The organism is Caulobacter endophyticus, from assembly GCF_003116815.1.
Taxonomy (GTDB): Bacteria; Pseudomonadota; Alphaproteobacteria; order Caulobacterales; family Caulobacteraceae; genus Caulobacter; species Caulobacter endophyticus.
In genome coordinates, this window is the sequence record NZ_QDKQ01000069.1 from 111952 (window position 1) to 162083 (window position 50132).

Here is a 50132-nt window from a genome sequence, read left to right on the forward strand (position 1 = left end):
GCCGAGGACTGGGCCGGCTCTGGTCCGCTGCTGTCGATGACGGGCGTCGAGCCGCCGACGGGCGAGGCTCTGCTGGCCGCGTGGAACAATGCGGCCACGACGCTCGCCAGCAGCGCCGCCGACGCGCGCGCCGCCAGCGCCGTCTGGGGCTATCGCGACTTCGGCCGGGCCGGCAAGGTCGTGGAGCGCAAGACGATCGACGATCCCGGCTTCGTCCGACTGCGCTTCGCCAACGGCCTGATCCTGAACTTCAAGCAGACCAAAGCTCAGCCCAACAAGGTGGAGGCTCGGGTCAACTTCGGGGCCGGACGCCGCGAGATCGCCGACCAGGACCATGCGATCGCCCAGTTCGCCGCGCCCATGCTGGTCACAGGCGGCCTTCGCAAGAACAGCTTCGAGGAGATCCAGGCGCTGTTCCCGGTCAGCGGCCTCTGGAACTTCCAGTTCGATTTCGGGGCGCAGAGCTTCTTCATGCGCAGTTCGGTGTTCAGCGACGATCTGACCACGCACCTGCAGATCCTGACGGCCTATGTCAGCGATCCGGGTTTCCGCGGCACGCTCGACGCCCGCATGCCGACCGCCGTCGACATGGTCTATCGCACCCTGCTCAGCCAGCCGCCCTCGGCCCTGTCCCAGGCCATGAGCCTGCGCCTGGACCCCACCGGCGCCAACAGCATGCCGCCGCAGGCGACTATGGCGGCTTACAGGGCCGCGGATTTCGACCGCGTCCTGCGGCCGGCGCTGACGACGGCGCCGCTGGAGGTGACTATCGCCGGCGATATCGACGAGGCCCAGGCCATGCAGGCCGTGGCCTCGACCTTCGGCGCGCTGCCGCCGCGAGCAGCCACGCCGCGCGGTCGACCGGACGTTCACTTCGTCCGCTATCCCGCGGAGGCGATCGAGCCCGTCCGGGTCGAGCACCAGGGACCGGCCGACAAGGCCGCCGCCACCCTGATCTGGCCGCTGTATGTGGCCACGCCGGAACGGCGCAGCGAGGAATACGCGATCAAGCTCCTGGCCGCGGCGTTCGACACCGCTCTTCGCCGCCGGATCCGCGAGGAGCTGGGCAAGACCTATGCGCCGGTCGTATCCAGCTTCACGCCCGACCACGGCGACCAGGGCTCCCTGTTGGTCAGCATCGAGGCCGAGCCGCGCGACATCGCCCTGCTCGCCGAGGAGGCCGAACGCCTGGCGGCCCGCTTCCGGAACGGCGAGATCACCGAGCAGATGCTCGACGACGCCCGCCAGCCCGTGCTGGCGTCGGCCCAGGCGCGCCGCGAGACCGCCGGCTGGTGGGCCGAGGCGATGGCCGGCTCGGCGCGCGATCCCGCCATTCTGGCCGAGGCCCTGCAGTTCGAGCCCCTGGTCAACGCCGTGACGGTGGACGACCTCAAGGCCGCCGCCAGGACCTGGCTGGCCCGTCCGCCCATCAAGGGCTTCGCCTATCCCGCGGCCAAGACCGCCCAGGCCTCTACCGGAGCCGCCCGATGATCCGCGTCCTTCCCCCGGCGCTGGTGCTGGCCCTCTTCGCCTCGGGCGGGGCGCTGGCGGCCGATCCGCAGCAGGCCTGCCTGTCCTCGGACTCCTCGCAGCGCCTGTCCGACAGGAAGCAGATCATCGCCGACTGCACGGCCGCGATAGAGGCGAGCGGCGTCGAGCCGGCGGTCGCCGCGCGTCTGCTGACGACCCGCAGCCAGGCCAACTGGCGCTTGAACAATCGTCCCGAGGCGCTGGCCGACGCCGAGCAGGCGTTGAAGCTTGCGCCGGGCGACCTCGAGGCGCGGCTGGCCCGCGGGGCGGCGCTGTATGACCTGCGCAAGGTCGATGAAGCCCTGGCCGAGTACGATGCGGTGCTGAAGCAGCGTCCCGCCGATCCGGTCGCGCTGCTCTACCGCGGGCGGCTGCGGCAGTGGAGCAAGAACGATGCGGCCGGCGCGCGCGCCGACTACGACGCCGCCATCGCGGCCGATCCCCGCTTCGTGCGCGCCTATGTCCAGCGGGCGCGATTGCTCGAAAGCAGCGATCCCGCCGCCGCCGAGCGCGACCTGCTGACCGCTATGGGCCTTGGCCAGGACACCTACGCCGCCCGACTGAGTCTCGGGGCGATCTATGAGGGGCAGGGGCGCAAGGCCGAGGCCAAGGCGCTGTACGAAGCACTGACCCGGGAGAACCCGACGGACGCCTATCCGCTGAGCTTCAGTTCGATCCTGCTGGCCGGGGAGGGCGATACGGCCGGCGCCCTGCGCGACGCCCGCCAGGCTGTCCGCGTGGATCCCAAGGAGACGCGGGGCTACTACGCGCTGGGCGTGGCGCTCGACCAGGCGGGTCAGGTCGACCAGGCCCTGGCGGCCTATCGCGAAGGCCTGGAAGTCGACCCGGAAGACAACATCATCCTGCTGGCGCTGGGCGCGCTGGCCCGTCGCGCAGAACGCTACGACGAGAGCCTTGCGGTGCTCGACAGGCTGGTGGCGCTCGAGCCGAAGGACAGCGAGGCGCACTTCCAGCGGGCCCTGGTGCTGGCGGCCAAGGAAGAGACGGTCAAGGCGATCGCCGAGTACGACGCCGTGCTCGCGCTGAAGCCGGATGTCGCCGCGGCCTTCTACAATCGAGGGCAGCTGCATGGCCAGCAGGGGCGCCACGAGGCGGCGGTCGCCGACTTTCGCAAGGCCGCTGAGCTGGACCCCAAGGATCCGGACGCCCTGAACGGCCTGGGCATCCAGCTGGGCGAACTGGGTCGCACCCAGGAGGAACTCAAGGCCTATGCCGACGCGCTGAAGATCGATCCGGCCAACGTGGCCGCCTACGTCAACACGGGCATCGTGCACGAGGCGGCCCAGGACTGGTCGGCGGCCCTAAGCGCCTATGAGGCGGCCGCGCGGCTGGCGCCCAAGCGCGCCGATCTGCAGGTGACGATCGGGCATGTCCTGTCGCGCCAGGGGGACCAGAAGGCGGCCGGCCGGGCCTACGACAGGGCGATCAAGCTTGATCCCAGGCGCGTCGCCAGCTGGAGCGCGAGGGCGGCCTATCTGACGGGCCTGGGCCAGGACCGCCAGGCTATCGCCGACTATGGACAGGCGCTGAAGCTGGCGCCCGAGGACGCGGATCTGCTGGTGGCGCGGGCGAACCTGTTGAGCCGGCACGGCAGGCTGGCGGCGGCGATGGCCGATCTGGACGCGGCCGTGGCCCTGGCGCCGAAATCGGCCTTCGTCCTCAACAACCGCGGCCTGCTGCACGCCCTCAACGACGACGCCGAGGCGGCCCTGGCCGACTACGACGCGGCGCAAGCCGCCGAGCCCGACTACGAGCCCACCTACTACAACCGTTCGGAGGTGTTCAGCGACCAGATGCGCTTCGACCGCGCCATCCGCGACCTCAACACTTCGCTGAAGCTGTCGCCGGGCGACGCGCTCAGCCTGGCCCGGAAGGGATCGGTCTACTGGCTGCTCTCGGACCACATGCGGGCGTTGGAGGAACTGAACGCGGCGATCGCCGCCAATCCGAACTATGGGGCCGCCTGGGAATGGCGGGCCAAGGCCAAGGCCAGCCTGGGCGACGAGGCCGGCGCCGCCGCCGATCGCAAGGAAGCCGCCCGCCTCGCCGGCGGCGGCTGACGCGACTTTCCATGGGGCCTGTCCGGGCGGCGTGATCCCAGCCGCCGGACGATCGGGGCCGGCGCTAGCGGGCGCCGGCGACCATCAGGATCTGGGCCATGTTCTGATCGATTTCAGAGGAACGCCAGGAACGGAACGCAGATCAGGCCCGCTCCGGCCAGCGCGGTCGCCGCCTTGGGCCGCCACGACAGCAGAAGCACCAGCAAAGGTGCGGCCACGCACATCTGTCCCACCCAGGCGGTGACGCCCAGCGCCGGTCCCAGCCGCAAGACGGCCACGGCGGCCGACAGCGCCAGAAGCGCCCAGCCCAGCACGCGCAGCACCCGCTGGGGCGGCAGGACCAGCGGCTCCAGTCCAGGGCGATGCTTCTTCATGGCCAGGGCCAGGCAGGCGAAGGCCGCGAAACTGATCAGGCCGCTCTCATAGGGCATCGGCGTTCTCCCTGGCCTTGGCCGGCTTCGAGACGGGCGCTGCCGGCTGACCCGCGTGCGCGGCTCGCCGCTCGGGGGGCTTGGGCTTGGCGGACGCCTTCAGCGCCGCGAGCCCGCACAGGGCGGCGATGGCCAGCATGGCCAGGTCAAAGGCCGCGAACAGACCGTCGCCGGCGCGCAGGCTGGCGATGAGGCCGCGATCGGTTGTCAGCGCGTTGACGGCCGGCAGGGCGGCGAAGGCGACGGCCGCCAGGCCCAGCGTCTCGATCCAGGCGCGGCGGGCGGGGCGCACCAGCGATACGACCGCCAGGCCGAACCACGTCCAGAACATCGCCTTGACCTCCAGCTCGGCGCGGCCGGGCAGGTCGGCCGGGATCAGGCGGTTGGCCAGCAGATAGGCGGCCATGCCGGTCGGCAGGCAGGCGATGACGCCGATGTTCAGCCGCTCGACGAGTCTGAGCCCGAAGAACGGCTTGGCGTTGGGCTTGCGGCGCTTGACCACCCAGAGAACGAGCCCGGTGCCGACCATGGCCGCGCCGGTCAGTCCCATGAAGAAATAGACCCAGCGCAGGGCCGGGCCGGCGAAATGCCCAAGGTGCAGGGCCAGCATCACACCGGCCGCCGCGATGGCCGGACCGGGGGAGGGCGATCGCGACAGCTGCTGCCCCGTCGCGCCGGAGAAGGTGATCGAGTCCGGTCGCGCGTTCAGCCGGCCGGCCGTGGCGCGCAGCAGGGTCACGGTGGCTGCGGCGTCGTTGGGGTTGCGGATGACGATCGTGCGGGGGCGGTCGCCGTTCCACTGGCGGGCGGCGGCCTCGATCATCGGCGTGACCGGCAGCAGCGGCGCCGGGCGTCCCGACGCCTTGGCTTCGGCCGGGGCGCCGTAGGCGGCGGTCGTGAAGGTGTCGGGCTTGTCGAAATTGGCCTTGATCGGCCAGGGCATATACATCGCCACCAGCGTGATCAGGCCGGTGTAGGTGATCATCGCGTGAAAGGGCAGGGCCAGCACCGCCGAGGCGTTGTGGGCGTCCAGCCAGCTGCGCTGGCCCTTGCTCCAGCGCAGGGTGAAGAAGTCCACGAAGATGCGCTTGTGGGTGATCACGCCCGAGACGATCGCCGCCAGCATGAACATCGCGCAGACCCCCGCCAGCCAGCGGCCCCACGGGTGTGGGATCTGGAGCTGGAAGTGGAAGCGGTAGAAGTGCTCGCCGCCGCGGGTGTCGCGAGCCTCCAGCGGCTGGCCGGTGGCGGGATCCAGCTTCAGTTCGGGGCGGCGGGCCGGCGGCTTTTCCGGATTGGGCTTGGCCCGCGCGAACACCCGCGTCACGCCGGTGCGGTCGTCGGGCAGGTAGATGAACCACTGCTGGTCGTCCGGCGTCGTCGCCTGCAGGTGGCCAATGGCGGCCTGCGCCGCCTGCTCGGCCGGGACCGCGGACGCGCGCAGCTCGGGCTGCATCCACTGGGTGATCTCGGGGCGGAAATAGCTGGCCGTGCCGGTCAGGAACATGGCGAACAGGATCCAGCCGGCCAGCAGGCCCAGCCATGCATGGATCCAAGCCATCGACTGGCGCAGCGCCCGCGCGGGCGGGGCAGGGGCAGGGGCAGAGGCAGGGAAGGTCGGGCGCACGTTCATGCTCGGGCTCCCATCAGCACCACCGCTGCGCCGGCGACCAGCGCCGAGCCCCAGATCGCGGCGGCCACGAGCGCCAGCCGCCGTTCATGGAACGCCCACAAGGCAAGGCCCGCGAACACCAGGAACGACAGGATCATGCCCCAGGCCGAGGCCTCGGCCGGGGCGATCGGCAGCAGGCGGGCCAGCAGCGAGGCCAGCGCCGCGGCGGCCGCATAGCCGCCGAACAGGGCGGTGACGGCGCGGGCGGTCATCCGCGCCACGCCGGGCCATGCGGCCGCCTGTTTCGCTGATCGATCGTTGTTCACTCACCCTCCGAAAGTTGGCTTGCGCCTAACAACTCGTTTCGATAGTTGCAACTCATTATCAATATTATCGACAATCTTGACGAGGGTCTTCATGGTCATCCGTTCCAAAACCGCGCGTGGCGCGAGCGCCAACGCCCGGGTCTTGCGAGGGCTGGCCGTGACCGTCGCCGCGGCGGCCGCGCTACAGGGGGTCGGGGCGACCACCGCCTGGGCCGAGGAGGCCGATAGCGATTCCAACACCGTCGAGCGGGTCGAGGTCACCGGCCTGAAGGCGCGCCGCGCCGCCGCCGGCACCAAGACCGAGACTGCCCTGATCGAGACGCCGCAGAGCATCACCGTCATCGACGGCGACGAGCTTTCGCGCCGCAATGTGCAGTCGATCAACCAGGCGCTGGGCTTCGTCGCGGGCGTCTCGCCCAACCAGCGCGGCGGCATGGTCACGCGCTACGACCAGCTGGTCGTGCGCGGCTTCGCGCCGGGCGTTTTCCTGGACGGCATGCGCCTGATCGCCGGCCCCTATTCGACGCCGCAGATCGACTTCAACCGCATCGACCACATCGACATTGTCAAGGGGCCCGCCTCGGTGCTGTACGGCAACTCCACGCCGGGCGGCCTCGTGAATCTTGCCAGCAAGCTGCCGGAGGAGGGGAGCTTCGGGCGCATCGAAGGCCAGCTGGGCAACTTCGACACCCGGCGCGCGGCGGTGGACGTCAACGCCCCGCTCGACAGCCAGGGCAAGTGGCTGGGCCGCGTCCTGGCCGGCTGGCAGAAGGGCGACGGCATGACCGACGGGACCTTCAGCGAGCGCTATCACATAAGCCCGATGGTGACCTTCGAGCCGACGGCCGACACCAGCCTGACCCTGGTGGGCGCCTACCAGCGCTCACCCAGCGGCGGCGGCTATTCGGGCGTGCCGGCCTATGGCTCGGTTCTGCCCAACCCGTTCGGCAAGCTGCCGCGCGAGATCAACACCGGCGATCCGGGCTATGAGCGCTACGACCACAAGGCAGGCTCCGTGGCGGCCTTCTTCCGCCACGACTTCAACGAGCACCTGACCTTCCGCTCGAACGCCCGCTTCCAGAACAACAAGCTATCCTACCGCCAGCTCTATGTGGGCGGCTTCGCCACGACGGGGGTGGGCGCGGCCCGCAACAGCGACTATTCGACGATCATTCGCGGCGGCGGCGGGGCCGACGAGGACTTCGACACACTAACCCTCGACAACCAGGTCAGCGCTCGCTTCGAGACCGGCGCGGTCAAGCACCAGGTCCTGGCCGGCTTCGACTACCAAAAGATCACCGGCGAGAATTTCCAGCAGTTCAACACCGGCCAGTCCAGCAATCCGCTGACCAGCATCCCGACCTGTCGCTGTTCGCGCCCACCTACGGCGGAACCCTGCCCAGCATGGATCTGACGGTGCTCTCGTCGGCCTATGTGAACACCTACAGCCGCCGTGTGCAGAAGGGCCTGTACGCCCAGGACCAGATGACGATCGGCCGGCTGCATCTGATCGCCAGCGGCCGCTACGACTGGTACGAGCAGGTCACCGACAACAAGAAGAACAACACCTCCAGCACGCTGGAGCAGAACGCCTTCACCATGCGGCTGGGCGGCCTCTACGAGCTGGGCGCGGGCCTGGCGCCCTATGTCAGCTATTCGGAGTCCTTCGAGCCCCAGGCCGGCACGACCTGGCAGGGCGAGGCCTTCGTGCCTGTCACCGGCCGCCAGCTCGAAGCCGGGCTGAAGTACCAGCCAAAGGGCACGTCTGCGCTGTTCACCCTGGCCGCCTACGAGCTGGAGCGCCGCAAGGCGCCGGTCGCCGATCCGCAGGGCGGCACGAACGGCATTCCGGCCAACTCGCAGATCCAGATCGGCGAGGTTCGCGTGCGTGGCGTCGAGCTTGAAGGGCGCGGCGAGGTCTCGCGCGGCCTGAACGTGGTCGCAGCGCTCAGCTACACCGACGCGATCGTCACCCAGGGCGCGCCGGCCATCGCGGCTACCGCCACCAACAGCGGCACGCCGACCACGACGGGCGCCCGCCAGCTGGGCGTGCCGGAATGGGGGGCCTCGACCTTCGTCTCCTACGACCTGGGCCGGGCCGGCCGGGCCACGGGAGCAGCGGCGGGCCTGCGCCTGGGCGGCGGCCTGCGCTATGTCGGCGGTTCGGACGGTACGACGACCTATGCTGTGATCAACAACGTCACCACCTTCCAGCGCTTCCACACCGACGGCTTCATCCTCGTCGACGCCCTGGTCGGCTATGACCTCGGCGCGGTCTCGGCCGATCTTAAGGGCTGGGACGCGGCGCTGAACGCGGCCAACCTGTTCGACAAGCGCCACATCTCGGCCTGTCCGTTCAACAACAGCTGCTACTTCGGCTCGGCGCGAACCGTCACGGCCACCCTGCGCTACAGCTGGTGACCGGGCTGGAGGGCCGGCGTGTGTCGGCCCTCCGTATCCGCCGGAAACGGCGATTCCTTCTATGCAGCCTCGGGGCGTTATGTCCCGCGAGGTGCGAGTAGGTTGTGCGCCCGCCACGCCTCGATCCCGGCGAGTCAAAAAATGGGCTGGCGCCGATGCAGGCGCGCCACGCTCCGCTCGAAGGGGCGTAGCCCTTACGGAAAGCGGCTTCCAGGCGACCGGGGCCATGGGTCGTCATCTTGCTGTCGCCTGGCGTGTTTCCCACTGACATCCAAATGTAGCGCCGGTGTCACGCGGCCGACCTAAGCGCCCCCTCGCGTTTCCAAGAGGGGTTCAGATGTCCAAGCCGTTCGCCGCCAGCCGCCTGCTCGCCGGCCTGCTCGCCACCAGCGCCCTGTCGGCGCCGCTGCTCGCCCACGCCGCCGAGGACGAGGCGCCCAGCGCCGTCGAGGAGGTGATCGTCACCGGCCAGCGCGAGGCCCAGCGCGCCGCCATCGCCGTCAAACGCGACGCCTTCGTGGTGTCCGACGTCGTCTCGGCCGACGACATCGGCAAGCTGCCCGACCACAACACCGCAGCCGCCCTTCGCCGCATTCCCGGCATCTCGGTGATGGAAGACCAGGGCGAGCCGCGGTTCCCGGTCATCCGCGGCCTGCGCTCGACCTACAACCGCACCACCATCGACGGCGCCCTGGTGGCCTCGGTCGACGAGAGCGGCCGCACCGTGCCGATGGACATCGTGCCCTCGGTGATGGCCGGCCGTCTGGAAGTCATCAAGACCGTGACGCCCGAGAACGACGGCAACGCCATCGGCGGGGTCATCAACGTCACCACCCGCAGCGCCTTCGACGCCGGCCGGCCGTTTTTCAACGGCATGGCCTCGTACGGCAGCTACGAGCGTCACGGCGACGTGCGCAACGACAAGCCCTCCTACCGCCTGGCTTTCGCCGCCGGCCGCACCTTCGGCGCCGAAGACCAGTGGGGCGTCGTGATCGGCGCCTCGCACGAGCAACTCGACTACGACATCCCTCAGGTCGAGGCCGCCGATCCCAGCGTGCGCGAATACACCGCCGCCGGCGTCCCGGTGCTGTCGGGCGCCGCGAACGGCAACGGCATCCAGGTGCCGACCCAGCTTCGCCTGTTCTGGTACAACAACACCAAGCAGCGCAGCGGCGTGAACGGCAAGGTCGAGTACCGGCCGACCGACGACTTCCGCTGGGAGGCCTCGGCCCTGTTCTCGCGCATGGAGGACGACGAGGAGCGCATCGAGTACCGCATCGAGCCGCTCGGCAACGTCGCGGGCCAGACCCAGACCAGCGGCAGCTTCGCCCGCGGCCGCGGCATCATCCAACTGAACCAGCCGATCACCAAGCGCGAGATCGGCATGGCCCGCACGGGCTTCGCCTGGTCCTTCGCCCCGCAGTGGAAGCTCGACGGCGATCTCGTCTACTCGCAGGCGGGCCTGGAGGTGCCCAACCATTCGGTGGAGTTCCGCACCGTCGACGCCCAGGGCGCCAACTACGGCTTCACCTACGATACCTCCAACCCGCTGTTCCCGATCTTCACCTCGACCAACGAGGCGGCGATGCGCAACCCGGCCAACTACGTGCTGCAGCAGCATCGCGACGCCCTGACCAAGACCGACGAGAAGACCAGCCAGGCCCGTTTCAACCTGGCCTTCGACGACGACGGCGCCTGGAAGGCCAAGGTCGGGGGCGTGCTGCGCTCGACCCAGCGCGACTTCACCAGCAGCCAGGTCAACTACCGCGCCGGCACGGGCTTCAGCTACACCCTGGCAGAGGTCGACGTAGCCGGCCCGGACCAGCTGATCGCCGGCCGCTACCGCCTGACCCCGCGCATCGGCGCGGCCGAGGCCATGGCCTTCTTCAAGGCCAACCGCGACCGCTTCACCACCACCGCTGCCGCGCCGACCGGCAATTACGGCGTCGACGAGGACATCTATGCCGGCTACGCCCAGGCCAGCTACCAGTTCGGCGACGTCATCCTGCTGGGCGGCCTGCGCTACGAGCACACAAAGGTGTCGTCCAGCGCCATCCGCAACACCGGCGGCGTTTTGACGCCCACCAGCAACGACGGCTCCTACGACAACTGGCTGCCCAGCGTTCACGTGCAGTGGAAGCCGGCCGACAGCTGGATCGTCCGCGCCGCCTGGACCAACACCATCGGCCGCCCCGACTACGGCTCGCTGGCCGCCACCGAGACCCTGAACTTCGACGGCAGCCAACCGACCCTGTCGCGCGGCAATCCCGGCCTGAAGGCCCGCGAGAGCAAGGGCCTGGACCTGTCGGTCGAGTTCTATCCGACCGACGGCATGGTCTCGCTGGCGGTGTTCAGCAAGGATATCAAGAACGAGATCTTCACGCTGAGCTTGACCGAGACGCTTGATGTCGGCCGCGGCTTGGAGACCGTGCTGGTCTCGACCCCGCGCAACGCCGAGACGGCCAAGATCAAAGGCGTCGAGTTCGCCGTGCAGCAGGCCTTCACCTTCCTGCCCGCGCCGTTCGACGGCTTTGGCTTCAATGGCAACGTCACCTGGCTGGACACCGAGTTCACCTTCCTGACCTCGGCCGGTCCGCGCGTCACGGGCCTGTTCCAGCAGCCCGAGATCACCACCAACGAGTCGATCTACTACCAGCGCGGCCCGTTCGAGGCCCGGGTGTCGCACAACTACATCGGCGGCCAGCTGGAGACGATCAACGACGCCAACCCCAATTCCGACCAGTACTGGAAGGGCCGTCATGTGTTCGACGCCAGCCTGTCCTGGCGCTTCGCCGACCACTACACCGTGTTCGTCGAGGGCCAGAACCTCTCCAACACCGGCCGCCAGGAAGTGACCGGCCCCGGTCGCGGCTACCTGCAGGAATGGGCCAACTACGGCCGCACCTACTGGGTCGGCGCGGCGGTCAGCTTCTAGGATAGGGGAAAGGGAGACCGATCATGATCCTTGAACTCATCGCGGCCCTGGCGCTGCAGGCCGAAGCGCCCGCGGCCTCCGCGGCGCCGGCTCGCAAGGCCGAGACCGTCCGCCGCTACGACGCCGGCGCCAGCCAGGGCGCCGCCGCCGGCCCCAATGACGTCTATTCGGTCAGCAACTGGCGCATCGTCCGCTTCGACAAGAAAACCGGCGAGAAGCGCGCCGAGTGGACGGGCGACAAGGCCCGCTTCCCGCACATCAACTCGTGCGCGGCGATCGCCAGTGAGCTGGTCTGCGCCAGCTCCAACTTCCCGGCCACGCCCCACGTCAGCACGGTCGAGATCTTCGACTCCATGACCCTGGCCCACAAGCGCAGCATCTCGCTGGGCCTGGGCACGGGCTCGGTCACCTGGGTCGACCGTCATGACGGCGCCTGGTGGGCGATGTTCGCCAACTACGACGCCAAGGGCGGCGAGCCCCCGCGCGACCACCGGCACACCACCCTGGTCAAGTTCGACGACCAATGGCGGCGCCTTGAGGCCTGGGCGCTGCCCGCCACCGTGCTGGAGCGGATCAAGCCGATGAGCATCTCCGGCGGCGGCTGGGGTCCAGACGGCAAGCTCTATCTGAGCGGCCACGACCTGCCCGAGCTCTACGTCATGCAACTGCCTATGGGCGGCGGCGTGCTCGACCACCTCGACACCATCGGCATGGAGGCGGAAGGCCAGGCGATCGATTGGGATGAAGGCGACAAGGGCATGCTCTACGGCATCACCCGCCGTTCGCGCGAGGTGCTTGCGATGCGGGTCCCGCTGGCGAAGTAGTTTCTGCGATCGGTTCGCATCTATGAACACCTAAGGAGCCCCGACGCCTTGCGAGTCGGGGCTCTGGCGTTTCATCATCGGCCGTTATCGCTTTTCAGCGCGGGGCCAAACCAGTGACCGAGTCGGATTCCAAGCAGCGTTCGGGCATCCAGTCGGTCGGCATCGGCCTGCGGGTGCTGGACGTCTTGGCCACGCTCGACGGTCCGGCCGCGCTGGGCGTGATCGCCCAGGCCTCCGACCTGTCGGCTTCGCAGGCCCACCGCTACCTGGCCAGCCTGGTCGCCTCGGGCATGGCCAGGCAGGATCCTGCCACCGGCCGTTACGACCTTGGTCCCGGCGCCCTTCGCCTGGGCCTGGGCGCCCTGGCGCGGGTCGACGCCTTCCGCGAGGCCGATGAGGCCATCACCGCCTTCTCGCGTGAGACCGGTCGCACGGTGCAGATCGCCGCCCTCGGTCCCAGCGGCCCGATCGTCGTGCGCTGGGCAATGGGCTCGCCGCCGGTCGCCACCTCGTTGATGGTCGGCTCGTCGCTGCCGTTGCTGCGTTCGGCCACGGGCCACGTGTTCCTGGCCTTCCGGCCCGACAGCCACACCCGCCACATGGTCGAGCGCGAGACCCAGGCCGAGCGCGGCCTCGCGCCCGTCGACGTCGAGGCCTTGCGTCAAAGGGTGCGGCAGACCGGCTATTCGGCCATCAGCGGTTCGCTGATCCCGGGCCTGCGGGCCACGGCCCTGCCGATCTTCGATCTGCAGGGCGAGGCGGTCGTCACCGCCACGGTGCTGGCCACCGACGCCTTCGTGCCCGACCGGGACGAGGAGGTCCGCCAGGCCCTGGCCGCCGTCTGCGACCAGGTGACCACCACCATCGGCGGCCGCCGGCCGGTGGTTTGAAAGCTTCCTCTTCAGTCGTCATCCCGGCCGCAGCGTAGCGGAGAGCCGGGACCCAGGAGGCTGGGCTCGACGCCTGCATTCGTCACCCGGCGCGGTGGATAGCGCTCTGCCCGCCGCCCCTGGGTCCCGGCTCTACGGTTCGCTGCGCGAACCTTCGGCCGGGATGACGGGCTAGAGCTGTCAGGCCGCCGCCTTGCGCAGGTCGGTCCCTGGATCCCCCGCCAAGTCAGCCTTCAGCACCTTGCCGATCAGCCGGCGGGCCGAGGCGAAGTCACGGGGCTGGTCGAGGCACGCGGCGCCCACCAGTACGCCGTCGCGCAGGTAGAGCCTCGTGGCTTCGCCGCGCGCCACCACCGTGTCGCCCGCGGCCGGGTCGCCGAGGATCTGCAGGTTGTGGCCGCATTGGGCGGTCCAGAACCATGGCGTGGGCTCCGCTTCCGCCGGCAGGCCCAGGATCGCCAGGGCCGCGGCGCGGGCCGAGCTCTGGGCGTGGGCCCAGGTCTCCATCCGCTGCGGGGCGGCGGCGTCGCCGAACCGGCGCAGGGCCAGATCGCCGATGGCGTAGACGTTGGCGTCGCCGATCGAGCGGTAGGTCTCGTCGACCAGCACCCCGGCGCCGACCGGCAGGCCGGCGGCCTCGGCCAGCCCCGCGCGCGGCACGATGCCGATGCCCACGACCACCAGGTCGGCCTCCAGAGTAGAGCCGTCGTCGAGCGTCAGGGTCAGGGTCTCGTCGCCGGCCCCGATGGCGGCGACCGAGCGGCCCAGGCGAATCTCCACCCCGACCCGGGCGTGGGCGGCGGCCAGCCAGCCTGCGGCGTCGCCCGGCACGTTGCGGCCCAGAAGGCGCTGGCCGGCCTCGATGACGATGGCGGTGAGGCCAAGCTCGTGCAGGGTCGAGGCCGTCTCCAGCCCGATCACGCCGCCGCCGATGACCACGGCGCGGCCGCCGGGCCTGGCCGCCGCCGCGATGGCCTTGGCGTCGCCCGTGGTACGCAGCGGGAAGATCCTCGGATGGGCCCGGAAGGGCAGCTCTCGGGGCGCGCCGCCGGTGGCCAGGATCAGCTGGTCATAGGGCAGGGCGGTCCCGTCGGAGAGCGTCACTGTGCGGCTCTCCCGTTCGATCGAGGCCGCCGCGACCCCTAGCCGCAGGTCGACGCCGAGCTCGCTCCAGCGGGATTCCTCGGCGAGGTAGACGGGGGCTGAGTCCTTGCCCGACAGGTACGCCTTGGACAGGCTTGGCCGCTCGTATGGATGCTCGGCCTCCTCGCCGACCAGCGTGAGCGATCCCGAGAAACCCAATTCTCTCAAGGTGATGGCGGCCGCGCCGCCGGCATGTCCGGCGCCGATTACGACGATGCGTTGTTCCATGGCGTGTGCTTCCTCTCGCGTTGCATAATATGCAATGGATTTGACATGGATCAAAACCCACGACAGGGTGAGGGTCAATGGCGACGTGAGATCGCCGCTTCGACCACCGTCTGGGAGCTGCCCATGACCATCCCCGTTCGTCCCCCGGAAGGCCGCCTGTGGCCCGCCGATGCGGACGCCGCCGTTCCGTACTGGGTCTATTCCGACCCCGAGATCTACGCCGAGGAGCTGCGCAGGATCTGGTACGGCCCGCACTGGCTGTACGTCGGCCTGGAGTGCGAAATCCCCAATGTCGGCGACTGGAAGACCGCCACCCTCGGCGAGCGTCCGGTCGTCATGGTGCGCAGCGCGCAGAACGAGATCTCGGTCGTCGAGAACCGCTGCGCCCACAAGGGCGTGAAGTTCTGCCAGGCGCGCTTTGGGCATTCCGAAGAGCTGATCTGCCCGTATCACCAGTGGTCGTACGCGCTGAACGGCGACCTGCAGGGCGTGCCGTTCCGTCGGGGCGTCAAGCGCCAGGGCGGCATGCCGGCCGACTTCGATCTTACGCAGAACGGCCTGACCAAGCTGCGCGTCGAGGAAGTCAACGGCGTCGTCTGGGCCACCTTCTCCGAAGAGACCCCGGCTTTCCGCGACTATCTCGGCGAGAAGTTCTGGAAGCACTACACACGTGTCTACGATGGCCGGAAGCTGGAAGTGCTGGGCTACAACCGCCAGCACATTCCGGCCAACTGGAAGCAGATGCAGGAGAACATCAAGGACCCGTACCACGCGGGCCTGCTGCACGTGTTCTTCGCCACCTTCGGCCTGTTCCGCGCCGACCAGAAGTCGGCCGTCGATATCGACGACGAAGGCCGCCACGGCATCCTGATCTCGCGCAAGGGCGAGCAGGAGAAGACCGAGGCCATGGCCGACATCCGCAACTTCCAGGGCGACCTGGTGCTTGAGGATCCGCGCGTCATGGACGTGGTGCAGGAATTCCCCGGCGAAGAGACCGTGGGGATGATCACCATCTTCCCCAGCGTGATCCTGCAGCAGCAGGTCAACTCGCTGACCACGCGCCAGATCGTGCCCAAGGGACCGGACGGCTTCGACTTCCACTGGACCCACTGGTGCTATGCCGACGACACGCCGGAGATGCGCCTGCGCCGCACGCGCCAGGCCAACCTCTTCGGTCCGGCCGGCTTCGTCTCGGCCGACGACGGCGAGGTGCTGGAGATGACCCAGCAGGGCGCCACCCCGTCTCCCGACGCGCACATGATCCTGCAGATGGGCGGGCGCACCATCGAGAGCACCGACCACCAGGTCACCGAAACGGCCGTGCGCGGCATGTACCGCTACTGGCGAAAGGTGATGGGCCTGTGAGCACGACCCTGACCGAACGTCCGGCCGCGATCACGCGCGATGCGATCCGCGACCTCTATGACGACTACTACGCAACCCTGGACGAGGTGCGCCTGCACGACTGGCCCGGGTTCTTCCCGCAGGACTGCCTCTATCGGGTGATCCCGCGCGAGAACTTCGAGGCCGGCTACACCCTCAGCACCATGCAGGCCGAAAGCCGCGGCATGTTGAAGGACCGGGTGACGGGCCTGACCCGCACCCAGATGTACGCGCCGCGCTACTACCGCCGCTTCCCGACCGCCCCGCGCATTGTCGGCGAAGAGAACGGCGGGGTGCGCACGCGCCACAACCTGCTGCTCGTCCAGACCCTGATCGACAAGCCTTCGGAGATCGTCCTTTCGGCGGTCTGCCATGACCTGATCGTGGCCGACGAAGGCCGCCTGCGCTTCGCCGAGCGCGTGGTGGTCTTCGACTCCGAAATGCTCCCCAACAGCTTGGTGTACCCCGTATGACCGACGTCATCGACAATGCGGCGCTGACCTGGACGCCCGCCGTTCCGCCTTCCGACCTCGAAGAGTTCGGCGTCGCCGCCGCCACGGTGGGCGGCCTGAAGGTGGCCCTCTACGCCGTCGACGGCGAGTATTTCGCCACCGCCGACCTCTGCACCCACGGCGCCGCCAGCCTCGCCGACGGCTTCCTGGACGGCGAGCTGATCGAGTGCCCGCTGCACCAGGGCACGTTCAACGTCAAAACCGGCGCCGCCGTCGGCGCGCCGTGCTCGGTGGCCGTGCGCACCTTCCCGGTAAAGCTGGAAGGCGGCCTGCTGCACGTCGGCCTGCCGGGAGGCGCCTGATGGAGACGGTGCTTCGCAACGACCAGCGCAGCCAGCTCGAGGCGCTGTACGAGCAGATGGAGCCCGAAGGCCTCTATCCGCTCTGGGAAAAACTGAGCGCCCTGGTGCTGCCCCAGCCGGATTCGCCGGCCAAGGTCCACAAGTGGTCCTATGACAGCGCCCGGGACTACCTGATGCGGGCCGGCGACCTGATCAGCGCCAAGCAGGCCGAAAGGCGTGTGCTGATCCTGGAAAACCCGGGGCTCGGCGGATTGTCGAGCATCACGCCGAGCCTCTACGCCGGCCTGCAACTGATCCTGCCGGGCGAGATCGCGCCCGCCCACCGCCACGCCCAGTGCGCGCTGCGCTTCGTGCTGGAGGGCGAGGAGGCCTACACCTCGGTGGACGGCGAGAAGGCCGTGATGCGGCCCTTCGACCTGGTGCTGACCCCGGGCGGCCAGTGGCACGACCACGGCAATCCCACGGCCAAGCCGATGATCTGGCTCGATGGCCTGGACATCCCCACCGTCCGCCACTTCGACGCCAGCTTCGCCGAGGGGTACAGCGAGGACCAGTTCCCCGAGCAGGCTCCGGCCGGCGACAGCCTCAACCGCTACGGCCGCAACATGCGTCCGCTGAAGGGGCATACGGCCGACCGTCGTCCGGCCCACCAGCCGCTGTTTCACTACCCTTACGCGGAGTGGCGCCCGGCGCTGGACGCCATGGCCAAGGGCGCGGAGATCGATCCGCACCTGGGCCACGCGCTGGAGTTTCTCAATCCCGTCAACGGCGGGCCGATCATGTCGACGATCTCGGCGCACGTGCGGCTGATGCCGGCGGGGTTCGAGACCCGCGACCGCCGCTCCACCGACGGCACGATCTTCGTGGTCGTGGAAGGGGAGGGGCAGGCGGTCGTCGAGGGCGAGACCATCGCCCTTGCCCCCCGCGAGATCCTCGTCGTCCCGTCGTGGAAGACGGTCCGCTTCAAGGCCCAAAGCCAGCTCGTCCTGTTCGGCTACTCCGACAAGGCCTGCCAGGAAAAGCTGAACCTCTACAAGGAAGAAAACCTGTGAGCCTGATCTTCGAACCCCAGGCGCCGGTCCTGGCCGCCACCTCCACCGGCGAGCAGTTCCCGGTTCGCCGCATCTTCTGCGTCGGCCGCAACTACGCCGCCCACGCCCGCGAGATGGGCCGCGATCCCGACCGCGAGCCGCCGTTCTTCTTCACCGCCTGGGCCGAGACGGTCGTGCCGGACGGCGCGACGATCGCCTATCCGCAGAAGACCGAGAACTTCCACTACGAGGCCGAACTGGTCGTCGCCGTCGGCAAGACCGGCCGCAACATCGCCGTGGAAGACGCGCTCGACCACGTCTGGGGCTACGCCGTCGGCCTCGACATGACCCGCCGCGACCTGCAGCTGGAGGCCCGCGCCCAGGGCCGTCCCTGGGACACCGGGAAGAACGTCGAGCAGTCCTCGCCGCTGGGCCTGATCCAGAAGGCCGGCGAAGGTTTTGATCCGACCAGGGGCGAGATCAAGCTCACCGTCAACGGCGAGACCAAGCAGCAGGCCGACCTGGCCGACCTGATCTGGCCGGTGGCCGATATCGTCGCCTACCTGTCGGGCCTCTACCGCATCGAGCCGGGCGACCTGATCTACACGGGCACCCCGGCCGGCGTCGGCGCCGTGGTCGAGGGAGACGCCATGGTCGTCACCATCGACGGCCTGGCCCCGCTGAACATCAAGGTCGGGCCGCCCGCGGCCTGACCTGCGACCACCAAGACTAGGGACGAGGGGAGCGGCCAACAGAGCCGCCCCCTCTTAGAGGAAACGACAATGGCTACTCTTGAAGCGACGGCGGGCAACGCCGTTGTCGACCGGGCGAGGTTCGGCTCGCTGCAGTTCGGCGTCACCGCGCTGTGCGCCATCATCGCCATGCTCGACGGGTTCGACACCCAGGCCATCGCCTACGTCGCCCCGCGCATCGCCGAGGACTGGGGGCTGACCCCGGCCGCCTTCGGCCCGATCTTCGCCGTGGGCCTGCTCGGCCTGACCGTCGGCGCCTTCCTGCTCAGCCCCGCCGCCGACAAGTTCGGCCGCAAGACCATCATCCTGATCTCGACCGTGATCTTCGGCCTGTTCGCCCTGCTGACGGCGACCGCCGGCACGATGAACGAACTGCTGATGTACCGCTTTCTGACCGGCATCGGCCTGGGCGCGGCCATGCCCAACATCATCGCCCTGACCAGCGAATATGCCCCCGAGCGCCTGCGCGCCACGCTGGTGACGGTGATGTTCTGCGGCTTCCCGCTGGGATCGACCCTGGGCGGGGTGCTATCGACCGGCCTGATCGACCAGTTCGGCTGGCATTCGGTGTTCGTGCTCGGCGGCGTGCTGCCGCTGCTGCTTGTGCCGGTGCTGATGGTCATGCTGCCGGAGTCGGTGCGCTTCCTGGTCGCCAAGGGCGCCCCCGAGAGCAAGATCGCCCCGATCGTCCGCCGCATCGATCCGCAGGCCTCGACCGCCGAGTTCGTGGCTCACCTGCGCAATGAGCAGGCTGAGGCCCCCAAGGGCTTCTCGGTCGCCCAGCTGTTCACCCAGGGCCGCGCGCCGGTCACGGGCCTGCTGTGGGTGGCGTTCTTCATGAACCTGCTCGTGATGTACTTCCTGGTGAACTGGCTGCCGACCCTGCTGAAGGGCGCGGGCCTGCCGCTGTCGATGGCCATCCTGTCGACCGCCACCCTGAACCTTGGCGGCGTCGTGGGGGCCATCGCCCTGGGCCGCCTGATCGACCGCTTCAGCCCCTACGCCGTGCTCGGCGCAGCCTATGCGGCCTCGGCCGCCTTCATCGCCGTCATCGCGCTTGGCGGCACGCACCTGACCACCTTGCTGGTGGGGGCTGCGCTGTCGGGCTTCGGCGTCGTCGGCGCCCAGATCGGCTGCAACGCCCTGGCGGCTTCCGTCTATCCCACCGCCATCCGCGCCACCGGCGTGGGCTGGGCGCTGGGCGTCGGCCGCGTCGGCGCCATCGTCGGCCCGCTCGTGGGCGGCGCGCTGCTCGCCAACAAGTGGGCGCCCGGTTCGATCATCCTGACGGCCGTGGTTCCCGCCCTCATCGCCTCGCTCGCCGTCTTCATTCTCGGCGGCGTGCGCAAGAAGTCCGGAGTCTGAGAACCACCATGATCCTGCACGGCTATTTTCGTTCGACCGCGTCGTGGCGCGTGCGGATCGCCCTCGCCCTCAAGGGGCTGCCCGCCGACCAGGTCTTCCATCACCTGCGCCGCGGCGAGCAGCGGGCGCCGGACTACCTGCTGGTCAATCCGCAAGGTCTGCTGCCCGCCCTGGCCCTCGACGACGGCAGGGTGCTGACCCAGTCCCTGGCCATCTGCGAGTACCTGGACGAGACCCATCCCGAGCCGCCGCTGCTGCCTTCGGATCCCGTCGCCCGCGCCCAGGTCCGCGCCGTCGCCCAGGCCATCGCCTGCGACATCCACCCGGTGCAGAACCTCAAGATCCTGGCCCGCCTGCGCGACCTGGGCCTTGAGGAGACCGCCGTCCAGGGCTGGGCCGCCGGCGTGATCGAGGAGGGCCTCGACGCGGTCGACACCCTGCTGGCCGACCACGCGGGCCGCTTCGCCTTCGGCGACGCGCCGGGCCTGGCCGACCTGGTGCTCGTGCCGCAGCTTGGCAACGCCCGCCGGTTCGGCGTCGAGTTGCGCTGGAACCGCCTGACCGACATCGAGGCCGCCTGCCTGGAACTGGAAGCCTTCAAGTCCGCCGTCCCGTCGGCCCAGCCCGACGCCGAATAAACCCGTCCCACAAATCCAAGAACCAAAGAGCGCGGAGCCAACCGCGCCCTCTGGAGGAAACCCATGCTGCTGACCACCGTGGCCGCGGCCGCCTTGCTTGCGCCCGTAGCCGACGCCCCGATCGCCACCCAGGCTCAGGATCGGGTCGTCCCGATCCCCGCCCAGAACGCCCCGTCGCCCGGCAATGTGCCGCCGCCGGCCGTCACCAAGGCGCCGGCCTTCAAGCTGATCAATCACGACGAGGACTGGAGCTACCTGGCCGACCCGGCCAGGCGCACCACGCCCTGGTCGAAGCTGAAATACATTCCCGTCGGCGAGACCAGCTATCTCAGTCTCGGCGGCGAGTTCCGACTGCGCCTCGAAGATCGCGGCAACGAGCGCTTCGGCCGTGGGCTGCAGGACGAGGACGGCAACGCCCAGACCCGCACGCGCCTGTGGGGCGATCTGCATCTCGGGTCCCGGTTGCGCGCCTTCGTCGACGTGCAGGACGCCCGCAGCATCGATCTCGACAGCGGCGAGCCGCCGATCGAGGTCAGTCGCTGGGACCTGCACCAGGCCTTCCTGGAAACCAACGCCGAGATCAGCGACGCCAAGGTCCGCCTGCGTGTCGGCCGCCAGGAGTTGGGCCTGGGCGCCTATCGCATCTTCGACATGCGCGAGGGCGCCAACAGCCGCACCTCGTTCGACATGGCCCGCGTGCTGGTCGACCGCAAAAGCGGCTGGAGCGGCGGCGCCTTCTATGGCTACGCCCTGCGCGAGGCCAAGACCTCGTGGGACGACGCCACCAACTTCGACTACCGCCTGGCCGGGGTCACCGCTTCGCGCACGCTGGGGCAGGGACCCACGGCGCCTAGGCTGGAGCTGCTCTACGTCAACAGCGACAAGCGCGGCGCGGTCTATGACAGCGTCACCGGCGGCCGCGATCGCCGCGGCTCCTATTCGGCGCGCCTGGCCGGCCGCTACGGCCAGTGGGACTACGACCTGGAAGGCGTCTACCAGGACGGCGCTTACCGCGACCTGGACGTTTCGGCCTGGTACGTCTCGGCCATGGGCGGCTACACCTTCAAGGCTCCCTGGTCGCCGCGCCTGGGCCTGCGCCTGGAAGCCGCGTCCGGCGACAAGGACCGCACCGACGGCAAGCTGAACTCCTACGCCCAGATGTTTCCGCAGCCGATCTCGTTGCGTACCGACTTCGGCATCACAAACCTGGTGGCGGTCCAGCCGCAGCTGACCTTCAAGCCCTCGCCCAAGCTGACCGCCGGCCTGCAGGTGGCGGGCCTGTGGCGCCAGAGCGACGAGGACGGCCTCTACGGCCTGGGCGGCCAGGTGCTTCGCGGCGGGCTGGAGGGCACGGCCCACTATGTCGGCTGGCGCCAGGCGGCCTTCGCCAGCTACGCCGTCTCGCCGTTCGTGACCGTCACCGGCATCCTCAACCACACCACCTCGGGCACGTTCCTCAAGCAGACCGGCATGGCCGACGACCAGACCTATGCGGGCCTGATCGTGGGCTTGAGGTTCTAAAGGCAACTCCTCCCCCGCTTCACGAGGGAGGAGCTAGCCACAAACAAAAAGGCCCCGGTTTCCCGGGGCCTTTTCATTTCCGAAGCCGGAGAAGCGCTTAGCCGCGCTTTTCGACGTCGATGTAGTCGCGCTGCGTCGAGCCCGTGTAGAGCTGACGCGGACGACCGATCTTGCGGGTCGGATCCTCGAACATTTCCTTCCACTGGCTGATCCAGCCGACGGTGCGGGCCAGGGCGAACAGCACGGTGAACATGTTGGTCGGGAAGCCCATCGCGCGCAGGGTGATGCCCGAGTAGAAGTCGATGTTCGGGTACAGCTTGCGCTCGATGAAGAACGGATCGCTCAGGGCGATCTTTTCCAGCTCCATGGCCACTTCGAGCAGCGGGTCGTTGATGCCCAGCTGGCCGAGGACCTCGTGGCAGGTCTTCTGCATGACCTTCGCGCGCGGGTCGAAGTTCTTGTACACGCGGTGACCGAAGCCCATCAGCTTGTGCTTGCGAGCCTTCACGCCCTCGATGAACTCGGGGATCTTGTCGACCGTGCCGATCTGCTCGAGCATCTCCAGGGCTTCCTGGTTGGCGCCGCCGTGCGACGGGCCCCACAGGCAGGCGATGCCGGCGGCGATGCAGGCGAACGGGTGAGCGCCCGACGAACCGGCCAGGCGGACGGTCGAGGTCGAGGCGTTCTGCTCGTGGTCGGCGTGCAGGATGAAGATGCGGTCCATGGCGCGGGTCAGGACCGGGTTCGGCTTCCAGTCCTCGGCCGGGACCGAGAAGCACATGCGCAGGAAGTTTTCCGAGTACGACAGGTCGTTGCGCGGCGACACGAACGGCTGGCCGATCGTGTACTTGTAGGCGCGGGCGGCGATCGTCGGCATCTTGGCGATCAGGCGATGGGCGCTGATCTCACGCTCGCGGGCGTCGTCGACGTTCATGCTGTCGGCGTAGAAGGCCGACAGGGCGCCCACGGCGCCGGTCATGACGGCCATCGGGTGGGCGTCGCGACGGAAGCCTTCGAAGAACCGGTCGAACTGCGCGTGCAGCATCGTGTGGTAGGTGATGTTGTTCTCGAACTTGGCCAGTTCGGCGGCCGTCGGCAGTTCGCCGTTCAGCAGCAGATGGCAGACTTCGAGGAACGACGACTTCTCGGCGAGCTGGTCGATCGGATAACCGCGGTGCAGCAAAACGCCGGCGTCGCCGTCGATATAGGTGATCTTGCTCTCGCACGAGGCGGTCGAGGTGAAGCCCGGGTCGAAGGTGAAATGGTCGCTTTCGCCGTAGACCTTTCGGATGTCCAGAACGTCCGGACCCGTGCTGCCCTTGAGGATCGGCAGGTCGTAGCTCTTGTCGCCGATCGTCAGCGTGGCTTTGTCGGTCATGCGAGAGACCCTTTCAATAGTGGTACGATCAGTCCAGTTTTGCATTTCGCGGGTGCGTTATAGCGCCTCATGCGCGCGACGCCAGCGCATCGTCAAGCCGGCCGAGAGACTCCTCCCGTCCCAGGGCCGCCATGATCTTGTTCAGGTCAGGCGCCTGGGCCCCGCCGGTGAGGATCCCACGCAGCGGCGGACCGAACTTTCCAAAGCCGACGGCCTCGGATTCAGCAAACGATTTCAACAGCGCCTCGAGTTCCGCGACGCCCCACACCGGGGCGGCCGCGAGATGTTCACGAAGTCGTGCGAGGCGCGCGACCGTTTCCTCGGAAAGCTGCTTGGCGGTTTTTTCCTCGAGCGTCAGCGGGCGCACCTTCAGCGCGAAGGCCACGTGCTCGCCCAACTCAAGGATGGTCTTGGCGCCTTCCTTGACCTGCGGGACGGTCGAAGCGATGCGCGCCTGCGCGTCGGCCGGCAGGTCGGCGCCGGCGGCGGTCAGGGCCTTCAGGGTCAGCGCGGTCAGGCGCGCGTCGTCGGCCTGGCGCAGGTGCTGGCTGTTGATGAAGTTCAGCTTGGCCCAGTCCAGGCGGGCAGGGGCCTTGACCACGTCCTTGACGTCGAACCACTCGATGGCCTGGGCGTCGTTGAACACCTCGTCGTCGCCATGGCCCCAGCCCAGGCGCGCCAGGTAGTTGCGCAGGCCCTCGGGGATGTAGCCCATGTCGGCGAACTCGCCGACGGCCTGGGCGCCGTGGCGCTTGCTGAGCTTGGCGCCGTCCGGGCCGTGAATCAGCGGGATGTGGGCGAAGGACGGCACGTCCCATTCCATCGCCTGGTAGATCAGGCTTTGGCGGGCGGCGTTGTTCAGGTGGTCGTCGCCGCGAATGACGTGGGTCACGCCCATGTCGTGGTCGTCGACCACCACGGCGAGGTTGTAGGTCGGCGCGCCGTCGTTGCGCAGCAGCACCAAGTCGTCCAGTTCGATGTTGCGGAAGGTGACCGGGCCCTTGACCATGTCGTCGACCAGGGTCTCGCCTTCGAGCGGCCCCTTGAAGCGGATGACGTGCGGGGCCGACGGATCGGTCGGCGGCGGGGCGTCGCGCCAGGGCGAGCGGATGGCGCGGCCTTCGGCGCGGGCCTTCTCGCGGGCGGCTTCCAGCTCTTCCACGGTCATCCAGCAGCGATAGGCGCGGCCCTTGGCCAGCAGCGCCTGCACCACTTCGCGGTGACGGTCGGCGCGGCTGTATTGGAAGATCGGCTCCTCGTCCGACTTCAGGCCCAGCCAGTCGAGGCCCTCGAAGATCGCGGCCACGGCCGCGTCGGTCGAGCGCTCGCGATCGGTGTCCTCGACGCGAATAAGGAACTTCCCTCCCGTATGGCGTGCATATAACCAGTTGAACAGCGCCGTACGGGCGCCGCCGATGTGCAGGAAGCCGGTCGGCGACGGGGCGAAGCGGGTGACGACGCCGCTGGGGGCGGGGGAGGAACTGGACATAGGCTTCGAAGCTGACGGTCTGGAGGCCGCGGGCGCGGCGGGAGGCTCGGCGGCTGCGCGCGACGCAGTCGCGGGCCGTTGGGCGGCGCGTCTTAGCACGGCCGTTCGAAGGTGTCCTAGTCCCGCGACCTTTGTCACACAACTGATCGACGAGGCGCGGCTCAACGCCGCCCGATGGATGCTGTGGAGCCCGGTGGCCTTCGCCCTGGGCGCTGCGGCCTATCTGGAGCTGAAGGTCGAACCCAACTGGTCGCTGCTGGCCCTCGTGGCCCTGGCGCTGGGCGTCCTGGCGTTATGGAGCCGGGGTTGGCGGCGCTGGAGCGGCCTGGCCGTGCCGCTGACGCTGGCGGCGTTCGCGGCGGCGGGCGCCCTGGCGGGCAAGGTCCGCTGCGATCGCGTCGCCGCGCCGGTGATGCCCGTCGAGCGCGGCGTTCGCGTGGTCGACGGATTCGTCGTCGACGTGGTCTCGCCGGGCGCGGCCGGTCCGCGCCTGCTGATCGCGCCGGTCTCCATCTCCCGCCTGCCGCCGGGCATCACGCCGACCCGCATCCGCGTCAGCCTGCCGGAGGGCGCGACCGCGCCGCCGCCAGGTTCGGCGCTGCGCCTGAAGGCCATGCTGTCGCCGCCGCCGCCGCCCGCCGCGCCTGGATCGCACGACTTCGCCCGCGACGCCTGGTTCAACGGCATAGGCGGCGTCGGCTTCACGGTCGGCGAGATCGAGGACGCCGCCCTCGATCCGCCGCCCTGGCGGCTGCGGTTGGCGATGGCTGTCAACGCCATGCGCTGGGACCTGGCCTCCCGCATCGTCGAGCGCCTGGGTCCCGACAGCGGCGGTATAGCCGCGGCCATGGTCACCGGCCACGAGGCCTGGATCACGCCTGAACAGACCGAGGCCATGCGCGCCTCGGGCCTGGCCCACATCCTCTCGATCTCCGGCCTGCACATGGCCATCGTCGGCGGCTTCGTGTTCGCGGCCGTGCGGTTGCTGGTCGCCGCCTGGCCGTGGGCCGCCCTGCGGTTTCCGGGCAAGAAGATCGCCGCCCTGGCCGGTCTCGCCGCCGTCGGGGCCTATCTGGTCGTCTCCGGCGCGCCGCCGCCGGCCCTGCGCGCGGCGATCACGGCGGGCGTGGCGTTCCTGGCCATCCTCGCCGACCGCCAAGCCGTCAGCCTGCACGGACTGGCGCTGGGGGCGCTGATCATCCTCCTGGCCCAGCCGGAGCAGGCGGGCGCGGCCGGCTTCCAGATGTCGTTCGCCGCCACCGCCGCCCTGGTGGCCCTCGCCGAGGCCTGGCCGCGTCAGCCGCGCGAGATCTCCGTGCCCTGGCCGATCCGCTTCGCGCAAGGCGCCATGGCGTGGCTGGCCATCAGCGTCGGCGCCAGCTTCGTGGCGGGCCTGGCCACCGGTCCCTTCGCCATGCAGCACTTCAACCGCGTGGCCGTCTGGGGCCTTCCGGCCAACCTGGTGGTCTCGCCGCTGTCGTCCTTCGTGATCATGCCGTTCCTGGCCGTGGGGGCTGCCCTTGAGCCGCTGGGCCTGGGCGGTCCGTTCCTGGCGATCGCCGGCTGGGGCATCGACGCCATGACCGCCGTCGCCCGCTGGTTCGCCAGCGCTCACGGCGCACAGCAGACGGTGGCCAGCGGCCCGGGCTTCACCCTCGTGTTGTCGTTCCTGGGGATCATGCTGCTGTGCCTGTGGAAGGGCCGCCTGCGCTGGCTGGGCGTCCCGCTGTTCCTGGCCGTGGCCCTGTGGCCGCGCCCGGCGCCGCCCGACCTGTGGGTCGCCGCCGATGGGACCACGGCCGTCGCCCGGCGAGGCGGGCAGGCGGTGCTGCTGCGTCCCGACGCACGCCGCTTCGGGGCCGAGCTCTGGGTCCGCCGTCGCGGTCTTGCGCCCGTCGACGGCAAGGACTTCGTCTGCGACCGCGCCTCCTGCCGTCCCGCAGCCTCCGCTCCCGTCGCCGTCAGCCTGTCCTGGACCCGCCGCGCGCCGCGCTTTGAAGCGCTGCAGGGCCTCTGCGCCGGGGCCGAGGTCGTGGTCCTGCGCGGCGCCAGGCCCGCCGTCCTGCCGCCCGCCTGCCGCGACGCCGTCGTGCTTGCGGGCGAGGATTTCGCCGCCGGCGGCGCGGCCGAGCTCTGGCGCCGGCGCGACGGCTGGTGGATCGTCTGGACCACGCCCGGCCGCGGAGTCCGCCCGTGGACGCAGGCTGCTGACACGAATGCGCAAGAACCGGGCGGATGATCGCGCTCCGCCGCTGCTAAGCCCGGCGACGATTCGTCTGGAGAGCCTATCGATGACCGACCGCACGCCCTTCGCCGCTCGCCGCGCCGCCTTCCAGGCCCTGCACCGGGACGGCTTCTTCGTGCTGCCCAACCCTTGGGACGCCGGCGGCGCGGTCCGCCTGCAGAAGCTCGGCTTCAAGGCCCTGGCCTCGACCAGCGCCGGCATGGCCTGGTCCTGGGGGCGGGCCGACGGCGAGGTGGCGATCGACGAGGTGCTGGACCACCTGCGCCTGCTGGTCGCCGCCACCGACCTGCCGGTCAACGCCGACTTCGAGGCCGGCTTCGCCAATGACGCCGAAGGCGTGGCCGCCAATGTCGCCCGCGCGGTCGAGACCGGCGTCGCGGGCCTTTCCATCGAGGACCGCGTCGGCAAGGACCTCTACGACCTCGACACCGCCGTCCAGCGCCTGGCCGCCGCCCGCGCGGCCATCGACGCCTCGGGCCAGGACGTCATGCTGGTCGGCCGCACGGAGGGCTTCCTGATCGGGCGCGACGACCTGGCGCCGACCATCGAGCGTCTCGTGGCCTATTCGGAAGCCGGCGCCGACTGCCTCTACGCGCCGGGCGTGACCCGGTACGACGACGTCGCCGCCATCGTCGCGGCCGTGGCGCCCAAGCCGGTCAACGTGCTGCTTTGGGGGCCGGACATGAAGATCGCCGACCTGCCGGGCCTGGGCGTGCGCCGCGCCAGCACCGGAGCGGCGCTGGCCGCGGCCGCCTGGGCAGGCTTCGAGGCGGCGGCCAGGGATCTGATCCTCTAGGGAACGGGCGGCCGCTCGATCGGCAGGATCGCGCCGTCCGGGCCATAGCTCAGCGGCGCCAGCGTGATCGAGCGGCGATGGTCGCCGCCGCCGGGCAACAGCTTGTCGTGGTAGAAGAACCACCAACGGCCGTCGCGTTCGATGATGGCCTGGTGGTTGGTCGAGATCGGCAGGTAGTCGAGGATCACGCCGCGATAGGCGTAGGGTCCCATCGGCGATTTGCCGGTGGCGTAGACGATCTGGCCCGGCCAGCCTGTCGAGAAGCTGAAATAGTAGAGCCCGCCGCGCTTATGCAGGAACGGCGCCTCGCCGTACTTCTTCTTCGGGTCATCCGCCGGATAGCCGGTGACCACGAGGTTCTCGATCGGCCCGGCCAGCGAGGCCATGTCGGCCCCCAGCCGCACGATCTTTGGAACCCGCGTGCCGAACAGCATGTAGGCTTGGCCGTCGTCGTCGATCAGCACCTGCGGGTCGATCGGCTCGTCGCCGGCGTTGGCGTCGCGGGCCTTGTCGACCAGTGGCGCGCCGATAGCGTCCCTGAACGGACCCTCGGGCCGGTCGGCCACGGCCACGCCGATCTTGTCGCCGCCGACCGGGGCGTAGAAATAGTACCTGCCGCCATGCTCGACCGCGCCCGGCGCCCAGGCCTTGGCGTCGGGTCTCGCCCATTTGAACACGGTCACGTCCAGGAACGCGCCGTCGTCGCTCCAGGTCTTCAGGTCCCTGGAGCTGTAGAGCCGCCAGGACGTCGAGTCCCAGTACTTGCCCGAGTTCGAGGCGTCGTCGGTGGCGTAGACATAGACCTTGTCGCCGAACACGTGCGGCGAGGGATCGGCGCTGAACCGCTGGGTGATCGGCTGGGCGGAGGCGCTCAGGCCGAGCGAGAGGCCGATCGCCAGGCCAAGGGCTGCGACGGTTGCGTGGGACATGCGAGCTCCTCCGACCGGCCGATGGCGCGGCGCGTCTTCCACGACGCGCCGCACGGCCTTGGGCCTGGAGTAGCAGCTTCGATTAACTCAGACAAATACGTGTTCAGGCCCTGTGCACCCCGTCAGGGTCCTTGAGGCCTGCCCTAGACACAAGAAGGGCGCGGGCGTCTTTCGACACCCACGCCCACTCATCCTGCCGGCCGGTCGGCCGCCGTCAGTGATAGCGACGGATCAGGCCCACCAGCTTGCCCTGCACCTCGACCTGGTCGGGACCGAAGATGCGGGTCTCGTACTTGGGGTTGGCGGCTTCCAGGGCGATCGAGCCGCCCTTCTTGCGCAGGCGCTTGAGCGTGGCTTCCTCGCCGACCAAAGCAACGACGATCTCGCCGCTGTTGGCCGTGTCGCCCTTGCGGATGATCACATAGTCGCCGTCGAGGATGCCGGCCTCGATCATCGAGTCGCCCTGCACCTCGAGAACATAGTGCTCGCCGCCGCCCAGCATGGTCTCGGGCACCGGCAGGCGGTCGCGCTCGTGCTGGATGGCGTCGATCGGCGTACCGGCGGCGATGCGACCCAGAATCGGCAGCTCGCGGCTGGTGTCGGGCATCGGCGGAAGCGGGGCAGGGGCCGACGGGGCGGGGCCGCCGCCTTCCAGCACCTGCGGGCGGAAGGCACCTCGGCCCTTGGGCGGAGCGGCCGTGGTCGCCTGCTGCGGCAGCTTCACCACCTCCAGCGCCCGGGCCCGATGGGCCAGACGGCGGATGAAGCCGCGCTCCTCCAGCGCCGTGATCAGCCGGTGGATGCCCGACTTCGACGCCAGGTCCAGGGCCTCCTTCATCTCGTCGAAGGAGGGGGAGACGCCGGTCTCCTTGATCCGTTCGTGGATGAACATCAGCAGCTCGTGCTGCTTGCGGGTGAGCATGACGGCCTCGCAAGTCGTCGCGGAACAAACCGCAAACCTTTCGAATGTTCTCTAGGTGTTCTTGGTTAAGGTCAAGTGAATTGCAGCGACCAGCGTTCTTTGAAATCTCGGCGGGACGTAATTTCAGGAACCAGCGCCTAAGTGGCTGATTTCACGTCGTTTGGCCGTGCTGTCCTGAAGCGCGCGCGAGCGACGAACGCGCCGGCGCGAGCGCGGATTTTCCGTGAACGGTGCGATCGGCCCTTGGCCTCCAGCGGCTGAAGTCCGCCCGGGAAAGCGCCGATTCCCGTGCGCAGGCGGCCGATTCTAGAGGCGCTGGAACGGCCGATTCCATCGCATGCCGGCGCCCGCCCTCCACGAGAACAGCACCAGTTCGGCGCGGCCGACCAGATTCTCGAACGATATGAAGCCCATGCCGTACTGGGCCGGCAGGTCGGCCTCCATGGCCGTGTTCCAGGCGCAGCGGGCAGGCCGGCCGGGTGCGGTTACCCGATCAGTTCGCGCGTCGCCGCCGTCACGTCGGCCTGGCGCATAAGGCTTTCGCCCACCAGCATCGCCTTGGCGCCGGTCGCCTCCATCCGCACCACGTCGGCGTGGGTGAAAAGGCCGCTTTCGGTGACCAGAAGCGAGCCCTCCGGCGCCAGCTTCGACAGGCGCTCGGTGACGGCGAGGTCGACGACGAAGCTCTTGAGGTCGCGGTTGTTGACCCCGAACAGCGTCGCGCCCAACTTGCCGGCGCGCTCGGTCTCGGCCTCGTCGTGCACCTCGACCAGGGCGTCCATGCCAAGGCGCTGCGCCTCGGCCATCAGCTCGGCGGCAAGCGTATCGTCGATCATCGCCAGGATCACCAGGATGGCGTCGGCGCCCAGGGCGCGGCTTTCGGCCACCTGCCAGGGATCGACCAGGAAATCCTTGCGGATGCAGGGCAGGGCGGTCGCCGCCCGGGCGGCCACGAGGTACTCGTCGGCGCCCTGGAAGCTCGGACCATCCGTCAGCACGGAAAGACAGGCCGCGCCGCCAGCCTCATAGGCTTTCGCGAGCGCCGGCGGATCGAAATCAGCGCGGATCAGGCCCTTCGAAGGCGAGGCCTTCTTGATCTCGGCGATCAGGGAGAGCTTGCCCGGCGCATGCCTGGCCTCAAGCGCGGCCTTGAAGCCGCGCGGGGCCGAAGCGGTCTTGGCGGCGGCCTCGACCTGGCCTTGCGAGCGCGCGGCCTTTCGGCCGGCGACGTCTTCGCGCTTGTAGTCGGCGATCTTGGCGAGAATGTCGGTCATGCGGGCAGGGCCTGGGCGTTGGTGGCGGCCACGAGGCCGGCGAGGGCGGCCTTGGCGCGGCCGTCGTCGAGCACGGCGCCGGCCAGTTCCACGCCTTCGCGCAGGGTCTCGACCTTGTCGGCCACCAGGAAGGCGGCGGCGGCGTTGAGCAGCACGATATCGCGATAGGGGCCGGTCTCGCCGTCGAGCAGACGGGTCAGGGCCGCGGCGTTGAAGGCGGGATCGCCGCCGGTGATCTCGGCCAGCGAGGCGCGCTGCAGGCCCACGGCTTCCGGCGTGATGGTGAAGAGGCGCATCGCCCCCTCGCGCCATTCGGCCACCTCGGTCTCGCCGGTGATGGTCAGCTCGTCCATGCCGCCGCCGTGCACCGACCAGGCGCGCTCGGCGCCCAGGGCTCCCAAGGCCCGGGCGATCGGCTCGACGAAGCGCGGAGCCGAGACGCCCACCACCTGGCGCCTGGCGCCGGCCGGATTGGTCAGCGGGCCCAGCAGGTTGAAGATGGTGCGAAAGCCCAGCTGCTGGCGGATCGGCGCCACGTGCTTCATCGCCCCGTGGTGCGACTGGGCGAACAGGAAGCAGATGCCGGCGCTGTCGAGCGCGGCGCGCTGCTGGGTCAGGCTGGCGTCGATGTTCACGCCCAGGGCCGCCAGCACGTCGGCGGTGCCAGACTTGGAGGTCACCGCGCGGTTGCCGTGCTTGGCCACCTTCAGCCCGCCGCCGGCGGCCACGAAGCCGACTGCGGTCGAGATGTTCAGGGTGTGGAGGCCGTCGCCGCCGGTGCCGCAGACGTCGACCACGTCGTACGGGTGCTCCAGGTGCACGGCGGCGCGGCGCATGGCGCGGGCGCAGGCGGCGATCTCGCCCACGGTCTCGCCGCGCAGGCGCATGGCGGTCACCGCTGCGGCCACCTGGGCCGGGGTCGGCTCGCCGCGCAGGCAGGCGCTGAAGAAGACCTCGGCGTCGTCTTCGGAAAGGGTCTGGCCGTCGGCCAGCTTGGCCAGCAGCGGCTTGAAAGCGTCGGACATGTCTTTGGTCTCGCCCTAGACCCAGATCTGGGCGTCGCGCTTGACGCCGGCCAGGTCGAGGAAGTTGGCCAGGAGCTGGTGGCCGCCCTCGGTGGCGATGGATTCGGGGTGGAACTGCACGCCGTGGACGGGCCGCGTCCTGTGCTGCACGCCCATGATCTCGCCGTCGGCGGTCCAGGCGGTGACTTCCAGTTCCTGCGGCAGGTTCTCGCGGCGCACCGCCAGGCTGTGATAGCGCGTGGCGGTGAACGGGTCGGGCAGGTCCTTGAAGATGCCGGTGTTGGCGTGGCGGATCGGGCTGGTCTTGCCGTGCATGACCTCCTTGGCCCGGATCACCTCGCCGCCGTAGGCCTGCCCGATGGCCTGGTGGCCCAGGCACACGCCCAGGATCGCCAGGTCGTCGGGGGCGCCGCGCAGCAGCGGCAGGCAGATGCCGGCCTGCTCGGGCGCCTTGGGGCCGGGCGACAGCAGAACCGCCTGCGGCTTCAGGCCGAGCGCCTCCTGCACCGTCAGATCGTCGTTGCGATGGACGACCGTCTCGGCCCCCAGCTCGTTCAGGTAATGAACGAGGTTGTAGGTGAAGCTGTCGTAGTTATCGATGACCAGGATCATGACGCCGCCTTTCGAGCCTCGCTTCTAGTCCGGTCGGGGGCGGCGCGTCATCCCTTTACGGAAAGAGTTTTTCTGGGAAAGCGCCCAGCGTCGAAGCGCCGCGCCGCCGATCCGTTGCCACCGTGGCGCGAAGAGGCGAAATTTCCCGCATGACCGTCGCTGATTCCGCCCTCGACACCGCCGCCATCGCCTATGCCCGGGCGCTGCTGCGCACGCCGCGTCGACGCCAGAAGATGCTGCCGGTGCTGCTGGCCGCCGCCTTCGCCGCCGTGGCCGCCGTCAGCTTCGCGACCGTCATGGTGCTGGCCCCGCCGCTGACCACCCAGCACCTGCCCAAGGACCGCTTGGGCGACTGAAGCTCAGGTCCGGCCGAAGGGCGCGCGGCGCGGCCTGAAATGAGTACCTAAAATTGTAGATTGCAATTGATCGACCGGGGCGAGGGCTGCACCTTGCGACGTCTTTTCGTCGCTTGGGGGCTTGCATGAAACTCGCATTATGGGGCGGCGCGATAGCCGTCCTGTCCATCGCGGCCGGAACGGCGTCTGCGCAGCAGGCCTCGTCTTCCGCTCCGCCCATCCTCACCACGGTCGCGCCCGGCGAGGTTAGTTCCGAGGCCCTGGTCACGCCGGTCGGCGTCCTGGAACCGCCGTCCAACGAGGACGAGGTCGAGGCCGATCTCGACGTCGTGTTGCTTAAGTCCAGGATCTGGAACCCCAACAGCGGCAAGGTGCTGGGCAAGGACCGCTACGAGGGTGATTTCGACGAGGTAGAGCTGAGGGCGTACCGCGACAGAAAGCATCCGGCCGCCCCGGAGCGTCCCTACGTGGCCCCGGTGCTGGTGTCGCGCCCCGGCCAGACCGTGCGCATCAAGATCCGCAACCTGCTGCCGCCCGATCCCGGCTGTCCGGGCCACCCGGCCGACATCAACAAGCCGCACTGCTACAACACCACGAACCTGCATTCGCACGGTCTGTGGATCAGCCCGGCGGGGATCAGCGACAACGTCCTGCGTCAGCTGCCGCCCAATCCCGACTTCACCTACGAGTACGAATACAACATCCCCGGCGATCATCCGGCGGGCACCTTCTGGTACCATCCGCACGTTCACGGCTCGACGGCGATCCAGGTGTCCAGCGGCCTGGCCGGGGCGCTGGTGATCAAGGGCGAGCGCCCGCCGGCCTGGGATGCGGCCGATGCGGCCACGCCCGCCGAGCAGCGAAAGATCAGATCCGGCGACGTCGACCTGCTGCTGAAGAGCGCGCCCGACTATGTCTTCGTGCTGCAGCAGATCCAGTACGCCTGTCGCGATCCTGCGAACTGGAACAAGCCGCGTGGCCGCGTTCCGGCCAAGACCGAGAACGACACGCCCCAGCAGTGGTACTGCAACACCGGCGAGAAGGGCGTGCTCGACGACTACGACCTGATCGGCGGTTCGCGCTGGGGCGCCTCGGGTCGCTTCACCACGGTCAACGGCGCATCGGTCAAGCTTCTGCAGCAGAAGGCCGTGACCGGCGTTCCCGAGCGCTGGCGGCTGATCCATGGCGGGGTGGCCGATACGGTCAAGGTCTCGATCCGCAAGCAGATCGGCAAGGCCTCGCTGACTGAACTGGCCAAGGTCGGGGCCGAGGGGCAGGACGCCCTGATCGACAAGCAGTGCGCGCCCAGCGCCCAGTCGGTGCCGCAGTTCGAGATCGCCGCCGACGGCCTGACGCGGGAGGCGATGCTCGAGCGCGCCACCACCATCATGCAGCCGGGCTATCGCAGCGACATCCTGGTCAGCTTCCCCGAGCCGGGGGCCTACTGCGTCATCGACGAGTCGATCAAGGTCGCCCAGGAAGGCGTCGAGGGCAGCGTCGCGCGCCGCCAGCTGCTGTTCGTCGTCGATGTCGCGCCCGGCAAGGTCGAGGCGCCGCGCCAGGCGGTCACCGAACTGCTGCTGAAGGGCGCGGCCGATCTGAAGCTCGACCCGGGTCTGGCCGAACGGATTTCCGGCCACCTGAAGTCGGGCCTGCTAACCGAGTTCAAGGCCCACGAGAGCCTGTTGTCGGCCAAGATCGACAACGAGCAGCCGCTGCTGTTCTCGCTTGGCGCCGGCCGCGATCGCCTGCCCGACGGCAAGCTTGGTCCCGAGGTCGGGGCCGGGATCGGCCGCACCCCCACCACCATCCGCCGCTTCAACGCCAACGACTTCGAGCGCACCCTGGTTCTGGGCGACACCGACCGCTGGATCCTCAAGGTCGACAGCGGCAAGGGCTTCCACACTGGCCACCCGTTCCACATCCACGTCAATCCGTTCGAGGTGGAGTCGGTGATCAAGAACGGCGTCGACCTGACCCGGGACCCGGCCTCGGAATATTACGGCCTCAAGGGCGTCTTCAAGGACACCCTGTTCGTCGAGGTCGACGCCGAGGTCATCGTGCGCAGCCACTACGCGCGCTACATCGGCGACTTCGTCCTGCACTGCCACATCCTCAACCACGAGGACGTCGGCATGATGGAGATGGTCCGCATCGCCGACCGCGGTCCCGACGGCAAGCCGATGGCTCTCGGCCATGGCCTGACCGACGTGGCCAGTCCGGAGGGCGCGGCCAGGCCCCACACCGGCCACTGAAACGCGGAAGGGGCGGCCGATGGGCCGCCCCTTCCTTCTTCGTCTTCGTGGTTCGTCGCCGGATCAGGCGAAGCGCCAGGCTTCCTCGGCGGCGCGCTTGAGGGCGCGGGACTTGTGCAGGGTCTCGTCGTACTCGGCGTCGGCGTCGCTGTCGGCCACCACGCCGCCCCCGGCCTGGACGTACATCATGCCGTCCTTGACCAGGGCCGTGCGCAGCACGATGCAGGTGTCCACCGAGCCGTCGGCGCCGATGTAACCCACCGCGCCTGCGTAGCCGATGCCGCGCTTTTCGACTTCCAGCTCGTCGATGATCTCCATCGCCCGCACCTTGGGCGCGCCCGACAGCGTGCCGGCGGGCAGGGCGGCCATCAGCACGTCGACCGGATCGACGTTGGTGGGCGCGTCGCCCTCGACGTTCGAGACGATGTGCATCACGTGGCTATAGCGCTCGATCGTGAAGCTGTCGGTGACGCGCACATTGGCGTGCTTGCCGGCCTTGGGCTTTTCGTTCGAACCGGCCTGGCCCAGCATGGCCACGCGGCCCACGTCGTTGCGGCCAAGATCCAGCAGCATCAGGTGCTCGGACCGTTCCTTGGGATCGGCCAGCAACTCCTTCTCCAGCGCCAGGTCCTCTTCCGGCGTCGCGCCGCGCGGGCGGGTGCCGGCGATCGGGCGGATGGTGATCTTGCCGTCGCGCAGGCGCACCAGGATCTCGGGGCTGGAGCCCACCAGGTTGAAGCCGTCCAGATCGAGGAAGAACAGGAACGGCGAGGGGTTGGTCCGGCGCAGCGAGCGGTAAAGCGCAAAGGCGTCCAGGCCGAAGGGCGCGCGGAAGCGGTGGCTGGGCACCACCTGGAAGATGTCGCCGGCCCGGATGTACTCCTTGGCCTTCTCGACCACGTCCCGGTAGTCCTCGCGGCTGACCGGGGTGGTGAACGCCATCGGCCCCTGGTCCTTGCGGGGGGCGTCGTGGGCCAGCGGACGGCGCAGGTCGGCCATCACCGTCTCGATGCGCTCGCGGGCCGCCGCATAGGCTTCCTTGGCCGACACGCCGGGCGCCGGGCGCGCCGTCGTCGTCAGGATGATCTCCTGGGCGATGGCGTCGAACACGGCCACGATCGACGGGCGGGTCATGATGCCGTCGGGCAGGCCAAGCGCGTCGGGATTGATGTCCGGCAGCTTTTCGACCAGGCGCACGGTGTCGTAGCCGAGCGCGCCGAAGATCCCCGCCGCCATCGGCGGCAGGCCGGCCGGCAGGTCCATCTTCGACTGGGCGATCAGGTCGCGCAGGCTGTCCAGCGCGCCGCCTTCCAGGGCTTCGAACTTGCCGGCGGCGATGGCGTCGCCCCGGGCGATCTCGGCCTTGTCGCCATGGCAGCGCCAGACGACGTCAGGCTTCATGGCCACGATCGAATAGCGGCCGCGCCAAGCGCCGCCTTCCACGCTCTCGAACAGGAAGGCGTAGGGCCGGCCGTGGCCGATCTTCAGATAGGCCGAGACCGGGGTCTCCAGGTCGTCGATCAGCCGCGTCCAGACCAGCTGCGGGAGGCCGGCGTCGTAGCCGGCCGAAAAGGCGTCGAAGCCGGGCTCCAGGCTCATTGAGCCGCGGCCTTCTTGGCGCCGCCGGCGGCCGCGCCGTCCTTCTCGGCCTTGGCCAGGGCGTCGGTGTCGACGCCGATGGCCTGGCGGGCCAGGTTCAGGTTCAGCTTCGGCTTCAGCTTGTCGCGGGCGGCCGTGCGGGCGGCCTGACCGACGTCGCGCATGTAGGCCATGCTGGTCTGCGGACGCAGGGTCTCGGTGGCGCGGGCGATCTCGGCGGCGTCGCCGGCGCGCACGGTGTCGATGCGGGCGACGACATAGCCGACCTGCGGCGCGCGGGCGGCGAAGACCTCGCCGGGCTTGGCGTTGAAGGCGGCGATCAGCAGGTCGCGGCCCAGGGCCTGGTGCTGCTGGGCGTTCTCGCGCGACAGGCCCGGAACCTTCATCACCTTGGCGTTGGCCGAGGCGGCGACGGCGTCCATCGATTCACCCTTGCGGACGCGGGCGGTCAGTTCGTCGGCCTTGGCCTTCAGGTTCTTGACCAGCTCGTTGATCATCCACTGCTGGGTGAGCGGCTGCTTGATCTCGGCAAGCGGGGGCAGGGCGGCCTTGTTCACCTTCTCGACGCGGACGGCGAAGTACTCGCCCTTGCCCGCTTCGATCAGCTCGCTCTCGCCGCCGGCGGGCAGGGCGAAGGCGGCCTTCAGCACGTCCGGGGTCAGGCCCGCGGCCGGCTGGCCGCCGAGGTCGGAGCCTTCCGCCGTCAGCGGGGCGGTCGTGACCACCAGGGCGCCGGCCTTGCCGGCGGCGTCGACGACGCTGGCGCCGCCGTCGCGGGCGTCCTGGAAGGTCTGGGTCTGGTCATAGGCCTTGGACTGGGCGGCCTGGACGCGCAGGTCGGCTTCGATCTGCGGACGGGCGGCTTCCAGCGAGGCGGCCTTGGCGGCGGTGATCTTCAGCACCTTGACGACCGACTGGCCCAGTTCGCCGGCGATCGGCGCGCTGACCTGGCCCTCGCCCAGCGAGAAGGCGGCGTCGGCCACCTTGCGGTCGGGCAGGGCGGTCTTGGGCTTGTCGAGGATCATGACCGGCTGCTTGCCGTAGGCCTTGGCCACGTCGGCCGGCGCCTCGCCCTTGCGCAGGCGGTCGGCGATCGCGGCGGCCGACTTGGCGTCCGAGGCGACGATCTGAACCAGCGAGCGGGTTTCCGGCTGTGCCAGGGTGTCCTTGCGGAAGTCGAAGGTCTTCTGCACCTCGGCCGGGTCCACGGTCACCGACGGCTCCATGGCCTTGGCGCTGAAGCGCACCACCGACAGGACGCGGGTCTCGGGCAGGGTCAGGCGGGCGGCGTTCTCCTTCATGAACGCCTGCAGCTGGGCGTCGGTCGGAGCGGCCGGCTGGGCCACGCTCGACGGATTGATGGCGAAGGCCGACAGGTCGCGGCTTTCCAGGCCATACACCGCCTGCAGGGCCGAATAGATGCGCGGGGTGCGCAGGCCGTTGGCGACGCTGGCGTAGAATTGCGACTGGGCGATCTCGTCACGCAGCGAGGCTTCGTACGCAACCGGGGTCATGTTGTTCTGGGCCAGCAGCGACTGGTACATCTGCTTGTCGAACTTGCCGGTCACCGGATCGAACGGACGGGTGCCTGGCGGCAGCTGGCTCAGCTGCTTGTGCAGGGTCTCGCCGACCAGGGCTTCCGACGGGCGCACGCCCATCTTGCCGATCAGCTCGGCCATCGATTCCTGCAGCGCCAGCTCCTGCAGAATGCCGCGGTCGACGCCGCGCTGGACGGCTTCGTCCGGCGTCAGGGTCTGGCCCTGCTGCTGAAGCTGGTTGCGGTAGTTGTCGAAGCGGACCTTGAAGTCCTCCGGCGTCACCGAGCGCGAGCCGACGACGATCACCTTGCTGCCGCTGGGCTGGCTGAAGACGTCGCTGATCCCGAAAATGGCGAAGCTGACGATCAGCAGACCGAACAGGACGATCGCGAAGGGCGATTTGGCGAAAGAGCGAAAGCCGGCGAGCATGACGTTTGAAACTACCTTCTTCGATTCCGCCCAATTGCGTGCGCGTGGGCGACCGCCCGCGGGCGGCGCATCCGATGCGAGCATGCGGGTATAGTAGAGGCCAAGGTGCGTGAGCAAGCCGAAGCGGACTTGACTTACCAAGGGAGCGCGTCCCCAAAGCCACCTCATGACCGTTTCTCTTACGACGCCCCGGCCGTTGATCGCCGGGAACTGGAAGATGTTCGGCCTTGAGGCTTCGCTCGACGAAGCCAGAGCCGTGGCCGCCGCGGTGGCGCAAGCCCCGCCTGCGGCGCGAGTCGCCATCTGCCCGCCCGCGACCTTGCTGCACCGGATGGCCGACGCCCTGTCGGGCGAGTCGGTGATTGTCGGCGGCCAGGACTGCCACGCCGCGCCTCAGGGGGCCTATACCGGCGACATCTCCGCCCCGATGCTGGCCGACGCCGGCGCGACCCTGGTGATTCTCGGCCACTCCGAGCGCCGGGGCAGCTACGACGAAACCTGCGAGGAAGTGTCGGCCAAGGTTCTGGCCGCCCTGGCCGCCGGCCTCGAGCCGGTGATCTGCCTGGGCGAGACCCTGGCCCAGCGTGAAGCCGGCCAGGCCGAGCCGATCGTCACCGGCCAGGCCCGCAACTCCCTGCCCGACGACCTGTCCGGCCAGGCCTTCGCCGTCGCCTACGAGCCGGTCTGGGCCATCGGCACCGGCCTGACCCCGACCATCGCCGACATCGCCGCGATTCACGCGGCCATACGCGCGGTCCTGGTCGAGCGCTTCGGCGACCATGGCGCGAGCGTGCCGATTCTCTACGGCGGCTCGGTGAAGCCCGAAAACGCCGCCGAGATCCTCGCCACTCCCGAAGTCGGCGGCGCCCTGGTCGGCGGCGCCTCGCTGAAGGCCAAGGACTTCCTGGCCATCATCGCGGCGGCTTGAGGGCTGGGCCCCTCCCGCCTTCCTGGCCTCTGCGGCGAGGGAGGCGATCCTAAAGATCCTCCCCCTCTGGGGGAGGTTCCTGGTTATGGGGATAGAGCAGCGTGGATCCCCGGCGGATCGCAGGCAGACCCCAACGATCTCAACCCCTTACAACTTTCTCAGCCTCGTCCATCAGACGCGCTCAAACCCGAGCCATAATCAAAGCTGTCCCGTCGCAGGGAGAGGGCGCAAGGATCCGGCCCGAAGCGGCGACGTGGATGCGATCGAGCGGGGTTTCCTGGAGTCGCGAGAGCGGGACCGGGCGACTTAATCAGAGGGCGGGGGACGTAAACCCGCCTATCGGGAGCTTGCCTGATTAGGCTCCCGCCCGCCCAAGGGTCCGCGCCATACGCGCCTCCTGGCCGCCATGAAACGGGGAGCCTGCGCGATGGAAGGGGCACAGGGCGGAAAAGGCCCGCGCGCCCCGGCCTGAGGAATAACGATCGCGTGGGGCGTTCCAGCTTCGTCGAAACGGTATTCAAATCACACATCCGGGCGAGGCCCGGACGCCCCGCGCCCTCTCCACAAGCTCAGCGCAATCGCGCGTGAGGGTGCGAGCCCGTACCCAAAGATCCTCCCCCCGAAGGGGGAGGTGGCCCGGAGGGCCGGAGGGGGAAGTCCCTGATGAGGTCAGTGCGCCATCAAAGGCAACGATCCCTTCCCCCTCAGTCGCTCCGCGACAGCTCCCCCTTCGGGGGAGCATCTTCCTCAAAGCTCCAGGTCGAACAGCCGTCCATCCCGGCGTTCGCCGTCGCGGTCGACCTGGCCCTTCAGATAAGCCGCGCCCTTGAAGCCCAGGCGTTCCAGCAGCTTCTCGGCGCGGGCGTCGCCGACCTGGGTGCGGGCGACGACGTGCTTGAGGTCGCTGGCGGCGGCATGGGCGAGGAGGGCGGTCACCGCCTCGTGGGCGTAGCCGCGACCCCAGCTGTCGCGGGCGACGATGAAGCGCAGTTCGGCCCGGTGGCGGCGCTCGTCGATCTCCACGAACTCGCAGGCCCCGACGAATTCGCCCGTCGCAGACAGCCGGATGGTCCAGTACAGGGCCGTTCCGGCCTGCATGTCCTCGACCTGGCCGACGACGCAGGCGGCGACCTCGTCGGGATCCTCCAGCGGGGCGCGGTCCCAGTGGGCCATCAGCTCCGGATCGCTGAGGAACGGATAGATGAGCGGAGCGTCCTCGGCGACCAGCGGCTTCAGGGTCAGGCGTTCGGTCTCGAGAATCATGCGCGCCCTAAAACTCTGGAATTGGGGAGGACTTGAATTGGGGAACTTGAGTTGGCCGGCCGTCGCCCCACCTATGGCGTGCGCGCGCCGGTAGTGGTAGAGGGACCGCTTCGTTTTTCACAGTCGGTTCGCCGGCTGCCCGGATCGAGAACTGTTTCGTCATGCTCATCGGCATCCTGCTGGCCATCAACATCATCGTCTGCATCGCGCTGATCGGCTTCGTGCTGCTCCAGCGATCGGAGGGCGGCGCCCTCGGCATGGGCGGCGGCGGCGCCGGCAGCTTCATGACCGCGCGCGGCGCGGGCGACTTCATGACCCGCATGACCTGGATCCTGTTCTCGGTCTTCCTGGTCATCAGCCTGGTGCTGACCGTCCTGACCGGCCGCATCGGCGGCGCCGACTCGGTGGTCGACAAGCTGAAGATCGACAGCCTCGACACCAAGACCCTGAACGCCCCGGTCGCGCCGAGCGTCCCGGCGCCGGGTTCGGCCGTTCCGGCTCCCGGTTCGACCGCGCCGAGCGCCGTGCCGGCTCCGCAGCTTGGCGTGCCGGCTCCGGCCGCCCCCGCGCCGGCCGCTCCGGCCCAGACCCCCGCCCAGTAAGGGCGGGGGATCGAAACTTGTTTATGAACGTCGGTCTTTTCGCCGCGATCGCCGAATCGCGGGTAATCTGAGCGCCCATGACGCGGTACATTTTCATCACCGGCGGCGTGGTTTCCTCCTTGGGAAAAGGCCTCGCCTCCGCAGCGCTGGGCGCTCTCCTGCAGGCTCGTGGCTACACGGTTCGCCTGCGTAAGCTCGACCCCTATCTCAACGTCGATCCGGGCACCATGAGCCCGTATCAGCACGGCGAGGTGTTCGTCACCGACGACGGGGCCGAAACCGACCTGGATCTGGGCCACTACGAGCGCTTCACCGGCGTGTCGGCCAAGAAGGCCGACAACATCACGACCGGCCAGATCTACAAGACGATCATCGAGAAGGAGCGCCGCGGCGACTATCTGGGCGCGACCGTCCAGGTGATTCCGCACGTGACCAACGAGATCAAGGACTTCGTCCTCTCGCCCGCCATGGACGAGACGGGCCAGAAGCCGGTCGACTTCGTGCTGGTCGAGATCGGCGGCACCGTCGGCGACATCGAAGGCCTGCCGTTCTTCGAGGCCATCCGCCAGCTGCGCCAGGACCTGCCGCGCGGCCAGAGCTGCTACGTGCACCTCACCTTGCTGCCGTTCATCAAGACGGCCGGCGAGATGAAGACCAAGCCGACCCAGCACTCGGTCAAGGAGCTGCGCTCCATCGGCATCCAGCCGGACATTCTGCTCTGCCGTTGCGAGCAGGAGATTCCGGTCGAGGAAAAGCGCAAGATCGCCCAGTTCTGCAACGTGCGCCCGAGCGCCGTGATCCAGGCGATGGACAGCTCGTCGATCTACGCGGTGCCGATCGACTACCACAAGGAAGGCCTCGACGCCGAAGTGCTCGACGTCTTCGGCATGAGCGACGCCCCCAAGCCCGACCTGTCGCGCTGGGAAGCCATCGATAACACCGTCCAGCATCCGGACGGCGAAGTCACGATCGCGGTCGTCGGCAAGTACACCGTGCTGAAGGACGCCTATAAGTCCCTGATCGAGGCCCTGCACCACGGCGGCCTGGCCAACAAGGTTAAGGTCAATCTGGACTGGGTCGAGAGCGAGACCTTCGAGGGCGACGAGGGCGCGGCCGCGGCCCGTCTCGAGAACGCCCACGCCATCATGGTGCCGGGCGGCTTCGGCGAGCGCGGCGCGGAAGGCAAGATCCGCGCGGCCCAGTTCGCCCGCGAGCGCAAGGTGCCGTACTTCGGCATCTGCTTTGGCATGCAGATGGCCGTCATCGAGACCCTGCGCAACGTCGCGGGAATCACCGACGCCTCGTCCAGCGAGTTCGGGCCCACCGACCGTCCGGTCGTCGGCCTGATGACCGAGTGGATCAAGGGCAACGAAATGGTGTCCCGCAAGGCCGGCGACGACCTGGGCGGCACCATGCGCCTGGGCGCCTACGACGCCGTCCTGCAGCAGGGCTCCAAGGTCGCCGAGATCTATGGCGGCACGGAAATCGTCGAGCGCCACCGTCACCGCTACGAGGTCAACATCGGCTACAGCCACAAGATGGAGGAGGCGGGGCTCAAGCTGACCGGTCGCTCTCCGGACGGCGTGCTGCCCGAGATCGTCGAGCGCGACGACCATCCGTGGTTCATCGGCGTCCAGTTCCACCCTGAACTGAAGAGCCGTCCTTTCGCTCCGCACCCCCTGTTCGCCAGCTTCATCGCGGCGGCCAAGGAGCACGGTCGACTGGTCTGAACTGGCGAGTTGCATGTCTGGAGAGATTCAGGCATAAGCGCGCCCTCACGCGGCGGCTAGGGTCGAACCCGAGTCGCCGCTTTCGATTTTCACGCTCAGCGAGCAGAGTCACTCCGATGGCCGTTCCTAAAAGAAAAACTTCGCCTTCTCGCCGGAACATGCGCCGGTCGCACCACGCCCTGGGCGCTAACTCCTTCGTGGAAGACAAGGACTCGGGCGAACTGCGTCGTCCGCACCACGTCGACCTGAAGACGGGCCTGTACAACGGCAAGCAGATCCTGACCCCGAAGGAAGACTAAGGTCTTCCTTCCTCGCCCGGCCCCTTACGAGGACGCCGGGCCAGGATTTCGCGTCTGACGCTTCGAAAGCGCCGCCCGGCTCGCCTGGGCGGCGCTTTTCGTCGTGTGCGGACCAAAGCGGTGCTAGGATAGCTTCCGGATCGCCACTGGGACGATCCCAACAAAGCCAGGAGCGCGGTCAGCGCCCAAGGGCGCGATCAGACTCCGGCGGACTGGGAGGTTCGCCATGTTCACGCGTCGCGCGCTCGCGTCCGGGCTGGGCGCGTCTGTGGCCCTTGGCGCCGCGCCGTTTTCCGCTCACGCCTTATCGCCCGGCCAGGTTCCGCCGACGACCCCGGCGCCGGCGCCGCCCGCCTTGCCGCTTTACGTCATCGACACCGCGCTGGATGATACGGAGCGGATGACCGTCGAAACCATGATCAACGGTCGCGGGCCCTATCGCTTCGTCGTTGATTCGGGCGCCGACCGCTCCGTGGTCTCCGAGGTCCTGGCCGCCGAGCTGGTCCTGCCGCGGGGGCGTGATGTCCTGGTCCACGGGATCGGCGGTTCAGCCATCACCCCGACGGCCCACATCGACCATCTGGTCACGGGCGAGGCGCGGCTGGGCGGCGTGGAGCTGCCGATCCTGCCGGTGGGCCGGGTCGGGGGCGACGGCCTGCTGGGCGTCGACATCCTGCAGAACCGCGCCGTCGTGATGGATTTCAAGCAGAAGCGCCTGGAGGTTCGCCAGAGCACGCCCGAGTACCGGGGCTTCCGGCGGCCGCGGGAGGTCCAGGTCGTCGCCGACCAGAAGTTCGGCCGCCTGACCATCGTCAACTGCCGGATCAACGGTATCCGCACCCTGGCCTTCATCGACTCGGGCGCGGGCTCGTCGATCGGCAACATGGCCCTGTCGCGCGCCATCCAGGCTCGGGCGCGCAAGGGCGCGGACCCGGCCCTGGCCGTGCGCCTGCTGGGCGTCGCCGGCAGCGAGACCATCGGCGAGTACCGCATCCTCAAGTCGATGAGCATGGGCGACGTGCGGATGACCAACCTCGCCGTGGTCTTCGCCGACCTGCACATCTTCGATCACTGGAAGATCAGCGACAAACCCGCGATCCTGCTGGGCGTCGACGTCCTCAAGCTCTTCGCCCGGGTGGAGCTGGACTTCGGTTCGGATCAGCTGCGGTTCCGGCTGGGCGCGGAGCGGCCCACGCTCCAGGCCTGACGCCGGGGAACTTAGGTCTCGCCGAACGTCGGTCGCGGTTGCGGCGACGCGATGGCGCGGCTAAGGGGAGGCGCCTTTTCTTTCGGGAGCTCCCATGACCGAGATCGTCGACATCATCGCCCGCGAAATCCTCGACAGCCGCGGCAATCCGACGGTCGAGGTCGACGTCGTCCTCGAGGACGGCGCCTTTGGTCGCGCCGCGGTGCCGTCGGGCGCCTCGACCGGCGCCCACGAAGCCGTCGAAAAGCGTGACGGCGACAAGTCGCGCTACCTGGGCAAGGGCGTCCGCCAGGCCGTCGACGCCGTCAATACCGAGATCTTCGACGCCCTGTCGGGCGTCGACGCCGAAGACCAGCGCCGCATCGACAGCCTGCTGATCGGCCTGGACGGCACGCCGAACAAGTCGCGCCTGGGCGCCAACGCCATCCTCGGCGTGTCGCTGGCCGTGGCCAAGGCCGCCGCCGAGTCGGCCGGCCTGCCGCTGCACCGCTACATCGGCGGCGTGAACGCCCGCGTCCTGCCGACCCCGATGATGAACATCATCAACGGCGGCGCCCACGCCGACAACCCGATCGACATCCAGGAATTCATGATCCTGCCGACCGGCGCGGCCAGCTTCTCCGAAGCCCTGCGCATGGGCGCCGAGATCTTCCACGGCCTGAAGAAGGCCCTGAAGGACGCCGGCCACAACACCAACGTCGGCGACGAAGGCGGCTTCGCCCCCAACCTCGCCTCGGCCGAAGCTGCGCTCGACTTCATCGTCAAGGCCGGTGAAGCCGCCGGCTACAAGGCCGGCGACGACTTCCTGCTGGGCCTCGACGTGGCCTCGACCGAGTTCTTCAAGAACGGCAAGTACGAGCTGGAAGGCGAGGGCAAGTCGCTCGACCCGGCCCAGATGGTCGACTACCTGGCCGACCTCGTTTCCAAGTTCCCGATCGCCTCGATCGAGGATGGCATGGCCGAAGACGACTTCGCCGGCTGGAAGCTGCTGACCGACACCCTGGGCAAGAAGGTCCAGCTGGTCGGCGACGACCTGTTCGTGACCAACCCCAAGCGCCTGCAGATCGGCCTCGACCAGGGCCTGGCCAACTCGATCCTGGTGAAGGTCAACCAGATCGGCACGCTGTCGGAAACCATCGACGCCGTCGAACTGGCTCACCGCCACGGCTACACCAGCGTCATGAGCCACCGTTCGGGCGAGACCGAGGACAGCACCATCGCCGACCTGGCCGTGGCCCTGAACTGCGGTCAGATCAAGACCGGCTCGCTGGCCCGCTCGGACCGGCTCGCCAAGTACAACCAACTGCTGCGCATCGAGCAGCAGCTGGAGGACCAGGGCGTCTACGCCGGTCGCGCAGCCCTCAAGGGCCGCTGATCGGCTCGATCCCCCGATTGAGATCAAGAGCGCGCCGGGTTCGCCCGGCGCGCTTTTTCTTTGCGCCTCAGCCCTTCAGGCCGACCCGGACGTTGGCGGGGAAGATCCGCTGCTTGGGGCCTGGCCTCCGGCCGCGATGATTGCCTGCGCCGCTGCGCTGTCGTGCAGCGCCGGGGGAGGGCGACAGCGGTCCCCATCAATCCAGCCAGGGCGTATCGCCGAAGCACGTGGCTCCTCCCCCAAGGGCGCATCGATTTTCGACAGGCAGGGCGCGAATGTCGCCTGCCTTTCAACCCTTGCGGATCATTTCGCTGACCAGGCGGCGGCGATTCTGGGGCGGCGGCGCCTCCGAAACAGGCTTGTCCGGACTTCGAGCAAAAAAGTTGGACCACATTTTTTCTATAAGCGTGACCGCACTTAGAAAAACAGAGGTTTCCAGTGCTCTCGCGGGTGCGAAGGAAATGCCGCGATGCGGTATCTCGATGCCCCTGAAACGGTCTCACTTGAAAGTATTTTCCCGCCGGACGTGAGCGACTTGCAAGCCCTTTGCGGCGTTGGGGATTTAGACCGTGTTAAGCACGTTCTGGCAGCTTGTAGCTCCCTGTCCGGGATTCGCCGATGTTCGCTCGACTGCAACCCTACCTGCCGACCGCGGCGCTCCTTCTCCTGATCACGTACTTCGTCTTTCACGCTCTGACGGGCGAGAGAGGCCTGCTTTCCTCGTCTCAACGCAACGCGGACTTGGCCGCCAAGACGATGGAACTTAAGAAGATCCGCGCTGAGAGGATGGACCTGGAGGCCCGGGCTCGTCTATTACGCAGCGGCAGCTTGTCGGCCGATCTTCTGGAGGAACGTGCGCGTTCGCTCCTTGGATACGCCGATCCCAAGGACTACGTGATCCGCACCAAGCGCTGAGCTGGGTCGGTTCTCGCCGGTCCTAGGCTGCCTTGTAGACCACGCTTCGGGTTGCAGCTCGAAGGGCGGTCTCGGCGTCAACACGAGCGCATTCCTGCGCCGAAAGCCGTTCGCGGCGGGCAATGGAAGCCTCTGAGATGAAGGCCGTTATGATGATTGGCCAGGGAGAGTTTAATGGCGCGAACGCGCAAGGGTGAAGCCCCGGCGGAGCAGGCTACCGACACCGGTGTCAATGCCTTCGTCGGCAAGGAAGAGCTTCTCAAATTCTATCAGGACATGCTGCTGATCCGCCGCTTCGAGGAGCGTGCTGGCCAGCTTTACGGCATGGGCCTGATCGGCGGGTTCTGCCACCTCTACATCGGTCAGGAAGCCATCGCGGTCGGCATGCAGTCGATCTCGCACAAGGGCGACCAGATCATCACCGGTTACCGTGACCACGGCCACATGCTGGCCGCCGGCATGGACCCGAAGGAAGTCATGGCCGAGCTCACCGGTCGCGCCGGCGGTTCGTCGCGCGGCAAGGGCGGCTCGATGCACATGTTCGACATCGCCACCGGCTTCTACGGCGGCCACGGCATCGTCGGCGCCCAGGTGGCGCTCGGCACGGGCCTGGCGCTGGCCAACCACTACAAGGGTAACGGCAACGTCTCGTACGCCTACTTCGGCGACGGCGCGGCCAACCAGGGCCAGGTCTACGAAAGCTTCAACATGGCCCAGCTGTGGAAGCTGCCGGTCGTGTACGTGATCGAGAACAACCAGTACGCCATGGGCACCAGCGTCGAGCGTTCGGCGTCGGAAACCGCCTTCCACAAGCGCGGCGTCTCGTTCCGGATCCCGGGCGAGGAAGTCGACGGCATGGACGTGGTGGCCGTGCGTGAAGCCGGCGCCCGCGCCAGCGAGCACGCCCGCAGCGGCCAGGGTCCCTACATCCTCGAGATGAAGACCTACCGCTATCGCGGCCACTCGATGTCGGACCCGGCCAAGTACCGCACCAAGGAAGAAGTCGACGAGGTCAAGACGACCCGCGATCCGATCGACCACATCAAGGAACGCCTGGCCGCGGCTGGCGTCACCGAGGACGATCTGAAGACGGTCGACGCCGAAGTGAAGCGCATCGTGGCCGAGGCGGCCGAATTCGCCCGCACCAGCCCCGAGCCGGATCCCTCCGAACTCTACACCGACGTATACCTGGAGGCCGCCGAGTGACGGACATCCTGATGCCCGCGCTTTCCCCCACGATGGAGGAAGGCACCCTGGCCAAGTGGCTCGTCAAGGAAGGCGACACCATCAAGGCCGGCGACGTGATCGCCGAGATCGAAACCGACAAGGCGACGATGGAAGTCGAAGCCGTCGACGAGGGCGTGGTCGAGGCCATCCTGGTTCCGGCCGGTTCGGAAAACGTCAAGGTCAACACGATCATCGCCAAGCTGGCCGGTGAAGACGGCGCCTCGGCGTCGGCTGCTCCGGCCGCCGCCCCGGTCGTCGCCGAAGCCGCTCCGGTGGCCGCGGCCCCGGCCCCGATCGCCGCCGCCTCGAACTTCGCGGACCCGGAACTGCCGGAAGGCACGCCGACCAAGAAGATCACCGTGCGCGACGCCCTGCGCGACGCCATGGCCGAAGAGATGCGTCGCGACGACCGCGTGTTCCTGATGGGCGAGGAAGTGGCCCAGTACCAGGGCGCCTACAAGGTCAGCCGCGAGCTCCTGCAGGAGTTCGGCGACAAGCGCGTCATCGACACCCCGATCACCGAGCACGGCTTCGCCGGCATGGGCGTCGGCGCTGCGATGGCGGGCCTCAAGCCCATCGTCGAGTTCATGACCTGGAACTTCGCCATGCAGGCGATCGACCACATCATCAACTCGGCCGCCAAGACGCTCTACATGTCGGGCGGGCAGATCAAGTCGTCGATCGTGTTCCGCGGTCCGAACGGCGCGGCCAGCCGCGTCGGCGCCCAGCACAGCCAGGACTACGCGGCCTGGTACGGCAACATCCCGGGCCTGAAGGTCATCGCGCCGTATGACGCGGCCGACGCCAAGGGCCTGCTGAAGGCCGCCATCCGCGACCCGAACCCGATCGTCTTCCTCGAACACGAGATGATGTACGGCCACGAGTTCGATATCCCGGACGTCGAGGACTACGTCGTGCCTATCGGCAAGGCCAAGGTTCGCCGTCAGGGCACGGACGTGACCCTGGTCGCCTACAGCCGCATGGTGGGCTTCGCCCTGCAGGCTGCTGAAGCGCTGGCCGCCGAAGGCATCTCGGCCGAGGTCGTCGACCTGCGGACCATCCGCCCGATGGACCACGCGACGATCCTGGAAAGCGTCAAGAAGACCAACCGCCTGGTCACGGTCGAGGAAGGCTGGGGCCCGATGGGCGTCGGTTCCGAGATCGTCGCCCGCATCACCGAGCACGGCTTCGACTACCTGGACGCCCCGCCGCTGCGCGTGCACCAGGAAGACGTGCCGCTGCCCTATGCGGCCAACCTGGAAGCCCTGTCGCTGCCTTCGGTCGACAAGATCGTCAAGGCGGCTAAGGCGGTCTGCTACCGCTAAGACCGGCGCGGCCCCCGCTCATCAGTGGCGGGGGCCGCATCGTCTTGGCCAACGAATTCATCCCGCCGAGAGGCGGGGTATCGTGGACGACGGCCTGGCCGATAACGTCCCGAACGCTTGAGGAAAGAGCTCAAATGTCGATCGACATCCTGATGCCCGCCCTGTCGCCCACCATGGAAGAGGGCACCCTCGCCAAGTGGCACGTCAAGGTCGGCGACACCGTCAAGGCCGGCGACGTCATCGCCGAGATCGAGACCGACAAGGCGACGATGGAAGTCGAAGCCGTCGATGAAGGCGTGATCGAAGCCATCCTGGTCGACGCCGGGACCGAGAACGTCAAGGTCAACGCGCTGATCGCCAAGCTGGCGGGCGAGGGCGAAAGCCCCGCGCCGGCTCCGGTCGCCGCGCCCGCCGCCGCCGCTGTCGCCGAGGCCCCGAAGGCCGCTGCACCGGCTCCCGCTGCTGCGCCGGCCGCCCCGGCTCCGGCCG

The 50132-nt window shown here is 68.8% G+C and carries 43 protein-coding genes and 1 pseudogene (1 of these 44 running past the window's edge); 29 read left to right on the top strand and 15 right to left on the bottom strand.

The window, feature by feature from the left end:
* Both DDF67_RS21180 and DDF67_RS21185 read left to right on the top strand, forming a co-directional pair.
* Nucleotides 1-1491 carry the 3' portion of a M16 family metallopeptidase gene (locus DDF67_RS21180; protein WP_158278085.1) on the top strand. It extends 1284 nt beyond the left edge of the window, so the window shows 1491 of its 2775 coding nt (coding positions 1285-2775); its start codon lies off the left edge, out of view; it ends in the stop codon at nt 1489-1491.
* Nucleotides 1488-3611 carry a tetratricopeptide repeat protein gene (locus DDF67_RS21185; protein ID WP_109102800.1) on the top strand — a complete coding sequence of 708 codons (2124 nt, stop codon included), beginning with the start codon at nt 1488-1490 and terminating at the stop codon, nt 3609-3611. The genes DDF67_RS21180 and DDF67_RS21185 overlap by 4 nt, the downstream gene beginning before the upstream one ends.
* A gap of 113 nt (nt 3612-3724) precedes the next feature.
* Here DDF67_RS21185 and DDF67_RS21190 read toward each other — a convergent pair whose 3' ends face one another.
* The 3 genes from DDF67_RS21190 to DDF67_RS21200 all read right to left on the bottom strand — a co-directional run bounded on the left by DDF67_RS21190 (nt 3725) and on the right by DDF67_RS21200 (nt 5926).
* Entirely contained in the window at nt 3725-4042 is a 318-nt protein-coding gene (locus DDF67_RS21190) for a DUF3325 family protein (protein ID WP_109102801.1), read from the bottom strand.
* Nucleotides 4032-5603, bottom strand: a complete 1572-nt coding sequence (locus DDF67_RS21195; protein WP_199229303.1) for a PepSY-associated TM helix domain-containing protein — start codon at nt 5601-5603, stop codon at nt 4032-4034. The genes DDF67_RS21190 and DDF67_RS21195 overlap by 11 nt, the downstream gene beginning before the upstream one ends.
* A 68-nt stretch (nt 5604-5671) precedes the next feature.
* Nucleotides 5672-5926: an iron transporter gene (locus DDF67_RS21200; protein ID WP_109102803.1), complete on the bottom strand. Its 255-nt coding sequence runs from the start codon at nt 5924-5926 to the stop codon at nt 5672-5674.
* Nucleotides 5927-6071: 145 nt separating this feature from the next.
* On the opposite strand from DDF67_RS21200, the gene DDF67_RS21205 reads away from it, so the two are divergent.
* The 5 genes and pseudogenes from DDF67_RS21205 to DDF67_RS21225 all read left to right on the top strand — a co-directional run bounded on the left by DDF67_RS21205 (nt 6072) and on the right by DDF67_RS21225 (nt 13050).
* Nucleotides 6072-7394 (top strand): TonB-dependent siderophore receptor, encoded by a 1323-nt coding sequence (locus tag DDF67_RS21205; protein ID WP_109102804.1) that lies wholly within the window; start codon nt 6072-6074, stop codon nt 7392-7394.
* Nucleotides 7385-8401, top strand: coding sequence for a TonB-dependent siderophore receptor (locus DDF67_RS21210; RefSeq protein WP_109102805.1), 1017 nt, complete (start codon nt 7385-7387; stop codon nt 8399-8401). Before DDF67_RS21205 ends, DDF67_RS21210 begins: the two co-directional genes overlap by 10 nt.
* A 364-nt stretch (nt 8402-8765) precedes the next feature.
* Nucleotides 8766-11336, top strand: a pseudogene (locus DDF67_RS21215) (TonB-dependent receptor); the annotation flags it as partial.
* Between the two features lie 23 nt (nt 11337-11359).
* The gene (locus DDF67_RS21220; protein ID WP_109102807.1) at nt 11360-12160 is read left to right on the top strand and encodes a hypothetical protein; all 801 of its coding nucleotides are present in this window, start codon (nt 11360-11362) and stop codon (nt 12158-12160) included.
* A 113-nt stretch (nt 12161-12273) separates the two neighbouring features.
* Nucleotides 12274-13050 carry an IclR family transcriptional regulator gene (locus tag DDF67_RS21225; protein WP_109102808.1) on the top strand — a complete coding sequence of 259 codons (777 nt, stop codon included), beginning with the start codon at nt 12274-12276 and terminating at the stop codon, nt 13048-13050.
* A gap of 180 nt (nt 13051-13230) precedes the next feature.
* Here the strand turns inward: DDF67_RS21225 and DDF67_RS21230 are convergent, their stop codons facing one another.
* The gene (locus tag DDF67_RS21230; protein WP_109102809.1) at nt 13231-14421 is read right to left on the bottom strand and encodes an NAD(P)/FAD-dependent oxidoreductase; all 1191 of its coding nucleotides are present in this window, start codon (nt 14419-14421) and stop codon (nt 13231-13233) included.
* Nucleotides 14422-14544: 123 nt separating this feature from the next.
* Here DDF67_RS21230 and DDF67_RS21235 point away from each other — a divergent pair, with 123 nt between their 5' ends.
* The 8 genes from DDF67_RS21235 (at nt 14545) to DDF67_RS21270 (ending at nt 21925) form a co-directional block, all read left to right on the top strand.
* The gene (locus tag DDF67_RS21235; RefSeq protein WP_109102810.1) at nt 14545-15786 is read left to right on the top strand and encodes an aromatic ring-hydroxylating dioxygenase subunit alpha; all 1242 of its coding nucleotides are present in this window, start codon (nt 14545-14547) and stop codon (nt 15784-15786) included.
* Nucleotides 15783-16277, top strand: a complete 495-nt coding sequence (locus tag DDF67_RS21240; RefSeq protein ID WP_109102811.1) for an aromatic-ring-hydroxylating dioxygenase subunit beta — start codon at nt 15783-15785, stop codon at nt 16275-16277. The genes DDF67_RS21235 and DDF67_RS21240 overlap by 4 nt, the downstream gene beginning before the upstream one ends.
* Nucleotides 16274-16618: a non-heme iron oxygenase ferredoxin subunit gene (locus tag DDF67_RS21245; protein ID WP_109102812.1), complete on the top strand. Its 345-nt coding sequence runs from the start codon at nt 16274-16276 to the stop codon at nt 16616-16618. The genes DDF67_RS21240 and DDF67_RS21245 overlap by 4 nt, the downstream gene beginning before the upstream one ends.
* A complete protein-coding gene (gtdA, locus tag DDF67_RS21250) occupies nt 16618-17670 on the top strand; it encodes a gentisate 1,2-dioxygenase (protein WP_109102813.1) in 1053 nt (350 codons plus the stop codon). Before DDF67_RS21245 ends, gtdA begins: the two co-directional genes overlap by 1 nt.
* Nucleotides 17667-18362, top strand: coding sequence for a fumarylacetoacetate hydrolase family protein (locus tag DDF67_RS21255; RefSeq protein ID WP_109102814.1), 696 nt, complete (start codon nt 17667-17669; stop codon nt 18360-18362). The genes gtdA and DDF67_RS21255 overlap by 4 nt, the downstream gene beginning before the upstream one ends.
* Before the next feature lie 69 nt (nt 18363-18431).
* A complete protein-coding gene (locus DDF67_RS21260; protein ID WP_109102815.1) occupies nt 18432-19766 on the top strand; it encodes an MFS transporter in 1335 nt (444 codons plus the stop codon).
* A gap of 8 nt (nt 19767-19774) precedes the next feature.
* On the top strand, nt 19775-20404 hold the full coding sequence (gene maiA / locus DDF67_RS21265; protein ID WP_109102816.1) for a maleylacetoacetate isomerase: 630 nt from the start codon (nt 19775-19777) through the stop codon (nt 20402-20404).
* A 63-nt stretch (nt 20405-20467) separates the two neighbouring features.
* The gene (locus DDF67_RS21270) at nt 20468-21925 is read left to right on the top strand and encodes an alginate export family protein (RefSeq protein WP_109102817.1); all 1458 of its coding nucleotides are present in this window, start codon (nt 20468-20470) and stop codon (nt 21923-21925) included.
* Between the two features lie 97 nt (nt 21926-22022).
* Here DDF67_RS21270 and gltA read toward each other — a convergent pair whose 3' ends face one another.
* Both gltA and gltX read right to left on the bottom strand, forming a co-directional pair.
* Entirely contained in the window at nt 22023-23303 is a 1281-nt protein-coding gene (gltA, locus tag DDF67_RS21275) for a citrate synthase (RefSeq protein WP_109102818.1), read from the bottom strand.
* A gap of 67 nt (nt 23304-23370) precedes the next feature.
* Nucleotides 23371-24792 carry a glutamate--tRNA ligase gene (gltX, locus tag DDF67_RS21280; RefSeq protein ID WP_109102819.1) on the bottom strand — a complete coding sequence of 474 codons (1422 nt, stop codon included), beginning with the start codon at nt 24790-24792 and terminating at the stop codon, nt 23371-23373.
* 178 nt (nt 24793-24970) lie between these two features.
* Here gltX and DDF67_RS21285 point away from each other — a divergent pair, with 178 nt between their 5' ends.
* Together DDF67_RS21285 and DDF67_RS21290 are read left to right on the top strand one after the other, a co-directional pair.
* Nucleotides 24971-27031: a ComEC/Rec2 family competence protein gene (locus tag DDF67_RS21285; RefSeq protein WP_233247728.1), complete on the top strand. Its 2061-nt coding sequence runs from the start codon at nt 24971-24973 to the stop codon at nt 27029-27031.
* A gap of 52 nt (nt 27032-27083) precedes the next feature.
* Nucleotides 27084-27833 carry an isocitrate lyase/PEP mutase family protein gene (locus DDF67_RS21290; protein WP_109102821.1) on the top strand — a complete coding sequence of 250 codons (750 nt, stop codon included), beginning with the start codon at nt 27084-27086 and terminating at the stop codon, nt 27831-27833.
* Here the strand turns inward: DDF67_RS21290 and DDF67_RS21295 are convergent.
* From DDF67_RS21295 to DDF67_RS21315, 6 genes are all read right to left on the bottom strand, one after another.
* Complete coding sequence (locus tag DDF67_RS21295) at nt 27830-28762, bottom strand: family 43 glycosylhydrolase (protein ID WP_109102822.1); 933 nt, start codon at nt 28760-28762, stop codon at nt 27830-27832. The genes DDF67_RS21290 and DDF67_RS21295 overlap by 4 nt on opposite strands.
* Nucleotides 28763-28976: 214 nt before the next feature.
* A complete protein-coding gene (gene lexA / locus DDF67_RS21300; RefSeq protein WP_109102823.1) occupies nt 28977-29684 on the bottom strand; it encodes a transcriptional repressor LexA in 708 nt (235 codons plus the stop codon).
* Between the two features lie 306 nt (nt 29685-29990).
* Complete coding sequence (locus DDF67_RS25625) at nt 29991-30128, bottom strand: hypothetical protein (RefSeq protein ID WP_158278086.1); 138 nt, start codon at nt 30126-30128, stop codon at nt 29991-29993.
* A 41-nt stretch (nt 30129-30169) separates the two neighbouring features.
* Nucleotides 30170-30958, bottom strand: coding sequence for an indole-3-glycerol phosphate synthase TrpC (gene trpC, locus DDF67_RS21305; protein ID WP_109102824.1), 789 nt, complete (start codon nt 30956-30958; stop codon nt 30170-30172).
* Nucleotides 30955-31983 carry an anthranilate phosphoribosyltransferase gene (gene trpD, locus DDF67_RS21310; RefSeq protein WP_109102825.1) on the bottom strand — a complete coding sequence of 343 codons (1029 nt, stop codon included), beginning with the start codon at nt 31981-31983 and terminating at the stop codon, nt 30955-30957. The genes trpC and trpD overlap by 4 nt, the downstream gene beginning before the upstream one ends.
* A 15-nt stretch (nt 31984-31998) precedes the next feature.
* Nucleotides 31999-32595 carry an anthranilate synthase component II gene (locus tag DDF67_RS21315; RefSeq protein ID WP_109102826.1) on the bottom strand — a complete coding sequence of 199 codons (597 nt, stop codon included), beginning with the start codon at nt 32593-32595 and terminating at the stop codon, nt 31999-32001.
* 149 nt (nt 32596-32744) lie between these two features.
* Here DDF67_RS21315 and DDF67_RS25835 point away from each other — a divergent pair, with 149 nt between their 5' ends.
* Nucleotides 32745-32951: a hypothetical protein gene (locus tag DDF67_RS25835; RefSeq protein ID WP_199229304.1), complete on the top strand. Its 207-nt coding sequence runs from the start codon at nt 32745-32747 to the stop codon at nt 32949-32951.
* 125 nt (nt 32952-33076) lie between these two features.
* Nucleotides 33077-35206, top strand: a complete 2130-nt coding sequence (locus DDF67_RS21325) for a multicopper oxidase family protein (RefSeq protein ID WP_109102827.1) — start codon at nt 33077-33079, stop codon at nt 35204-35206.
* Between the two features lie 63 nt (nt 35207-35269).
* Here DDF67_RS21325 and trpE read toward each other — a convergent pair whose 3' ends face one another.
* Together trpE and DDF67_RS21335 are read right to left on the bottom strand one after the other, a co-directional pair.
* Complete coding sequence (gene trpE, locus DDF67_RS21330; RefSeq protein ID WP_109102828.1) at nt 35270-36805, bottom strand: anthranilate synthase component I; 1536 nt, start codon at nt 36803-36805, stop codon at nt 35270-35272.
* The gene (locus tag DDF67_RS21335; RefSeq protein ID WP_109102829.1) at nt 36802-38772 is read right to left on the bottom strand and encodes a peptidylprolyl isomerase; all 1971 of its coding nucleotides are present in this window, start codon (nt 38770-38772) and stop codon (nt 36802-36804) included. The genes trpE and DDF67_RS21335 overlap by 4 nt, the downstream gene beginning before the upstream one ends.
* Before the next feature lie 166 nt (nt 38773-38938).
* Here DDF67_RS21335 and tpiA point away from each other — a divergent pair, with 166 nt between their 5' ends.
* Nucleotides 38939-39700, top strand: a complete 762-nt coding sequence (gene tpiA / locus DDF67_RS21340) for a triose-phosphate isomerase (protein WP_109102830.1) — start codon at nt 38939-38941, stop codon at nt 39698-39700.
* A gap of 747 nt (nt 39701-40447) precedes the next feature.
* On the opposite strand, the gene DDF67_RS21345 is transcribed toward tpiA, so the two are convergent.
* Nucleotides 40448-40963 (bottom strand): GNAT family N-acetyltransferase, encoded by a 516-nt coding sequence (locus DDF67_RS21345; RefSeq protein WP_109102831.1) that lies wholly within the window; start codon nt 40961-40963, stop codon nt 40448-40450.
* 161 nt (nt 40964-41124) lie between these two features.
* Here DDF67_RS21345 and secG point away from each other — a divergent pair, with 161 nt between their 5' ends.
* From secG to DDF67_RS21390, 9 genes are all read left to right on the top strand, one after another.
* Nucleotides 41125-41565, top strand: a complete 441-nt coding sequence (gene secG, locus DDF67_RS21350; protein WP_109102832.1) for a preprotein translocase subunit SecG — start codon at nt 41125-41127, stop codon at nt 41563-41565.
* 77 nt (nt 41566-41642) lie between these two features.
* Entirely contained in the window at nt 41643-43295 is a 1653-nt protein-coding gene (locus DDF67_RS21355; protein ID WP_109102833.1) for a CTP synthase, read from the top strand.
* Between the two features lie 116 nt (nt 43296-43411).
* On the top strand, nt 43412-43594 hold the full coding sequence (rpmF, locus tag DDF67_RS21360; RefSeq protein WP_007671126.1) for a 50S ribosomal protein L32: 183 nt from the start codon (nt 43412-43414) through the stop codon (nt 43592-43594).
* 226 nt (nt 43595-43820) lie between these two features.
* Entirely contained in the window at nt 43821-44801 is a 981-nt protein-coding gene (locus DDF67_RS21365) for a retroviral-like aspartic protease family protein (RefSeq protein WP_109102834.1), read from the top strand.
* 94 nt (nt 44802-44895) lie between these two features.
* Nucleotides 44896-46176, top strand: coding sequence for a phosphopyruvate hydratase (eno, locus tag DDF67_RS21370; protein WP_109102835.1), 1281 nt, complete (start codon nt 44896-44898; stop codon nt 46174-46176).
* Nucleotides 46177-46794: 618 nt separating this feature from the next.
* Nucleotides 46795-47091 carry an FtsB family cell division protein gene (locus tag DDF67_RS21375; RefSeq protein ID WP_058348879.1) on the top strand — a complete coding sequence of 99 codons (297 nt, stop codon included), beginning with the start codon at nt 46795-46797 and terminating at the stop codon, nt 47089-47091.
* A 174-nt stretch (nt 47092-47265) separates the two neighbouring features.
* Nucleotides 47266-48297: a pyruvate dehydrogenase (acetyl-transferring) E1 component subunit alpha gene (gene pdhA, locus DDF67_RS21380; protein WP_109102836.1), complete on the top strand. Its 1032-nt coding sequence runs from the start codon at nt 47266-47268 to the stop codon at nt 48295-48297.
* Nucleotides 48294-49643, top strand: a complete 1350-nt coding sequence (locus DDF67_RS21385) for a pyruvate dehydrogenase complex E1 component subunit beta (RefSeq protein WP_109102837.1) — start codon at nt 48294-48296, stop codon at nt 49641-49643. The genes pdhA and DDF67_RS21385 overlap by 4 nt, the downstream gene beginning before the upstream one ends.
* Nucleotides 49644-49777: 134 nt before the next feature.
* A partial coding sequence (locus DDF67_RS21390) for a biotin/lipoyl-containing protein (RefSeq protein WP_146198070.1) occupies nt 49778-50132 on the top strand: 355 nt, incomplete at its 3' end.

Bases quoted from the DNA above. Each gene is read 5' to 3' on its own strand.
- DDF67_RS21295 (WP_109102822.1), bottom strand. From the start codon at position 28,762: ATGTCCCACGCAACCGTCGCAGCCCTTGGCCTGGCGATCGGCCTCTCG.
- DDF67_RS21190 (WP_109102801.1), bottom strand. From the start codon at position 4,042: ATGCCCTATGAGAGCGGCCTGATCAGTTTCGCGGCCTTCGCCTGCCTG.
- DDF67_RS21205 (WP_109102804.1), top strand. From the start codon at position 6,072: ATGGTCATCCGTTCCAAAACCGCGCGTGGCGCGAGCGCCAACGCCCGG.
- DDF67_RS21260 (WP_109102815.1), top strand. From the start codon at position 18,432: ATGGCTACTCTTGAAGCGACGGCGGGCAACGCCGTTGTCGACCGGGCG.
- trpD (WP_109102825.1), bottom strand. From the start codon at position 31,983: ATGTCCGACGCTTTCAAGCCGCTGCTGGCCAAGCTGGCCGACGGCCAG.
- pdhA (WP_109102836.1), top strand. From the start codon at position 47,266: ATGGCGCGAACGCGCAAGGGTGAAGCCCCGGCGGAGCAGGCTACCGAC.
- gtdA (WP_109102813.1), top strand. From the start codon at position 16,618: ATGGAGACGGTGCTTCGCAACGACCAGCGCAGCCAGCTCGAGGCGCTG.
- eno (WP_109102835.1), top strand. From the start codon at position 44,896: ATGACCGAGATCGTCGACATCATCGCCCGCGAAATCCTCGACAGCCGC.
- DDF67_RS21335 (WP_109102829.1), bottom strand. From the start codon at position 38,772: ATGCTCGCCGGCTTTCGCTCTTTCGCCAAATCGCCCTTCGCGATCGTC.
- trpE (WP_109102828.1), bottom strand. From the start codon at position 36,805: ATGAGCCTGGAGCCCGGCTTCGACGCCTTTTCGGCCGGCTACGACGCC.
- DDF67_RS21185 (WP_109102800.1), top strand. From the start codon at position 1,488: ATGATCCGCGTCCTTCCCCCGGCGCTGGTGCTGGCCCTCTTCGCCTCG.
- DDF67_RS21290 (WP_109102821.1), top strand. From the start codon at position 27,084: ATGACCGACCGCACGCCCTTCGCCGCTCGCCGCGCCGCCTTCCAGGCC.
- lexA (WP_109102823.1), bottom strand. From the start codon at position 29,684: ATGCTCACCCGCAAGCAGCACGAGCTGCTGATGTTCATCCACGAACGG.
- gltA (WP_109102818.1), bottom strand. From the start codon at position 23,303: ATGACCGACAAAGCCACGCTGACGATCGGCGACAAGAGCTACGACCTG.
- DDF67_RS21315 (WP_109102826.1), bottom strand. From the start codon at position 32,595: ATGATCCTGGTCATCGATAACTACGACAGCTTCACCTACAACCTCGTT.
- DDF67_RS25835 (WP_199229304.1), top strand. From the start codon at position 32,745: ATGACCGTCGCTGATTCCGCCCTCGACACCGCCGCCATCGCCTATGCC.
- secG (WP_109102832.1), top strand. From the start codon at position 41,125: ATGCTCATCGGCATCCTGCTGGCCATCAACATCATCGTCTGCATCGCG.
- DDF67_RS21345 (WP_109102831.1), bottom strand. From the start codon at position 40,963: ATGATTCTCGAGACCGAACGCCTGACCCTGAAGCCGCTGGTCGCCGAG.
- DDF67_RS21285 (WP_233247728.1), top strand. From the start codon at position 24,971: ATGCTGTGGAGCCCGGTGGCCTTCGCCCTGGGCGCTGCGGCCTATCTG.
- DDF67_RS21195 (WP_199229303.1), bottom strand. From the start codon at position 5,603: ATGGCTTGGATCCATGCATGGCTGGGCCTGCTGGCCGGCTGGATCCTG.
- DDF67_RS21365 (WP_109102834.1), top strand. From the start codon at position 43,821: ATGTTCACGCGTCGCGCGCTCGCGTCCGGGCTGGGCGCGTCTGTGGCC.
- trpC (WP_109102824.1), bottom strand. From the start codon at position 30,958: ATGACCGACATTCTCGCCAAGATCGCCGACTACAAGCGCGAAGACGTC.
- tpiA (WP_109102830.1), top strand. From the start codon at position 38,939: ATGACCGTTTCTCTTACGACGCCCCGGCCGTTGATCGCCGGGAACTGG.
- rpmF (WP_007671126.1), top strand. From the start codon at position 43,412: ATGGCCGTTCCTAAAAGAAAAACTTCGCCTTCTCGCCGGAACATGCGC.
- DDF67_RS21245 (WP_109102812.1), top strand. From the start codon at position 16,274: ATGACCGACGTCATCGACAATGCGGCGCTGACCTGGACGCCCGCCGTT.
- DDF67_RS21200 (WP_109102803.1), bottom strand. From the start codon at position 5,926: ATGACCGCCCGCGCCGTCACCGCCCTGTTCGGCGGCTATGCGGCCGCC.
- DDF67_RS21235 (WP_109102810.1), top strand. From the start codon at position 14,545: ATGACCATCCCCGTTCGTCCCCCGGAAGGCCGCCTGTGGCCCGCCGAT.
- DDF67_RS21230 (WP_109102809.1), bottom strand. From the start codon at position 14,421: ATGGAACAACGCATCGTCGTAATCGGCGCCGGACATGCCGGCGGCGCG.
- DDF67_RS21375 (WP_058348879.1), top strand. From the start codon at position 46,795: ATGTTCGCTCGACTGCAACCCTACCTGCCGACCGCGGCGCTCCTTCTC.
- DDF67_RS21270 (WP_109102817.1), top strand. From the start codon at position 20,468: ATGCTGCTGACCACCGTGGCCGCGGCCGCCTTGCTTGCGCCCGTAGCC.
- DDF67_RS21210 (WP_109102805.1), top strand. From the start codon at position 7,385: ATGGATCTGACGGTGCTCTCGTCGGCCTATGTGAACACCTACAGCCGC.
- gltX (WP_109102819.1), bottom strand. From the start codon at position 24,792: ATGTCCAGTTCCTCCCCCGCCCCCAGCGGCGTCGTCACCCGCTTCGCC.
- maiA (WP_109102816.1), top strand. From the start codon at position 19,775: ATGATCCTGCACGGCTATTTTCGTTCGACCGCGTCGTGGCGCGTGCGG.
- DDF67_RS25625 (WP_158278086.1), bottom strand. From the start codon at position 30,128: ATGGAGGCCGACCTGCCGGCCCAGTACGGCATGGGCTTCATATCGTTC.
- DDF67_RS21325 (WP_109102827.1), top strand. From the start codon at position 33,077: ATGAAACTCGCATTATGGGGCGGCGCGATAGCCGTCCTGTCCATCGCG.
- DDF67_RS21220 (WP_109102807.1), top strand. From the start codon at position 11,360: ATGATCCTTGAACTCATCGCGGCCCTGGCGCTGCAGGCCGAAGCGCCC.
- DDF67_RS21355 (WP_109102833.1), top strand. From the start codon at position 41,643: ATGACGCGGTACATTTTCATCACCGGCGGCGTGGTTTCCTCCTTGGGA.